This is a genomic window from Streptomyces sp. NPDC054961 (assembly GCF_053609145.1).
The window spans coordinates 342,967-391,324 of record NZ_JBSGWY010000001.1 but is presented as its reverse complement, the minus strand read 5'-3'; the positions used below and the strand labels follow the sequence as shown (position 1 = coordinate 391,324).

The window sequence follows — 48,358 nt, the reverse complement described above, 5'->3', positions numbered from 1 at the left end:
GGGCGCGGGGCGCGCCTGCGTGCTGCGGGCCCCCCCCCCCCCGGGCCCCCCCGGCCGGGCGCCCGCGGCGCGCCCCCGGGCGGGCGGCCCCCCCGCCGCCCGGGGCCCTCAGGAGGACGGTTCGATGCCCGGCACCGCGCGGCCGAGGCGCGGCCAGATCACGGCCGCCGATCCCCAGGTGAGTCCGGCACCGAAGGCGGTGAGCAACACCCGCTCCCCGGCGTGCAGTTCATCGCGTGACGCGGCATCGGCCAGGGCGAGCGGGATGGACGCCGCGCCGGTGTTGCCGACCCGGTCGATGTTCGTCACCCGGCGCGGCCCCGGGATCGGTACGCGCTCCCCGACCGCGGCCAGGATGCGGGCGTTGGCCTGGTGGGCGCAGAAGCGGTCCACGTCCTCGGGCGACCATCCCGCGTGCTTCAGCACGGTCTGCGCGGACCGGGTCATCCGGGTCACGGCGTGCTGGAACACCTCGCCACCCCGCATCCGGAAGTGCCGGTCGCCCGGGCCGTAGGAGTCCGGGTCCGACCTCTCCCGGGCTCCGCCGCCGCGCACCTCGATCAGCTCGTCGCCCGATCCGTCGCTGCCGAGGTCGAAGGCGAGGATGCTCCCGGGCTCCCCGGACAGTCCCCGGCGCAGCACCACGGCCCCGGCGCCGTCGCCGAAGACGATGCCCGCGGAGCGGTCCTCGGGGTCGAGGAGGGTGGAGTACACGTCGGCCGCCACGAGCAGTACCCGGTCGGCGCAGCCGGACAGCAGTGCGCCCGCGCCCGTGGCCAGTCCGTACAGGAATCCGCTGCAGGCCGCGCTCACGTCCCAGGCCGCCGCGCCGCCGAGGCCCAGGCGGGTCGCCAGCTGCGGGGCCATGGCGGGCATCGGCCGGTCGGGGGTGGACGTCGCCACGAGCACGGTGTCCACGGGGGCGCCGCCCGCCACGGCCAGGGCCCGGCGCCCGGCTTCCAGGGCGAGTTCCCCGGTGGACACCCCGGGGCCGGCTCGGCGCCGCTCGCGGATCCCGGCGCGCCGGCGCACCCAGGCGTCGTCGATGCCCCAGGCCGCAGGGAGTCCGGCGTTGGCGACCACACCCGCCGGCACGTAACCGGCGACGCCCTCCAGTACCGCCGCGGGCGGCGCGGGCCGGGTGGCCGAGGATGTCAACGGGTCTTCTGCGCGGGGCAAGGGGGAAGTCACGCACGTCTCTCAGGAGCGGTCTCGTGGGGGAGCGGCACGACTGTAGGCCCCGCCAAGATCACCGTGCGTGCCGACGACGGCAGCACAGATGTGCTGGCCCCGGAGCGTGACGCCGTCCGCGCAGCTCAGGGGCGCGGGGCCGCGGCCGCCGCGCCCTCGGGGTGTCGCCCTAAAGCCTGAATCCGATACGGCGGGACAGGGGTCTGGGGTCTGGGGCTACTGGCCCACCCTGCCGTCGACGCACTCGCGCAGCAGGTCGGCGTGCCCGCTGTGCCGGGCGTACTCCTCGATCCTGTGCACCAGCAGCTCCCGCACCGAGATCGCGTCCTTCCCCAGACGCTCGCTCAGATCCGGGTGCAGCGCCAGCGCGGCGTCGGTCGCCGCCTGTTCGCGTTCCAGGTCGCGGAACGCGGCGTCGACCACGGCCTGTTCGGCGACCGCTCCGTGGAAGTCCGCGTCCTTCGCTCCGTACAGCTTCGGCAGGGGCTCGCCGTCGTGGATCCAGTTGCTCCAGTCCCGTTCCACCTCCGCGAGGTGGCGGACCAGGCCGAGCAGCGACATCGTCGACGGCGGGACGGAACGCCGGGCCAGTTGCTCCGCGTCCAGCCCCTCGCACTTCATGCGCAAGGTCAAGCGGTAGCCCTCCAGGAAGTCCTGCAGGGTCGCGAGCTCGCCCTCCAGCACGGTGGACCCGTCCTTGTTGCGGGGATCCGTGTCCGGGTCGGCCCACATGTCGGGGTAGACGGTCGCCTGGGTCCATCGCGCGGGTCGGTCGTCACTCATGCGGTCCATACTCGTCCGCCGGGGACCGGCTCGCCAGTGAGTTCTCGACGGCGGTCCGCGAGGCCGCCCGGCCCGGATCCCCGCTCCCGACGGTGCGGGCGCGGAGATCCGGGGCGGACACCGCCGACCTCCTTCCCGCCGTGCGCCGAAGCGACCCGAAGCGCGGGCCCGGCGAAGCGGTGGAGGCGGAGGGGCTGCTGGCGGGGTGTCAGGAGACGGTGAGGAACCGGGCCGTGCTGGGCACGCCCTGGGCGTCGAGGGCGAAGAGCATGTACGTGCCGGGCAGGACCACTCCGGTGTCGGCGGGTACGGACACCGTGTAGGTGCCGCTTCCCGTGCTGGTGGATACCAGCGGGACCCGCCTCTGGTCGTTGTCGACCGAGTGGGTCGCGGCCGCGGCCCGCATCAGGACGAAGGACGCCACCGGGGTCTGGGTGGTCACCGTCAGCTCCGTGTCGGGGGCCGTCCTGGCGGGCACTCCCCCGGTGATGACCGGACGCGGCTTCGGCGATCCGTCCGCGTTGAGCAGGTACGGCGGTGTGAAGACGGACCCGTCGGCGTGGTTGGTGGCGCAGTCGCCGCACAGCCCTCCGCCGCCGGAGAAGATGCGCCCGTCCGGCAGCAGGTTGGCCACGCTGTGGTAGTTGCGCGGTACGGCCATGCTGGCGAGCGGGGTGAACGTGCCGGTCGAGGGGTCCCACAGCTCGGGGGTCAGGACGGAGGTCGCGTCGCTGAACGGCACCGGATAGGCCTGTCCGCCGAAGACGGCCACCTTGCCGTCGGGCAGGACGACGCTGTTGCTGAAGGCGCGGGCGTACTCCATGTCACCCGTGCGGGCCGCCTGGACCTGGCTGCCGTCGATGCTCACGGTGTAGGCGCGCCGGGTGGCGGGGGTCCTCTCGTAGGCGGGCGAACCGCCCAGGGTGAGCAGTTTGCCGATGTCGTAGGAGACCGCGTTGCCGGTCATGGCGTCCTGGCTGTCGGCGCGGGTACCGGCGGCGGTGATGCCGCCCTCGCCGGTGGTGGAGATCCAGTTCATCTGCTTGCTCGGCCCCAGTTGCAGTACCTTGCCGCCCGAGGTGGCGTGCAGCCACATGTGGTTGTCGGCGCGGTAGGGCCCTGCCGGGTCGGCCGTCAGCGCCGGGGCGGCGGCGACGCCCGGGAGCCGGCGCCACGTACGGGTGTCCGGTGACCAGGCCTCGCCCCCCTTGTCTCCCTCCTGTCCGCTCCAGGATCCGCCCAGGACGAAGGCCTCGCCGGTGGAGAGCAGCGTCATCGCCTGGTAGCCGCGGGCGATGTTCATGCTGGTGGTGGCGGACCAGTCGTCGGTGGCCGGGTCGTAGATGCTCGCCTTCTCCGCGTTGCTGCCCCCGGTGACCAGCACCCTGCCGTCGGCCAGCATGGCGATGCCGGGACAGAACATGTCGTGTCCGGTGTTGTCGATGCGGCGCTGCGTGACCTTGCCGGCCTTCAGGTCCAGGATCGCGGTCTGGGTGTATCCGTTGCTGCCGCCGAAGCGGTCGACCGCGTACGCGGACCAGGCCAGCAGTTTGTCGCCCGGCAGGACGGCGGTGGCCACGGGGACCAGCGGGAAGCCGGTGATCCGGTCCCAGGTCCCGTGGACGGCCGGGGCGGCCGGTCCGCTCAGGCGTATCTCGGCCGCGGAGGTCCACGGGCCGCGGCCGCCGGCCTCGGTGGTGACGGTCAGACGTATGAAGCGGGCGTTCTCGCCGCGGGTGAAGGTGGCGGTCTTGACGGTGTCGTCGTCCCGCCAGGTGCCCGTGGCGACCGGTGCGCCGAAGGTGGTGCCGTCGGTGCTGGTGGTGACGGTGTACGCGCCCGCCCGGCCGTTGGGCCCGTTGGTGCGCGGTACGTAGACGAGGGCGGAGACGACGCTCGTGCGGTGCATGTCGATCGTGAGGGTGTGCGGCAGCGGGGCCGGAGTGCCGGACCACCTGCTGTGCCACAGGGTGGCGGAGTCGCCGTCGAGCACGTTGGACGCGCGGCCGTTCTCGGCGGCGGTCTCCTCGTCGCTCGCCGTGGCCGTCCATCCGGTCCGCGGCAGGTCGACGGTGGCTGACGGGGTGCCGGGGTCACCCAGCAGGTTGATCTCGGCGGCCGAGGTCCAGGGGCCTCGGCCGCCGGCCTCGGTGAGCGCCGTCAGCCGGACGAACCGGGCGCCCTGCGGGGCGAACCCGAGCGTCTTGGTCCCGGCGTCGTCCGCGAGCGTGCCGGTGGCGACCGGGTTCGTCCAGTTCTGTCCGTCCGCGCTGACGCCGATGGTGTACTCGCCCGCCCGCCCGTTGGGCCCGTTGGTGCGCGGTACGTAGACGAGGGCGGAGACGACGCTCGTGCGGTGCATGTCGATCGTGAGGGTGTGCGGCAGCGGGGCCGGTGTCCCGGACCACCTGCTGTGCCACAGGGTGGCGGTGCTGCCGTCGAGGACGTTGGCCGCCTGGCCGTTCTCGGCGGCGGTCTCCTCGTCGCTCGCCGTGGCCGTCCATCCGGTCCGGTCGAGTACCGCGGCCATGGGTTCCATGGCGTTCGCGGGCACGATGCCGTGGTGTGGTGACTGCGCGGCCGTCTGCTGGTCGAACGCCGCGGGGGCGGGGCGCGGATCGGGGGCGCGGCCGGCGGCCGCCGAGCTCGCGACGCCCAGCCACGGGGTGGACGCGATCAGCAGCGATCCGAGGGCCAAGCCGATGAGCCGGTGCGGCCGGCGTAACGCGCGGGGTGGGGCGAGGGAGCGCCTGGACAACGTTCTGACCTCCTGGGGCGAACGGGCATGCCCCAGGGAAGATAGATCAGACCGCACCAACTCACCTGTAATTGAGGAGAGTTGGCTTTAAAACGCGAGGAGCGCCGAGCCGGGTCCGGCCGCGGCGGCGGTCAGGGCCGCCTCATGCCCCGCCGAGGACGGCGATGATCTCGTCGGTGCTGGCGACCTTGCCGATGCGGGGGAAGATCTTGCCGAAGGTGTGGGCGTGGGACTCCGGGTCGGTGTCGGCGGTGGCGTCCTCGGCGAAGACCAGTCGGTAGCTGTTCTCCCAGGCGGTGCGGGCGGTGGACTCGACGCCGACGCTGGTGGAGATGCCGGCCAGGACGATGCGGTGGATGCCGCGGCGGCGGAGCTGGAGGTCGAGCTCGGTGCCGGTGAAGGCCCCCCAGTGCCGCTTGGTGACGATGACGTCGGCGAGGGCCGCGAGCTCCGGCGGGATCTCGGAGAACGCGGCGGGCGGTGCGGAGGCCGGGCCGGGGCGGTCGACTTCGAGCGTGGGCAGGTCCCCGCCGTCGGGCGACCAGGCGACCTTGACCAGGACCACCGGCAGCTTGCGGGCGCGGAAGGCCTCGGCGAGCGCGATGCCCTTCTCGAGGACTTCACCGGAGGGCCGGGTGGTGGGCAGGGCCAGGATGCCGTTCTGGAGGTCGATCAGGACCAGAGCGGTGTCGTCATCGAGGGTCAGGCCGGTCATGGGCGTCTCTTCCTACTCGGTTCAGGGGGTCCCGGGCTCCGGGGGCCGGCCGCATACCGGCTCTCAGCTCGTGGACATCGGATCTCGGACATCAGGCCTCGGAGGCCGGCCCTCAGACTTCGGCACTCGGGCCTTGGCCCTCAGGCTTCGCCGAGGCGTCGCAGCAGGGGGATCGCCTCCGCCACCGTCCGCCGTTCCGCCGGTGTGAGGCGGTCGGCCATCAGGCCGGCGAGGCGTCCGTGGCCAGCCTCCTTGCGCTCGCGCACGAAGCGGCGGCCCCGTTCGGTCAGGGCGATCACCTTCCGGCGGCCGTCGGTGGGATGCGCGGTGCGCTCGACGTAGCCGGAGACCTGAAGGCCGCTCACCGTGGCGTTCAGCGACTGGGGGCGGATCTTCTCCGCCTGGGCCAGGGCCGTCACCGTGGCGGGACCCTCGCGGTCGAGACGCTTGAGGACCGAGATCTGCGAGAGGGTCACCCCGCTGCCCGCGGAAGCCATCCGCATGTCCCTGAGCAACAGGCCCAGTGCCAGCTGGAGTTCCTCGGCGACGCCCTGTATCTGCCGGTCCACTGCCATGGCACGACAGTAGCGAACACCCAGGAAGACTGCCAAGTTAGCCTTGGTATTTTCCAGGGATGCCGGCCCGGGCCGATGGTCAGCGGTCGACGGAACTTTCACAGACGGCCGGCTTCCCGGGTGCGGGCGAGGTGCCCTCGGCGAGGAGCGTGCGGCCGTCGAGGAAGATCTTGCAGGTGGCCACCGACCCCTTGGCGGGAGTGACGCTCACCTTGGCCTTCTTGCCGTCGACGATCATCACCTCCTGCCGCCACGTACCGGACAGACCGTCTTCGCTGTGCTGCCGCAGGCCGGTTTCCTGCCAGGGGTAGCGGCCCTCGGTGTCCTGGTACGCGGCGGTGTACGTGCCGGATCCGGTCGCCCCCGCCGTATAGGTGATCGACCAGGCCTTGCCCAGGCCTCCGCCGAAGCTGCCCGCCGCGATGACCAGGAGCACTCCTATTCCCCCCACCAGCAGGGGCACCACACAGCACGTCGTACTCCGCGCACTCATCACACCGCTCCGTCCGGCCACCCACGGCGGGCGGCCACGGATTCCATCCAAGCGGAGCGAAAGGTGTGAACCGTCCGCTTTCAGGTGGAACATCACATGCCCCGCAAGTCGTACACCGTCAGACGAAAGACCCATCGAGCGGCGTACAGCCGGAGACCACGGCCCACCCGGCGCAGGGCGCACCCGACACCGATAGTTCGAATTTGAACGGTATGGTGTGGCCACACACTCCGCCAGACCACCCTCGATGCAACGGGAGCCCCGCCACATGTCCGTCCGCCGCCTGAACCACGCCGTGCTCTGGATCCGGGAGATCGACCGGTCCGTCGCGTTCTACACCGACGTCTTCGGGTTCCAGGTCGACCACCTGATCCCCGGTCGCGCCGCCTTCCTCAGTGCCCCGGGCAGCCTCAACGACCACGACCTCGGGCTGTTCGCCATCGGCGCCGACGCGCCCGGCCCCGAGCAGGGCCGGGTCGGCCTGTACCACCTGGCCTGGGAGGTCGGCACGCTCGGCGAGCTGGAGGAACTGGGCCGGAAGATCACCGAGCGCGGCGCGATGGTCGGCGCGACGGACCACCTGGTCTCGAAGTCCTTCTACGCCAAGGACCCCGACGGCAACGAGTTCGAGCTGATGTGGCGGGTCCCCCGGGAGGACTGGCCCGCCGCGGACTCCGGCCTGCGCTCCGGCCCGCTCGACCTGCCCGCGGCGATCGCGCGCTGGGGCACGGAGCTGGCGACGGGTTCGGCGGCGGGTTCCGCCAGCTGAGACCGGCCCTCCGCACACACCCCTGCGCACCACCGCCTCGGCCTCCTCGCCGACGGCGGTCTTCCGGCGGCCCGTCTCCAGTGCCGTGGAAGGGGAGGTGACGGCACACCCCGGGTGAACTGGATCTCCAGGTCCGCTCTAGGAGTAGCTGACAGTTTGTCAGCCGTCCCCACCCCACTCCACCAGAGGAGAACGCCATGCCCACCCTGGCCCCCGAACGTGACGCCGAGCTCGGCGCGCCGCTGAGCGACGACCTCTTCGACCTCGACGTGCGCATCGAGGTCACCACCACGGGTCCCGAAGCCGGCTGGCACAGCATCGGTTGCAGCCTCACCTGCAGTTCCTGCATCCAGAGCACCTGCTACTGCTGAGCCTGGAGGCCGGCGGCCCAGCGCCGCCGGTCCCGCGCCTCTTCGTACCGTCCCGGCACGCCGCGGTTTCCGCCGGCCGGGGTTCCCGTCGGCCGCGCCGCCCGCTCCGCGCCGCCCGCTCGTCCGCGCCGCCCGCTCGTCCGCGGCCACCCGTCGCCGCCCGCCCGCCCGTCGCCGCCCGCCGTCGGCGCGACTCGCCACCAACGTCTGGGGACCGGTCCCGATGCCGCCGAAGCCCTCGCAGCGCACGTACTTCCGCGCCGTGCCCGTCGCCCTGTTGCGCGCGCCCGCTCGCGGCTACCTCCGGGAGCCGGTCCGGGCCTCCGCGGACGGGCCGCCCTGCCGTCGCGGCGCCTGCGAGCAGATCCTGCGCACCGCGGCGGGCGACGCACCGTTCATGGAGGCCCTGCACGTGGCCAGCTCGTCGCTGGCCCGGCTGGTCGAGTCGAGCACCGAGCCCGGAGGGCTCGCCCCGCGCACCGACGCCCAGCTGCGCAAGGCCGCGGTGTCCGTGGTCCGGTACGAGGCCAGGATGCGCTCCCGGTCCACCCCGTTCGGACTGTTCGCGGGGGTCGCCCCCGTGCGCATGGGCACTTCGGCGAAGGTGTCCTGGCCGGAACCCGCGTCCAGCCGCACCCGCGTGGACCTCGACTGGCTGTCCCGGCTGATCCGCGCGCTCGAACAGGACCCCGCCCTGGTGCCGCACCTCACCGTGCACGCGCACACCGGGGTGTTCGCGCGCGGCGGCCGGCTCGTCATGGCCACGCCCTCCAACCCCGGCACCGGCTCGGGTGACGCGGCCCGCAGCGAGGTGTCCGTCCGCATCACCCCGGTGGTCACTGCCGCCCTCGCACTGGCCTCGGACGGCATCCGTGCGGGCGAGGCGATCGCCACCCTCGAACGACGGTTCCCCGGCGCCCCGGCCGGCGCCGTCGCCGGACTCCTCGCCACGCTGATCCGCCAGGAGTTCCTCGTCACGGACCTGCGGCCGGTCCTCGACGGCAGCGACCCGCTGAACCGGCTGATCGGCGTGCTCACCGCCGCGCGGGAGCACGCGGACGCGGACGCGGGCACGACCACGGGCACGGGCACGGGGGCGAGCGCGCCCGCTCCGCTCCCGGTCCTGACGGAACTGCGGGAGGCCGCCGCGGCCCGGGACCGGTTCGACGCGGCCGCACCCGGAGCGCGGCGCGCCGCGCTGGCGGAGCTCGAGGCCTGCCTGCGCCGGCTCGGTCCGGTGCGGGAGGGCGACCGGCTCGTCCACGTCGACCTGGCCCTCGGCGCCGACGTACGGCTGCCGCAGTCCGTGGCCGACGAGGCCGCCCGGGCCATGGACGTGCTGTGGCGGCTCTCGCCGCCGGGACCGGGCATGCCTGCGCTGCGCGCCTACCACCGGGACTTCGTCGAGCGCTACGGCACCGACCGGATCGTTCCGATCCTCGAGGTGCTGGACGACACGACCGGCCTCGGAGCCCCCGCGGGCTACGAGTGGCCGGCCTCCTCCCGCTCCGAGGAGCCGCACGCTCCGGTGGAACGGGCTCGTGACCTGCTGCTCGGCCGGCTGGCCGCCGCGGCCGTCCGGGACGGGGCCCGCGAGGTGGTGCTCGACGAGGCGCTGGTGGAGCGGCTCGTGACCGGGGAGCCCGATCCCGCGCGCCTGCCGAGGTCCGCCGAGCTGTTCTGCACCCTGGTCGCGGACTCCGAAGGCGCGCTCGACCGGGGGGACTTCCTGCTCGTCACCGGGCCGGGCCCGGGACCCGTCGAAGCCGGGGCGACGTTCGGCCGGTTCGCGGGACTGGCGGGCGGTGTCACCGAGGAGGTGACGGCCGCGGTGCACCGGGAGACTCCGAACGCCGCACACCTCACGGTGGCCTTCCAGCCGCGTACGACCCGGGCGCTGAACCTCGCGAACAGCCCGCGCGGCGCCGTGCACCAGGTATCCATCGGGCTGCCGCCGGATCCGGCGGCGACGGCCGTCCGGCTGGAGGAGATCGGCGTCGCGGGGAACACCGACCACCTCTACGCGGTCCACCTGCCCACCGGCCTGCGGCTGCTCCCCCACACCTCGCACGCCCTCGACCTGCGCGGCCAGGCGCCGAACGCGGCCCGGCTCCTGCTGGAGCTCGGCCGGGACGCGACCCGCATGTGCACCCCCTGGGACTGGGGCCCGGTCAAGAGCGCGCCGTTCCAGCCGCGCGTCCGCCACGGCCGCGCCGTCCTCTTCCCCGCGACCTGGCGCCTCGACGAGCTGCGGGAGCACACCTCGCGCGGACCGGACGCGTGGTCGCGTGCGGTCGACGACTGGCGGGCGCGGTGGCGGGTCCCGCGGCGGATCGTGCTGAGCCGGCTCGATCACCGGCTGCACCTCGACCTGTGCGACGACTGGCACCTGGAGGTGCTCCGGGACGCGCTCGCCAAGGACGCGGACCTGCTCGCCCTGGAGGTTCCGGGGGGCGAGGACCGCCCCGACGGCTGGTTGCGGGACCAGGAGGGCGCGCCCCGGGCGGCCGAGCTGGCCCTGGCCTTCGTCACCGACGAAGGCCCCGCGACGCCGTTCGCGCGCGCACACGTGCCCGCGCCGGCGCGCGAGGGGGCGGCGCGGACCGCGGAGGTGGGCGGCGAGTGGCTGTACGCCAAGCTCTACCTCGCCGAACGGCACGTACCGGCCTTCCTCTGCGAGCGGCTCACCCCGTTCCTGGCCGGGCTGCCCGCCGAGTGCCGCGAGCTCGTGGACCGGTGGTTCTTCATCCGCTACCGCGACCGGGAGGACCACATCCGCCTGCGTTTCCACGGGCCCGCCGGGCCCCTGTGGGAACGGCTGTTGCCCGCCCTGCGCGCGGCGGTCCGGCAGTGGACCGCCGAGGGCCTGGTCGGGGGGTGCGTCCTCGACGCGTACGAGCCCGAGTGGGAGCGGTACGGCGGCCCCGACGCCCAGGCGGCCGCCGAGCGGTTCTTCGCCGCCGACAGCCGCGCGGCGCTCGCCCTGCTGCGGGCCGCACGCAGCCAGGAGGCCGGCGGGCCGCGCTGGGACCCGGAGACCCTCGCCGCGATGTCGATGGCCTCGATCGCCCGGGCGGTGGGGCCGCCGCCCGCCCACCTCGACGTCGTGGGCCGGTACGGGCACGAGCCGGCCGCCGCCTGGCTCGCCGGGGGCGAGCCCGTCCGTGAACTCCCGGACGGGTTCCGGGCCGACCGGGCCCGGTGGCTCCGGCTGATCGACCCGGCCGGCGGCTGGCCCGCGCTCGCGCACAGCGCGGCCGGCCGGGAGGTGCTCGCCGCGCTGACGGAACAGGCGGCCCTGCTGGGCGAGTACCGCGAGCTCCTCGACCGGCTCGCCGCCTCCGGCGAGAGCTGGTCGCCCCTGCCGCGCGTGGTCGGGGGCCTCCTGCACATGACCTGCAACCGCCTGCTCGGCCCCGACCGGGACGCCGAACGGCGGGCCTACGCCATCGCCCGCGCCTGCACGACGGGCAACGCAGACCGAAGGAGGCACCAATCGTGACCACGGCCACCGGTCCGCTCGGGCCGGCCGTCGAGTCGACCGTCCGGTCCGCCGTCGCGCGGGTGGCGGACGCGCTCGCCGACCCCGCGCTGCTGCTCCGGCACTCCGGCGAGCGCCAGGCCGCGGTATCGCTCGAGGGCAGCGCGGGCGCCGCGCTCTTCCTCGCGGAACTCGCCGGACGCGAACCGGACCGGCTGCCGGCCGCCCACGCCCAGCTCGCGGTGGCCGCCCGGGCCCTGGCCGGGACCGCCACGGCCGGGCTGTACCACGGGCCCGCCTCCGTGCTGGCCGCGGCGCAGGCCTGCGCACGGCGCGGCGGGCACTATCCACGACTGCGCCACCAGCTGACGGAACACGTCGCGGGCGAGCAGCTGGCCCGCATCGCCGCCGTACCGTCCGGCGCGGGGGTGTCCTGGTCGGCGTACGACGTCATCGGCGGCGCCACCGGCACCGGCCGGCTGCTGCTCGGCGCGGTGACCGAGGGGGACCCGACCGAGCGGGCCGCGGCCGAACCGGCGCTGCGGGCCACCCTCGCCCACCTCACCGCCCTGTCCCGGCCCGTGACGGTCGACGGGCACCGGGTGCCCGGCTGGTGGGTGCCGGGCGGGCTCCAGCCGACCGCCGCCGACCGGGAGGTGTTCCCCCGCGGGGACTTCAACGTCGGTCTCGCCCACGGCATCGCGGGCCCGCTGGCACTGCTCGTCCTGGCCGCGGAAGCCGGGGTGAGCGTGGACGGCCAGCTCGCGGCCGTCCACCGGATCGGCCGCTGGCTCGCCGACCGGGCCGACCACGACACGGCCGGGCCCTACTGGGAACCGCGGCTGCCCTTCGACGACGAGCTCGTACGCGGCGGGGGCGGCGGGACGGCGCCCTCCGGCTACGCGGCCGCCGCCTCGGGCGGTGCCTGGTGCTACGGGGCGGCGGGCATCGCGAACGCCCTGGTCCGGGCGGCGCGTCTGACCGGCGAGGCGGACTGGCTGCGGCTCGGCCTCGACAGTGCCCGCGCGCTGCTGCGCCGGCCCGGCACGGACCACCATCTGAAGGGCCCCACCGTCTGCCACGGCCGGGCCGGTTTCCTGCAGAGCCTGTGGCGGCTGGGCCGGCTGACCGGCGACCGGGAACTGCTCGACCGCGCCGCGCCCCTGGCCCACGGGCTGTCCGTCCTGGCGGACGGGGAAGCCCCCTTCGGCTTCCGTCATCTGGCCCCCGCCCGGCCCGACCAGGGGTGGGACCGGTCGCAGCCGCTGCGCGCCGAGGACAACGGCGGGCTCCTCGAGGGTGCCGCGGGCGTCGCGGCGGCGCTCCTCTCGGTGCTGCCGGACGCTCCTGGGGACGGCCCGTACTGGGACCGCGTCCTGCTCCTGTCCTGAACCCGCCACCCGGCACCGTACGAGGAGAACCACCCATGAGTTCCGTGCCCGCCCCGGAAGCCGTCTCCGAGCCCGCCCCCGGGCCCGGCTCGCGATCCACCGCCGAAACCGCTCCCGGGCCCGCCTCCGGACCGCGTACGGCACGCGCCCCCCTGGACCTGCCCCGGGGGCAGCTCCTGATGGTGGGCACGGGCGCCTTCGACGTGGTGAAGATGCCGAGCTGGGTGATGTGGCTGCGGGTGACCTGCGGCTGGTCGGTACGGGTCTGCCTGACGGCGTCCGCCGATCTCCTGGTGTCCCGGCGGGCCGTGGCCGCCGCGGCGCAGGCGCCGGTCAGCGGGCCCGAGTGGGACACCGAGCAGGGGCGGGTGCCGCACCAGGAACTGGCCGAGTGGGCCGACCTGGTCCTCGTCCTGCCCGCCACCGTGAACTTCATCGGGAAGTGCGCGGCGGGCATCGCCGACGATCTCGCCCTGACCACGGTCATGAACACCGCGGCGCCCGTCGTGATCGGCCCGTCGGTCCCGGCCACCGCGCTCCGCCGCCCGGCGGTCCGGCGGAACCTGCGCACCTTGCGGGAGGACGGCTTCTTCGTGGTGCCTCCCTTGGCGGGCACCTCCGTCCACGAGGGCCGGACCACCGAGGGCTGGGGCAGCGAGCTGGGGCCCGCGCTGGAGTACGCGGCGAAGGCGCTCGCCCAGGGCGGGCCGGCCTGAGGCGTCCGGGGCGCGGGCGGCAACGCGGCTGCCTTATCGTCATGGTGATGTGCCCGAGTCGCCGGCAAGGACGCCCTGGTCTCCTTCGCGAACGCCTATCGCGACTACGCCCTCGAGCATCCGGGCCGCTTCGCCGCGGCCGCGTACCGCCTCGATCCGGAGGCGGCGGCCGCCGGCGCCGGCGTGCGGCACGCCCGGATGATGCGGGCGGTCCTGCGCGGATACGACCTGCCCGAACCGCACGAGACGCACGCGGTACGCCTTCTGGGGAGCGTCTTCAGCGGCTACGTCGGCCTGGAGGGCGCGGGTGGATTCAGCCACAGCGCCCCCGACTCGCAGGAGAGCTGGACCGAGATCCTCACCGCACTGGACTCCCTGCTGCGCAGCTGGCCGACCGGCTCCTGACGGACCTCTCCCCGGCCGACGACCCGCCCGCACCGCCGCCCCTCCCCACCGGGAAGACCGAGAAGGCCGAGGAAACGAACATGCTGCCCGACTGGACCACCACCCCCGTCACCGCCGGCCTGCTGCGCGGCGCACTCGACCTGGAGCACACCGAACGCGGCGCACTGCCCCACCGGCTGCCGGCGCGCGCCCGGCAGCAGATCCCCGACGTCCAGCTGGCCATGGCCCAGGCGCAGCCCTCCGGCGTGCGGCTGGTCTTCCGTACCCGCGCCACCGCCGTCGAACTGGACGTCGTGGCCACCAAGCGGGTCTACGCCGGAGCACCGCCGCGCCCCGACGGGGTGTACGAGCTGCTCGTCGACGGGGAGCTCGCGGGCCGGGCCACGGTGAGCCATGGGGACACGCTCACCATCGACATGGCGTCCGGGACCTCGCAGACCCGCACCGGACCGGTGGAGACCCTGCGGTTCACCGGCCTGTCCGGCGAGGAGAAGGACGTCGAGATCTGGCTGCCGCACGACGAGACCACCCGGCTGGTCTCCCTGCGCACCGATGCCCCCGTCCACACCCCGCCGCCGAGCGGCCGCAAGGTCTGGCTGCACCACGGCAGTTCGATCAGCCACGGCTCCAACGCGGCGGGCCCGACCGGGACCTGGCCCGCGGTGGCCGCCGCCTCGGGTGGCGTGGAGCTGATCAACCTGGGCTTCGGCGGCAGCGCCCTGCTCGACCCGTTCACCGCCCGCGCCATGCGCGACACCCCCGCCGACCTGATCAGCCTCAAGATCGGCATCAACCTGGTCAACACCGACGCGATGCGGCTGCGCGCGTTCGGCCCGGCCCTCCACGGCTTCCTCGACACCCTCCGCGACGGACACCCGACCGCCCCGCTGCTGGTCGTCTCGCCGATCCACTGCCCCATCCACGAGAACACCCCGGGCCCCTGCGTCCCGGATCTCCGCGCGATGGGCGAGGGCCGGCTGCGGTTCGTGGCCACCGGCGATCCGGCACAGACCGCCGCGGGGAAACTGACCCTCACGGTGATCCGGGACGAGCTGGCCCGCATCGTCCGGCAGCGCGCCGCCACCGACCCGAACCTGCACTACCTCGACGGCCTCGAGCTCTACGGCGAGGCCGACCACGACGAACTGCCGCTCCCGGACGCCCTGCACCCGGACCCCGCCACCCACCGCCGCATCGGCGAACGCTTCGCCCGCCTCGCGTTCGCCGCCGGGGGCCCGTTCACCGCCCGGACCGCCGGCTGACCGTGCGCCACGGTCACAGGGCAGACGCCGACTTCCACGCGGGGAGGAGCCGGTCGGCGGTGGCGGGGGCCTGGCCGAGGCCCGCCCGGAAGGCAGGTTCCCAGCGCGCGCGGTCCTGCAGGTCGGCGCCGAAGGCCCGTATCGCGTCCGCATCGGGCCCGACCGTCACCACCGTCCGCGCCCCGACGGCCAGCAGCTGCTGTTCGAGCTGCTCGCGGGGGAACAGGTGGGCCATCGGCTCGATGACGACCAGCGTGCCGGCTCCGGCCGCGAGGTCCGCGTTCGCTCCCGCGCGCAGGGCGCCGTCCATGTACCGCCGCCCCTGGACGCCGACGGGCGGTTCCGCCCCCGGAAAGGCACTGCTCGCGGCGACCGCGTGGACCAGGGGGACGCCGCTCGTGCGGTCCCACACCACGGGCTCGCCCGTGGCCGCGTCCACCGCGGTGATCAGGAGCGGCTGGTCCGGCCACGCGGCCGCCCCGATCAGGGCGCCGCGCCCCGCGAGCAGTGCCTGTTCGGCGGCGGGGTCGGAGGCCGCGTGGTCGAGCGCGATCCGGCCGACGCGGCGCCGGGCCTCCGCCGGTTCCAGCCCGGCGTCACCGAGCACCGCGAACACCGCACCCATCACGGCGGGGTCCGCCCCGCGCCTCGGAGCCTCCGGGACCGCCGGATCCGCCGGAACCGCCGGAACCGGCTTGCGTGCCGGGGCGGCGAGCTCGTCGAGGTCCTGGCCCGTGGTCAGCAGCGCCCCGACGATCGCACCGGCCGAGGTCCCGACGGTCAGTTCGGCTTCGCCGAGATCCACCCCGGCGCGACGCAGTCCGGCGGCCAGCCCGGCCATCCATGCCGTGCCGAGGACACCTCCCGGGCCCAGTACGAGTGCCCGGTCCGACGCGGCCGCGGTATCGAGGCTCATGGGGTCGTCTCCTGTCGTCAGGTTGATGATCAACGTGGAGGCCACGGTAGGACCTCAACCGGACTTCAGGTCAAGATGGTGGGGCCCGACCACGTACGCAGGGAACAGGAAAGATGACCCGACCGCCCGAAAACGGTACGAAGGCCCTCGTGACCGAACCGATCAAGGCCGCGACCGTCCGCGTCTTCATGGCGCTCGCCCCGCCCGACGACGCGAAGGGGGAGCTCGAGCGGGAGCTGCGGCCCGCCTACGACGCGTACCCGTGCATGCGGTGGAACCGCAGAGAGGACTGGCACATCACCCTGGCGTTCCTCGGCGAGCTCCCGGTGGCGGCCGTCCCGCTCCTGCGGCAGCCGCTCGCGGACCTCGCGGCGGCCCGCAAACCCCTGCACCTGGCGCTGCGCGGCGGCGGGCACTTCGACGACCGGGTGCTGTGGACCGGTATCGACGGCGACCTCGAAGGGCTGCACCTGCTCGCCACCGAGGTGCGCACGGTGGCCAGACAGTGCGGCATCGCCTTCGAGGAACGGCCGCTGCGCCCCCATCTGACGCTGGCCCGCTCGCGCCGGAACGATTCCGCCTCCGTGCTGGAGGCCGCCGCCGGGCTCGCCGCGTTCGCCGGCCGCACCTGGCCCGCCGAGCGCCTCCATCTGGTCGGCAGCAACTTCGGCCGCGGCCCGGAACCGATCCGCTACCGCGACATCGACGCGTGGCGCTTCGCCGACGGGACGGGCGGCGAGGCCCGGCCGTGAGCGGGAGGGCATGCTGGGCGGATGGACATCATTGATCTCGAGCCCGGCGATCCCCGGCTCGGCACCGAGGTGCTGCCCGTACTGCGGGAACTGCGCCCCCATCTGACGGAGGAGCTGTTCCACGACGTCTACGCCGAGGGGCACGGGCAGGGGCTCCGCTTCACCGCCGCCTACGCCGACGGCCGCTGCGCGGGCGTGGCCGGCTGGCGGGTCGTCGTCAACACCAGCAACCTGCGCATGCTGTACGTGGACGATCTGGTGGTCGCGGACAGCACCCGCTCCGCGGGCGTGGGCCGCCGGCTGGTGGCCCACCTGGAGGAGCGGGCACGAGCGGCCGGCTGCCAGTGGCTGGACCTGGACTCGGGCACGCACCGCACGGACGCACACCGCTTCTACCTCCGTGAGCGCATGGACATCGTGGCCTTCCACTTCGCCAAACAGCTCACCTGAGCCCCGGCCTCCCACCCGGTAGCCGTCCGCCGAAGCGGCCCCTTCAGATGAGGCGGTCGTCGAGAGCGGCTGATCCCGGGAGGCGGACGCCGAGGAACCCGCAGAGGGAGGTGCGCAGTTCGGGCTCGTCCTCAGCTGCCACCGCCCGGTCGACGGCGGGCAGGTCGACGCCCAGGACGATCCCGAAGCCCAGGCCGGCGGCCTGCGCCGCGAGGTGCAGGTACTGGGCGGCGGCCCCCGCCTCGGCGTGCGCGACGCGGTAGGCGTGCGGGCCGCGCGCGGCGATGTCGGGTGCGGGGTGCCAGACGAAGGCGATGACCGCTCCGGCCTGGGACACGGCGTAGTTCTTCAGCGCGTAGTCGTGTTGGGACAGCCGGGGGGTAGATCCCACGGCGACCAGGGCGTGCTCGTCGGGCTCGTAGCGGTAGGCGCCCGGCGCGATGCCCTCGATCCGCTGCGCGATCACCCGTATCGCGGTCAGTGGAGGCTCCCCGGCCGCCGGGGCCGCCGTCGCGGCGCAGCGCAGGACGGCGGCCAGTTCACCCGCGGCCAGCCGGCCGAGGGGGTCGAGGCGGCCCGCCGTGGAACGGCGCCGGGTCAGCAGCTCGGACAGGGGGGCCGCGGGAAGCGCGGTGTCCGGCAGTCGCAGGATCCCCGTCGAGGGCCTCGGTGCCCGCGGGCGTCCGGCCGACGGAACCCGCGGCGGCCCGGTCCGGCCGCCGGCCGTGGCGCGGCGCATCGCGCTCAGCACGGGGAACTCCTTGACCCGCCGGGACCTCTCCCAGGGCTTCGGGAGGACCGGCCCGGCCGCGGGCGCGGCGGCCCGCGCGGGCCGGCGTTCGGCGGGGTCCCACTCCAAGGGCAGGACGGCGTAGGCGGATTCCCGGTCGGGATCGAGCCCGAGGACCGCGTTGACGGCGGACTCGTCGAAGCGCAGCACCGGGCGGCCGACGCGGCCGGCGGCCTGCTGGGTCAGCTGCCAGGACCCCAGGAAGGCGCCGATGTCGTGCGTGGCGAGGTGGTAGGCGAAGCCGCCGTACTTGAAGGCGGTCTTCCAGGGGCGCAGCGCGCAGATCAGGTAGCCACCGGTGGGCCGGGGCGCGTCGGCGTCGGCGTCGGCGTCGGCGTCGAAAGCAGGGGGCAGCGCCGCGTGGACGGCGGCGCACACGTCGCCGGTGGTGAGGCGCTCCAGGGTGTGCCGGCCGCTCGCGTAGTGCAACAGCCCCGGTGGGACCGGCAGTCCGGGGGCGGCCGCCCAGTACAGCTCCCAGGGGTAGTTCGCCCCGCCCGAGGGTGTGCCCCGGCGCCACGGGGCGCCGGGCAGCCGGCCGCGCTGGAGCGCGTCGCCGTTCCAGTCGATCTGCCAGGAACGGGACAGGAGTCCGGTGGTCGCCTGGAGCGCGGAGGCGAGGCTCCTGAGGGTGAGGCCCGGGGCGCTGCCGTGCCCGCCCAGCCCTCCGTGCCCACCCTGCCCGGCGTGCCCGCCCTGCCCGGCGCCGGCCGTCGGGTGCGCCAAGGCGTCCGCGAGGCTGCCGCCGAGGTCCGCCGCCGACGCGGGCGCGAGGTGGATCTCGGGGGCGCCGGGGTGGACGGTGTGGGTGGAGGGCCGGTCGGACCAGTCGGGCGCGAGGTCCTCGTCGTCCATGCTCCGCCGGAAGCGCTCACGGACCGCTTCTATGTAGTCCAGGACCGTGGCGGACTCCGCGCCGTCCTCACCGGTTGTCATGGTGCCTCGCACTCTCTCGCGGTCTCTCCCGGGTCGGTTCGGACCTGGTCCCGTTCCCGGGACGCGTCCACGAGCAGGACGCGGCCCACGAGGACGACCGGTTCACCGGCCGGTGTGCGGGGCAGGCCGGCGGGCGCGAGCCTCACGAGCAGCACGTCCCGGCCGGGAGGGACGAGGCCGAGGAGGTCGCGGAGGTCGGCCGGGCCGGGCCGCGTCCGCGGATCCGCGAGCGCGGCCGGGGCGGTGGGGCCGGGCGGGGCCATGAGCTCGGGCGGGGCAGTGACGTCGGGCTGGGCCGTGGCGTCGGCCGCGGCAGTGACGTCGGCCGCGGCCGCCAGGTCGGCCTTGGCCCGCGGTACCTCCGGGTCCGGGAGCTCGGCGAGCACCATCGGGCGGCCCGGGGGCGCCGGCCAGTCCGGTGGGCAGACCACGTGGTGGGATCCGCCCGGTCCCTGGTCCGCCGCTTCGGGATGCGCGGCGAGGCCGGACAGTTCGCGCAGTGCGGTGGCGGTCGCCGCGCGTCGGGTCGGCCCCGCGGCGGCGACCTGGAGGGGCCGCGCGCCGTCCGGGGCCTCGTGGCGTGCCAGGACCACCTGGAAGCCGTGGGCGGTCAACGGCGGGAGCGCCCCCAGGGTGAGGACTCCCGTGCCCAGCAGGGCCCGCGCCAGGGGCGTGTGCGGGGTGTCGATGTCCGAGGCCCCGACCGGTCCCGGGACGCACCGGCCGTCGAGCCACTCCCGCAGCCGCTCGTCGAGGAGCGCGGAGGCGAGTGCGGCCCCGACGACCTCCCGTACGGTGGCGCCGGCACCGATCCCCACACCGGCGCCCGCTCCGGCGTCCGTCCCGCCGTCCTCCGGGAGCGCCCGGTCCAGCGGGACCCACACCAGCGCGTCGTCCCTCAGCCGCAGGGCCTCGGTCCATGCCGTGGCGAGAGCCGGTGGTCCCGGCGCCTCCCCGACCGGCTCCGCCCCGGCGGCCCGCAACTGCGCCCGCGTGGCGTGCCGTACGCGCAGGGGTGCGGGAGCGCGGTACGCGGCCCGGCGCAGGGCGTGTTCCACCGCGCGGGCCCGGGCCTCCTGCGAGCTGGCGACGTCGAAGCCGTGGCTCCGGGGTCCCACGACCGCACCGGTGCGGATCCGGCCGGACCGTACGGGTGCCTGCGGCAGGGTGTCGTCGTCGAACGCGCGCAGGATGCCGGTGGCCGGAGCGAGCACGGACCCGTAGCGCGCCAGGCGTTCAGCAGGGGATCCGGGGAGGTCGAGTCCGCCCTCCCGGAACTCCTTGAGGCGGTTCTCCTCCGGGTGTCCGCAGACCGGGCAGTCCGCTCGCCGCGGCAGGATCTCGCGCCACGTCTCCAGCGTGTCGGTGCGCTGTACGACGACCGCCCCCACGAGGTCCGGTTCGACGACGCCGGCCAGGTGTTTGAACAGGTCCATGGCGAGTTCGGAGGCGACGGCGTCCGCGAGCAGGGGACTCAGCGCGGTCCGGCCACCGGCGCTCCGGTACCGCATGCGGTCCGTCGTCATCTCCCCGTCGCGCAGGACGAGGGCCGCGAGCGACTCCTCGGCGTGGTCGGCCAGTTGGAGCCGCAGGCACTGCGGGCAGGCGGCGGTGGCCCCCGGGCCGGGTGCGGCGGCCAGGGGACCCTTGACGACGAGGTCTCCGTGGGCGCGCGCGGTGAGGAAGGCCGCGCCCGTGCGCCGGGCGAGTCCGGCCAGGGGGCCCAGCAGGGCGCCGGGTACCCCGTCGGGGGTGGCGACGACCGCGGTGGGCCGCCAGGCCGTGAGGGCGTCCTGCCAGCCGTCCGTCCAGGTGGCCGCCAGCCGTTCCACGCGCGTGAACTCCCGCGTGGGGGCGGGTGCTCGGCCGTCCTCCTCCTCGTCCGCGCCGGGCGCGGGGGCGCCGTCCAGGAACGCGAGGTGTCCGACGCCGTTGCGCGCGAGGGTCCGTAGGGCGCTCCACGCGCTGCCGTGCCCGCCGAGGACCGCGACCCGGGAGTCGCGCACCCGGCGCAGGGCCGCCCGGGGCGTACGGGTGTGGTGGGCGAAGTAGGCGAGCTGTTCGGCGAAGCGCTCCTGCTCGGCGGCGCCGAGCAGGCCGTCCGGTTCGTCGTCGAGGGTGCGGACGAAGTCCCTGTCGGCGAGGCTCCGTACCAGCGTCGCCACGACGCGGGCGCGCTCTTCGGGGAGGTCCCGGCACAGTTCCCGCAGCGTCGCCCCACCGGCGAGGGCCCGGGCCAGGCGGCTCAACAGGGCGTAGGCCCACGGGCCCTTGATGAAGAAGTCCCCCGCCCCGCTCCGCAGGAACACCCCGTCCTCGGATTCCACGAAGACGGAGTCCTGCCTCAACAGGACACGCGTGTCCGGACCCGGTCCCTCCCGGCTGCTCTTCGGCTCCACGTGGCCCTCCCCCGCACCCGGACAACCCCCACGCGCAGGAGGGTAACGCGATCGGGGCGGCGGGCGGCGGCGGGTTCGCCGTACTCGTCTCCCGCCGCGCCGCCGGTGACCTCGGCACGGGAGGGGCGGTCGGTAAGGTGATCCGGACAGCGCGTCCGCGGACGGGCGCGCGGCCCGGGGCGGTTCAGGGGGTGTGCCCCACCGAGCGAAGGAGGGGGTCCGACGGTGGGACGGCTCTGGGACAGGTACATGGGCACGGTGCGGCGGGACGGCGGTGCCACGGCGCTCCCCGCCCCGGAACTCCGCGCCGCGCTGCTCGCGTTGAACAACACAAATGTGCCCTTCGGTGTGCGCGACGCGGCGGGCGAGACCGGCGGTGTGCGAGCCGATCTGCTGGCGCACTGGCGGGTCCTGGAGCCCGCCACGGGCTCGGGGACGGGCCGCCGCCAGGTGGAGCGGACCTTCAGGATCTGGATGCGCCTGCACCCTGAGGAGCGCGAGGTACGGGCCGTGGACGAGCAGTGGGCGGTGACCCGGGCCGGGGGGCCGCCCGGGCGCACGGTGCGGCGCGAACACGGTCGCGGCCCGATCCGCCACGTGCAGAAGGAGTGGACGTACGAGCGGGGGCCCGACGGGCGCCGCCGCAGAGTGGAGACTTTCCGCCTGGACACCCGTGACCTGAAGGACCCGTTGCGTCATACCGTCGTGGACGCCGGGTGGACGTGGCGGGGAACGCGGACATGACGTCCGTGGTGCTGGCGCTCTACGAAGGAGCCATGCTGTTCGAGGCCGTCGGAGCCTTCGAGGTGTTCGGCGTCGATCGCGAACTGACGGACCCCTGGTACGACTTCAAGGTCTGCGGCCCGCAGCACGGCCTGCTCGGCGGGTGGCTGCGCATCGACACCCCCCACGGGCTCGACGCCCTGGAGGAGGCGGACACCGTCATCGTCCCCTCCTGTGACGACGTCGAGGCCGATCCCCCGGCCGACCTGGTGGACGCGGTCCGCGCGGCCCACGAACGCGGTGCGCGGATCATGTCGCTGTGCACCGGGGCGTTCGTGCTGGCCGCCGCGGGCGTGCTGGACGGCCGCCGCGCCACCACGCACTGGGCGCACGCCGCCGCGCTCGCGGCCCGCTACCCGGAGGTCCGGGTCGATCCGGACGTCCTCTACGTCGACGAGGGCTCCGTGCTGACCTCGGCCGGCAAGGCGGCCGGCATGGACCTGTGCCTGCACGTCGTCACCGTCGACCACGGCGCGGCGGTCGCCAACGCGCTGGCCCGCACCCTCGTGGTCCCTCCGCACCGTGCGGGCGGCCAGGCCCAGTTCGCCGCGGTTCCGGCGGCCGCCGCCGACGCCGGACACGCGTTCGCCGACCTGCTGCACTGGGTGAACGAACGGCTGCACGAGCCGCTGACCGTGTCCGACCTGGCGCGCCGGGCGAACATGAGCACCCGCCATCTGACCCGGCGCTTCACCTCCACCACCGGCGTCACCCCGCTGCGATGGCTGCACACCCAGCGCATCAACCGGGCGCGCGAACTCCTCGAGACCACCGACCACGGCATCGAGCACATCGCCACCCGCACGGGCATGGGCACCGCCGCGACCCTGCGCCGGCACTTCCACCGCGCCCTCGGTGTGCCCCCGGACGCCTACCGGCGCACGTTCCGCAGCGCCCGGGGCACGCCTGCGGCCACCTGACGCCCGCGCGCGGCCCGCGCCCGTTCCGGGGCCCCGCGCGTCACCCCGCGTTCACCCGGTCCTGCCGGCCGTCCCGCGGCGGGCGCGCGCCCTCGGCGGCGGCCTCCGGCCGGCGGCCCGCGAACACGAGGATCAGTCCGGTGGTCACCACCAGCGAGGCCAGCCCGCCGCCCCACAACACGACCCGCACGCCCCAGTGTTCGGCCAGCCAGCCGCAGAGCAGGATGCCGACGGGGGTCGATCCCTGGAAGATGAGGGAGTACAGCGCCATCACCCGGCCGCGGTAGAGCGGGTCGCTCCCCAGCTGGATCCGGTGGTTGGCGGCCTGGGCGAAGTAGCCGGCGGCGAATCCGGTGGCGGCCAGCAGGAGGAGGGTCATGAGGTAGCCGGTCACCAGACCGGCGGCGGTCTCCACCGCGGCGAAGCCGATGGCCGATCCGAGGACCAGGCGCTGGGAGGGCCGGCCGCTGCGCACGGAGGTGGCGAAGGCGGAGGCCAGCGAACCGACCGCGAGCGCGGTGGTCAGCATCCCGAACGAGGCCGACCCGGAGTGGAACACCGTCTTGGCCAGCAGGGGCAGGACGAGCTGGAAGTTGAAGGCCAGCATGCCGATGCACGCGACCAGGATCAGCGGGAGGACGAGGTCCGGGCGGCCGGCGAGGTAGCGCAGACCGTCGGACACCTTGGCGTCCTGCGGCCGGGTCTCGGCGCGCACCAGTTCCTCGGGGCGCATGCGCAGCAGCGCGAAGACCGTGGCCAGATAGCTGACGGCGTTGAGCAGCACCACGGACACCACGCCGAACTGGCTGATCGCCACGCCCGCGATCGCCGGTCCGATGATGCGGGCCAGGTTGAAGTACGCGGCGCTCATGGCGGAGGCGTTCGGCAGCAGGTCGGGACCGACCATCTCGCTCACGAACGACATGCGGGTCGGGGTCTCGACGGCGGTGACGGCGCCGAGGGCGAAGGCGAAGACGTAGACGTGCCACAGCCGCTCGGCGCCGGAGAGCAGCAGGATGCCCAGCAGCAGGGCCAGTACGCCGGCCGCGACGTTGGTCAGGACGAGGAGGCGCCGCTTGTCGAGGCGGTCGGCGAGCCGCCCCGCGTAGAGGGTGAGCAGCAGGACCGGGGTGAACTGCAGCGCGGTGACGACGCCGAGCGTCTGCGCCGAGTCCCCGGACATCGACAGGACCAGCCAGTCCTGGGCGATGAACATCATCCAGCCGCAGGTGACGGAGAGCACCTGCCCGACAGTGAAATAGCGGAAATTACGGACGGACAGGGACCGCAAGGAATGTCTCACCATGAGACCTTCTCGCCTACCGCAGTCGAGCCCGGCTCAATCGGGCGACGGCACGCGGCGCGGACCGGTGAGGAGGAGCGGCCGGGTGGGCCGCGGCCCGCGGCATCCGCCGCGGGCGTCGTGGCGGCGTCCGCGCCGCCAGGACCGCACACGGGCGGGTCCGGTCGTGGCGGTCCGTGCCGTGAGGTCCTCCCACGTGCCGGGCCGGGGTTCAGCAGGCGCAGGAGATGCCCGAGCGCGGAGCGGTCAGGTCGTCGACCGGGCGCTGGTCCGTACCCTGAGCGGTCTCGAAGGCGAAGCCCTCGCGCACCCAGTACTCGAAGCCGCCGATCATCTCCTTGACCGGGTATCCCAGGCGGGCGAAGGCGAGCGCCGCGCGCGTCGCGCCGTTGCAGCCGGGGCCCCAGCAGTACGTCACCACCGTCACCGAGGGGTCGATCAGCTGCGGCGCGAGCTCGGCGATCCGCGCCGTCGGGATGTGCACCGCACCGGGGAGGTGCCCCTGGGCCCAGGCCGCGTCGCTCCGGGAGTCCACGACGACCACGCCCGGGACACCCGCCAGCAGGTCCGCCCGGACGTCCGAGACGTCCGCCTCGAAGGCGAGGCGCGCCGCGTAGTGGGCGCCCGCGTCCGCGGGAGCGGCGGCGGGCACCGACAGGACGGCGGACGTGGCGGGGGTGAGAACAGTGCGGGACATCGAGGTGACTCCTTGGGTGGACGGGGCGGGGCCGACCGCCGGCCGGGGCGGTCCCCCGTGGCGATGACTCGATCCTCCGCTCCGCGGCCCCTCGCGCACGAGTGGCGTGAACGCCTTCACTCGTCAAGATCCCGCCAGCCCTCCGGGGGCGCCGTGGTCGATCAGGGCCAGGTCCGCGGCCAGGGAGTCCAGCCAGGCCGTGGCCGTGAAGAAGACCGGCGACGCGGCGGTGAGCACGGGCACGGGTGGTGCGGGGCCGGGGTCCGCGGCACGGGCGGGGCCGTCGGGGGGAGGGGCGGGGGCGTGGCCGTCGAGCGGGTCGACGCGGCCTGCCGCCCGGCGCATGCCGGCCGCCACCCAGGCCCCGTACTGACTGACCACGGCTTGTTCGCGCGGCCCGGGCGGGGTGCCGCGGGGGCGCCGGGCGCCCCAGAGCACGTGGTGGCCGGTCATCATGGCGGCCTGCCAGTCCTGTCCCGGCCCGGGGTCGCGCTGGCGCTCGGCCTGGTACTGGGCGTACGCGCTCTCGGCCATGATCAGCGCGTGCTGCACCCGCTGGTCGGGCTCCGCCGAGCGGTCCCGCCCGAAGGAGGCCGTGGCCAGCTGGACGTCGTCGGCGCAGGCGCGCAGCAGCCCGGCCGCGGCGCGCCCGAGTTCGTCGTGGGCGCCGCGCGGCCAGGCCAGCAGACCGCACACCATTCCGATCACGCTGCCGACCAGCACGTCCAGGAAGCGGACCTCGGCCAGCTGCCACGTGACGGGCGCCAGCTGGGCGAAGGCCATGGCGATGACCAGGGTGAACATCGCCTGTGCCCAGCCCACTCCGCGCACCGGCCCGACGCAGAAGGCGAACAGCATCAGGGGTGGCAGCGCGAGCTCGTAGAGAACGCTCGCCTCCCCCGCCAGCACGAGGATCCCGCCCGCGGCGAGCGCGCCCGCGCAGGTGCCGATCAAGGCCAGCCGGACGGTGGCCCGGGTCAGTACGGCGGTGGTACGGGTGAGGCTGAGCACCGCGAGCATCGCCCAGAAGCCGTGCGGCAGGGACACCACCCCGGCGACCGTCCTCGCCACGGCGAGGGCCAGGGCGAGGCGGACGGCGTTCTGGAAGTACACGGACCGGGGTCCCGCGTGTCCGGCGAACCGGTGGAACCAGAGCCGGACCGGGCTCATCCGGGCGTACCAGAACCGGTCGGCCCACGCGCGCCCCGGTTCCGCCCCCGGTTCCGTCCCCGGTTCCAGCCCCTCCAGCCCCCGTGCCGGTTCCGCGTCCGCGGCCGCCGCGCGGCCCCGGACGGCGATCTCCGCGGCGCTCCGGAGCACCAGCGCGGCGTCCGCCACCTCCACGAGGGCGGCGTTGCGCACCCCCGACGCGTGGTCCGTCACGGGGGTCCGGGCGAGGGAGGTCCGCAGGCCCCGCAGGGTGGCCGAGCCGGTCTGGGGCCGGCGTCCCCGGCCGAGCAGGGCGGCGGTCCCGGTCGCCGACTCCCGTACGGCCCGTACGAGGTCCAGTCCGGCCGGCCCGGCCGGCCGCCCGGGAGCCGGCGGCGGCAGGGCCTGGAGGCGGCTCAGCAGGGTGCGGGCGGCCAGTCCGGTGTGGGCCAGCGCGCGTTCGCGCACGCCGGGGCCGGCGGGCCGCTCCGCCTCCGGGACGCGCGAGGGCCGCAGCCCCATGGCGATCTCCGCGGCGCGGGCGCGCTCCGCGTCGGGCAGGGTGTACGGCGGCTCCTCCCGGCGGGCGGCACACCGGGCGGCCTCCTCGGCGGCCCCGGCGGCCAGGTCCCGGTAGTGGGGGACGGACGGGTCGGGCAGGACGAACCTCTCGGCGAGGATGAGCAGCAGGATCCCGGCGAGGGTGCCGGCCAGCCGGTCGCCGAGGGTGTGCGGCGCGTACGGCGGGAAGCTGGGCAGGATGTAGAGCAGCTGGAGTCCCGGCGCGGCGCCCGCCTGGCGGGGTCCGGCCACCGCGCCGAAGGCCAGGCAGAAGCCGATGACGAGCATGCCGGCCACGGCGCTCCAGGTCCGTACGGCGAGAAGGGTTCCCAGGACCACCAGGACGCAGGCGGCGGGGAGCAGGCGGACGAGGAACGCGGACCGCTGGCGCCCGCTGCCCGGTATCTGCGACAGCACGGCCAGCGCGACGGCCGCGAAGAGCGCGTAGGTGGCGCTGACCGGCCGGTCCAGCCCGTACAGGAACCCGTAGAAGCCGGCGCAGGCGGCCAGGGTGACCCGAACGGCCCGCCGCGCGGCCGACGGCAGCGGGCCGGTGCCCGTCCGGAGTTCCACGAGGGCACGCACCCCTTCAGCGTCCCACCACCCGCCCCGGCGGCCACTCGGAGGGCGCGCGGACACCGCGCACCGGCGGTCGGCGGCCGTACGCGGACCTCGGCGGCGTTCGGGTCAGTTCGCCCGCGGGAGGGGCTTGAGCAGGGCGAAGACCGCGCCGCTCGGGTCCGCGAGCCATCCGATCCGGCCGACGTCGGGCACGTCCGCGCCGGGCATCAGGACCGTTCCGCCGCTGTTGCGCGCGGTGTCCACCACGGCGTCGACGTCCGCGACCGCGAAGTACGGCACCCAGCGCGTGTCGGTCTCCCCCTCCGTCAGGGGCGCCACCCCGCCGAAGGACCCGTCCTCCTGCTTCCCCTCGCCGATGCTGAGCACCTGGTACGTCATTCCGGGCATGTCCATGTCCCGCGAGCGCAGCCCGAAGAGCCCGCCGTAGAAGGCGACGGCGGCCGCCGGGTCCGGCACGTGGAGCTCCACCCAGCACAGGGTGTTGTCGGCGGACGTCAGTCCGAGGCCCGGGGTCCTGCCCGGCTTCCAGACGGCGAAGTCGGCGCCCTGCGGGTCGGTGTACTGCGCGAGCCAGCCCTCCCCCATGACGTCCATCGGCTCGACCCGGACGGCGCCGCCGCCGTCGCGCACGCCCTTCGTGGTCGCGTCCACGTCCTCGGACTGGAAGTACACGGTCCACGCGGAGGTGGCGCCCGGGTCCAGCTCTCCGACGGCCGCGACGGTCTTCCCGTCCACCTGGAAGAACCCGTACCCGCCCGTCTCGGGCCCGAGGAGGTGGAACTCCCAGCCGAACACGGCCCGGTAGAAGGCCGCGGCGCGCGGGATGTCGGGGCTGCCGAGGTCGATCCAGTTGGGCGAGCCGGTGCGGTAGTCGGTGCCGAGCATGCGTTCCTCCAGTGGTGGACTGCGGATGAGGGGTACCCACGCGGGGCTCCCTCCACCTGTACGAAGAGCCGGTACAGGGACGAGGATCCCCGCCGCGCCGCATCCACCCGTCCGACCGCGGCGGGGTTCACCCGTCCGGTCCTGACGCGGCCTTCGTCCGGCAGAACCGGGGCGGCACCGCGCCGCGGCGGCGGCCGGCGTCCGCGCCGCGACGTGTCCCCGTGACGGGACGTCACCGAGCCGGTCCGGCAGTGCCGGACGGCGGTCCGGAGGGTGCGCCGAATGACTAGTAGGAAACTTTCCTGTTTGCTAGCATCCCGGTTCGGCGGCCCGGCGCGGTGCCCTATCCCTCGGGGCATGACGCGCTCAGCGAGAGCTCTGACCCGGCCGCCGTGACCGGGCTTCCCCCTGCCCTCGCCGGCCGGGGCCGCCGGGTCACGTTCCCGTGCCAGCTCTCGTCACCCTCAAGCCAGGGAGTACAGGAATGCGCCTGAACACCCAAGCCCCACCCCCTCTGCACGCGTCGAAGCGAACGGTGGGCGTGGTCCTCGCCTCCGTGCTGCTGCTCGTCGGAGGTCTGCTCCTCGCCTATCCCGAGCGGGCCGGCGCCGCCGCCGACCCGGTCATCTCACGCGGCAAGGCCGCCACCGCCTCCTCGAGCGAGACCTCAGCGCTCGGCCCGCAGAACGCCTTCGACGGCAACGCGGCGACCCGCTGGGCGAGCGCCGAGGGCAAGGACCCGCAGTGGATCCGCGTCGATCTCGGCGCCGACGCCACCGTGTCCCGCGTGAAGCTCAGTTGGGAGGCCGCGTACGCCAAGGTGTACCGGGTCGAGATCTCCGCCGACGGCTCCACGTGGACGCGCCTCGCCAACGAGACCGCCGGGAACGGCGGCACCGACGACTGGACCGGCCTGTCCGGCAAGGGCCGTTACCTCCGCGTGTACGGCACCGCCCGTGGCACCGCCTACGGTTACTCGCTGCACGAGGTCGAGGTCTACGGCACCCCCGGCGGCGGGACTCCCCCGCAGACCGGCGCCTTCACCGTGGTGGCCGCCGGCGACATCGCCGCCCAGTGCACCGCCTCCGACAGCGGCTGCGCCCATCCCAAGACGGCCGCGCTGGCCCAGAGGATCAACCCGAAGTTCTACCTGACCATGGGTGACAACCAGTACGACGACGCCCGGATCTCCGACTACCGCGCCTACTACGACAAGAGCTGGGGTGCCTTCAAGGACAAGACGCACCCGATTCCCGGCAACCACGAGACGTACGACCCGGCCGGGTCCCTGGCGGGCTACAAGTCGTACTTCGGGGCGATCGCCTACCCCCAGGGCAAGAGCTACTACAGCTTCGACGAAGGCAACTGGCACTTCATCGCCCTCGACTCCAACTCCTTCGACCAGAAGGCCCAGATCGACTGGCTCAAGGCCGACCTCGCCGCCAACGGCAAGCAGTGCATCGCCGCCTACTGGCACCACCCGCTGTACTCCTCGGGCGGCCACGGCAACGACCCGGTCAGCAAGCCGGTCTGGAACATCCTCTACGGCGCCAAGGCCGATCTGGTGCTGAACGGGCACGACCACCACTACGAGCGGTTCGCCCCGCAGGACCCCAACGGCAAGGCCACGGCCGACGGGATCACCGAGATCGTCGGCGGCATGGGCGGCGCCGAGCCCTACGACATCGAGAACGTCCAGCCCAACAGCCAGAAGCGGATCAGCGGCCCCTACGGCGTGCTGAAGATGGACTTCACCGACTCGGGCTACAGCTGGACCTACGTCGACACCGACGGCAAGACCCAGGACACCAGCCCGAAGTACACCTGCCACTGATGTACTTGGCGACCACAGGCCGCCGGGACGCGTCGGTTCCGCCCCTCTCCACAGGGGCGGGCCGGCGCGTCCCCGGCACCGTCCTGGCACTCGGCACGGTCAGCCTCGTCACCGACGTCTCCTCCGAGATGGTCACCGCGGTGCTGCCGCTCTACCTCGTCCTCGGACTCGGTCTCTCCCCCCTCCAATTCGGCTTCCTGGACGGCCTGCTCAACGGCGCCGCCTCGATCGTGCGCCTGCTCGGCGGCCACTTCGCCGACCGCGGCGACCGGCACAAACGGATCGCGGGCATCGGCTACGCCCTCTCCGCCGGCTCCCGGCTCGGCCTGCTCCTCGCCGGGGGTGCCACCGGAGGCATCGCGGCCGCCCTGGCCGCCGACCGGATCGGCAAGGGCATCCGTACGGCTCCGCGCGACGCGCTGATCACCCTGAGCAGCCACCCCGACGAACTCGGCCGCTCCTTCGGCGTCCACCGGGCCATGGACACCACCGGCGCCCTGCTCGGCCCGCTGGCCGCCTTCGCCCTGCTCTGGGCGACCGCGGGGGCGTACGACGCGGTGTTCTTCGTCAGTTTCTGCATCGGCCTCCTCGGCGTCCTGCTCCTCGTGCTCTACGTTCCCGGGCGGCACCACGCGGCGCTGCCGGCACTGCCCCAACCGCCGGCCGTACGGGCGGTACCGGCACCGGTACCGGCACCGGCACCGGCCGCCTCGAACGCCCCGGGCCCGTCCCGCCGCGCGGGCAAGACCTTCGAGGCCCTGCGCGATCCCGTCTTCCGGCGGATCCTCGGGGCCGCCGCCCTGCTCGGCGCCGCCACCATCGGCGACGCCTTCGTCTACCTCCTGCTCCAGCGGCGCCTGGAGCTCGACGCCGGCTGGTTCCCGCTGCTGCCCCTCGGCGCGGCGGCGACCTACCTCCTGCTCGCCGTCCCCGCGGGGCGGATCGCGGACCGCGTCGGCCGCAGGCTGCCGTTCCTGTGCGGACACCTCGCGCTCCTCGGGGCCTACGTCGTCCTGCTCCTCCCGTCCGGCGGCCCGGCCGCCCCGCTCCTCCTCGTACCCGTCCTCGTGCTGCTGGGCATCTTCTACGCGACCACGGACGGGGTGCTGATGGCCCTGGCCGGACCCGTACTCCCCACCGAGGGACGGGCTCGCGGACTCGCCGTGCTCCAGACCGGCCAGGCGGTGGCCAGGCTGCTCGCCGCCGCGGGCTTCGGCGCCGCGTGGACGGCCTGGGGACCGGGCACCGCGCTCGGGACGGCGACGGCCGTCCTGCTCGCCGCGCTGGCGGGCGCCTGGGCGCTGCTCCCCCGCCCCTCCCGCTCCTTCCCCGCCCCCGCCGGGACACCCGGCGCCCCCACGTCCGAGAGGCGGACCCGATGACTGCCGAAACCCTCAGTCCACGTCCCGGCGCGAGCCCCGATCACAGCCCCGGGCCCGGGGGCCGGCCACCGCTCGGCCTGCGGTCCCGTCTCGCCGTCGTGGCCGCCGCCGTCGTGGTCCTCGCCGGCGGATCCATCGGGTACGCGGTGCACGCGGGCCACCGGTCGGAGCGCGGCAAGGGATCCGCCGACAGCTCCTTCGCCCTCGCCGGTCCCGCCCTCTACTTCCGGGACCAGGCCACGGGACGCGTCGCGCACCAACCGCCGCCCGCGGCCCCCGGCGACACCCCGGCCGCCGGCGCCCCCACCACCGGCGGCCCCGTCTGCGACCGCTTCCACGCGGGCGGGGACACCGCCCTGTGCCTGCGCGCCGAGCCGGGGGTGCTGCCGAAGACGTACGCGATCGTCCTCGACCGGCGGCTGGCCGAGGTGCGGCGGATCACCGTGCCCGGCGTACCGACCCGCGCCCGGGTATCGGCCTCCGGCCGGATGCTGGCCTGGACGGTCTTCGCCACCGGCGACTCGTACTCCACCACCGCCTTCTCCACCCGGACCGCCATCCTCGATCTGGACACCGGTTACCTCGTCAAATCCCTGGAGGAGATCCCGCTCACGATCGACGGCGCCCGCTACCACGCCCCCGACGTGAACTACTGGGGGGTGAGCTTCGCGCGCGACGACAACCGCTTCTACGCGACCGTCTCCAGCAAGGGGCACACGTACCTCGTCGAGGGGAACGTGAAGGACTGGTCGGCGAAGGCGCTGCGGGAGAACGTCGAATGCCCCTCGCTGTCCCCCGACAACACCCGGCTCGCCTTCAAGAAGAAGGTCTCCGACGACCCCGCCGCACCCTGGCGGCTGTACGTCCTCGACCTGGCGACCATGCGGGAGACGCCGCTCGCCGAGACGCGCAGCGTCGACGACCAGGCCTCGTGGACGGACGACAGCACGGTCGCCTACGCGCTGCCGGGCGCCGACGGCCGCGCGAGCGACGTCTGGACCGTCCCCGCGGACGGCACCGGCGCCCCCGGCCTGGCCGTCCCGGGCGGCTCGTCCCCGGTGGTGGTGCGCTGAGCCGGGTCCGGCGCGGGCGGCGGCGCCGGCCCGGCGCGGACCGGCCCGGCGCGCTCCGGCGCAGGCTCACGAGGGGTTCGAGGCGGGCCGGTAGCGCTCCAGGTTGGCGCGGACCCGGTCCAGGTAGGGCTGGATGTCCCGGAGTACGGCGTCCTGCCGTTGCACGATCCAGGTGGCGGTGCGGTAGGCGGCGGCGAGGTTGACGGCCGGATCTCCGGGAACCCCTTCGAGTTCGGGGGCGATGGCGCAGAGCATCCGGCCCATCGCCGCGATGGAGTCCTCGGGGGTGAACGGAGGTACCGGGACCGTGCTCTGCCGCTCGGGGGGCAGGTAGTAGCGCAGGACGCGGGGGGTCCAGCGGGCGATGCCGTACTCGTCCTTCTGCGGATCGCTGAGGGCCGGGTCGAAGCCGCTCTCCGCTTCGAGCATGGCCGCGATCAGGGCGGGGGTGACCTGGGGGACGTGGCACAGGGTTCCGGCCCGCACGATCAGGACGCGGTAGTCCCGCGGGATGTCGCCGTCGGCGCGTAACCACCCCGCGTCGTCCGGGAGCCGCGCGCTCGTCACGGACATCGCCGCGTCGCGCGACCGGTCCGTACGGGCGCCGGAGTCCGGCGCGGCGGAGTCTCCCGGCACCAGCGTCGCGAACGCGGCGACGGTGACGGTGCTGACGGCGGCCATGACGGCGCTGAGGCCGGTGGCCCACCACCGGCGGGCCGGTCCGCGCGACGTCGGGGACGGGCGGGGCGGCGGGGGCTCCGACGCCGAGGGGAGGACTTCCGCGGGCGGACGTGCGGGTGAGGGTGGCTGCGGCCCCGTCATGAGGATGTGGGTGCGGACGCGGCGCTGCTCCCAGGCGTCCGGGTCTCCGCCGCAGGCGCCGACGAAGGCGGCCAGCACCGCGGCTCCGGGGAGGCGGTGCCCCGCGGTCGCCGCGGCGAGCGTCGAGGCCGAATAGTGCGTACGGGTGGCGAGTTCGCGGTAGGGCGGACTGCCGGCCCGGCGCCGCAGGTCCCTCAGGTCACAGGCGAACCGGGCCAGGGGCCCGTGTCCGGGGTCGAGCGGCTGTTCCTGTCGTCCCATGCTCCCGTTCCTCTCTGTCCGTGCGTTGTCCGGGCGACCCGGGCCGTCGCTCCGTTTGTCCCGGGGAAGGCGCGTTGTCCGGTGATTGTCCGAGGACTGTTCGACGAGGTGGCGGACGCGAAAGCCCCGGCAGCAACATCAACACGAGGATCCAGCCCGGGTATCGGGCGGGACAACGGCGCTTTCGGCCCCGTACCCGCTTGTGGGGCAGTTCACATGGCCCGCGTCCGTGCCCGCGTGCGCGGGCGCGGCCACCGGATCCCGGCTCACCCCCTCACCACCTCACCGCCTCTGGAGGACCGATCGATGTCCACCCCTTCTCGTCCCGACCGCCCCGCCGTCACCCGCAGGACCGTGCTGATGGCGGGCGCGGGCGCCGCCGCCCTGGCCGTGGGCGCGGCCGGGCCCGCCGCCGCCGCGCCCCGTGCCCGTGCGGGGGCCGCCGCCCAGCAGGGAACGCCGCTGTGCGAGGTCCCCGGTGACTCGGCCAACGCACAGGGGCTGGGGTCGGGGGATCTCGCCATCCCCTACTACCGGGAGCACGACAACTCCTGGGGCTACGTCTTCGGCGACTCCTGGGCGGGACCGGGACTGAGCGGGAACTACCTCGGCTCCCCGGTCATGCTGAACCAGGCCGGCTTCGACGCCTCCGGCGCGACGCCGATCTCGTTCACCTGGGCGCAGCCCACCGGCGGCGCCGCCGGTCAACTGTTCGACTACCGGCACGAGCAGGACAACGGGCACGGCTGGGAGGTCAGCCGGATTCCGAACGACTGCATCGAGTTCGGCGGCCGCACCTACATCCAGTACACGTCCGTCGCCGTCTGGGGACCGCCCGCCGGATACGACGGCTCCCTGATGTCCGGCGTGGCCTACTCCGACGACCACGGCGTGACCTGGCACGACTACCCCTACCACTGGCCCGGTGACACCCAGGGCGTGAACCAGTCCATGTACGGGATGTGGTCGTTCGCCGGCATCGACCCCGACGGCTGGCTGTACGTCTTCTCGAAGCGCTGGAACGGCACCCACCGCAACACGGCCGACGGCGGTGCCATCCAGCTGTTCCGCATCCAGCCCCACGAGTTCCGCGCCGGCAACTTCGGCGCCCAGCAGAACTGGGCCTTCCTGGACAACCGCTGGCAGTGGACCACCTCGGCCGCGCCCTCGCCCATCCTGACGGGCAACAACATCGGCGAGTTCTCGGTGAAGCGCATCGGCGGCACGTACTGCATGAGCTACTTCGACGTGACCGACTACTCGATCTGCACGCGTACCGCGCCCCGGCCCGACGCCGCGTGGACCGCGCCCAAGCCGCAGATCGCCGGCAACAACACCTGGCCGCCGAGCCACTGGGGCAAGCCGCAACTCCCCTTCCTCTACGGCGGATACATCCACCCGGGCAGCGCGAGCGCGCACTCCCTGACCCTGATCGTGTCCCAGTGGAACGGACAGGTCGGCCAGTCGCCCTACCGGGTCCTCCAGTACGACGGCATCAACCCGTAGCCGCCGTCGCGGAGGCCGGGCGCCGTGCCGCCGCCCGTCCGGCCCCCCGCTCGCCCCGCTCGCCCCGCCGCACACCCCCACGAGTGACCCCTACGCAGAGGAGAAGGCGCATGAACAGCGCTGCCGCGCCCCGGACCCCACGGACGCGATTACGGATCACGGTCCTCCTGGCCGCCGTGGCCGTGGCCACCACCCTGACCGGCCCCGCGGCCCGGGCCGTCCAGAACCCACAGGACGTACCCGGTCCCCTGAACCACGCCGCGCCGGCCGACGCGTACTGCGCGATCCCCGCGGACCGGGACATCGCGGTGACCCGCAAGGTCTACGAGGTGGGCCAGCGGATGAACGTGTCCGACAAGGTCATGCTCGCCGGGTTCGAGACGGGCTGGGTCGAGTCCCGGATGAACAACCTGGACTGCGGGGACCGCGACTCGCTCGGGGTCTTCCAGCAGCGGCCCTCGCAGGGGTGGGGCTCGCCCGAGCAGATCCTCGACGTCGACTACGCGGCCGGAAAGTTCTTCGAGGTGGCCCTCCAGATGGAACCCGGCATGGAGGGGAGCAGCGCCGGGGCGCTCGCCCAGGCCGTCCAGCGCTCCGCCTACCCCGAGCGGTACGACCAGGCGGAGGGCACCGCCCGGGCGATGCGCGACGAGGCGTTCTGGCCGTACGGCACGATCGGCGCGAAGTACGACGCCCTGGGCGGGCCGGGCGGACCGCTCGGCGGACCGGTCCGCGCCGAGGAGCCGTCCTCCCTGGGCGGACGGTTCCAGTTGTTCCGCAACGGGATCGTCCTGTGGCATCCGGACGTGGCGTACGCGGTCTACGGGGACATCCTGCAGAAGTTCTGGGCCACGGACGCGGAACGCGCCTGGGGCTTCCCGGCCATGGACGAGGCCGACGCGGCGCAGGCTCCCGACGGGACCCGCGGGCGCTACCAGTTCTTCGAACGCGGACTGTTCCTCTGGTCCCCGCAGACCGGAACCCACATCGTCCACGGCGCGATCTACGACGCCTTCCACGCGGCCGGACACGAGAGCGCCCTCGGCTACCCCACCACCGACGAGTTCGACGAAGCCGGCGGCAGGGCCCAGAAGTTCCAGAAGTCCACCATCCACTGGAACCCCTCCAGGGGCACCTGGATCACCACCAACTGACGGGGAGAGACTCATGGGAACGCTGATCCTCCGGCGTGCGGCCGGGGCGGTGGCGCTGGTCGTGGCCGCCCTCACGCTCACCTTCGCCACGGCTCCGGCCGCGAGCGCCTCGGAGCCGGGCGGACCGATCGGACGGGGCGAGGCGACGGACCGCGCGTGGTCGTGGGTCGCCGAGCAGGTGCCGTACAGCTGGGACGGCTGCTACGAGAACCGGTTCGGCTGCTACCGCCCGGACTGCTCGGGCTTCGTCTCGATGGCCTGGCACCTCAACTCCTCCCTGACGACCTGGGACTTGTGGAACGTCACCTTCGACATCCCGGCGGGCGACCTGCAACCGGGTGACGCCCTGCTGCGCGACTCGGGCGGCACGGACCACGTGGCGCTGTTCGTGCGCTGGGCGGACGAGTCGCACACCCGGCCGGTGGTGCGCGAGGAGTACGACTTCGGGCACGTGGCCGAGGAGCGGGTCTGGGGCGACGGACTGCGGGGATTCGCCCCGCGCCGCTACAACGCCCTGGACGACCTGATGCCCTACGGCGCGATCGCGGAGAAGTACGACGCCCTGGGCGGGCCGGGCGGGCCGCTCGGCGAGCCGATCACGGGTGAGCGCGACTCCTCGCTCGGCGGACGCTTCCAGCAGTTCCGCAACGGGATCGTCCTGTGGCACCCGAACGCGGCGTACGCGGTCTACGGGGACATCCTGCAGAAGTTCTGGGCCACGGACGCGGAACGCGCCTGGGGCTTCCCGGTCATGGACGAGGGCGCCGGCTCGCCGGCACCCGACGGGACCCGCGGGCGCTACCAGTTCTTCGAACGCGGACTGTTCCTCTGGTCCCCGCAGACCGGAACCCACATCGTCCACGGCGCGATCTACGACGCCTTCCACGCGGCCGGACACGAGAGCGCCCTCGGCTACCCCACCACCGACGAGTTCGACGAAGCCGGCGGCAGGGCCCAGAAGTTCCAGAAGTCCACCATCCACTGGAACCCCTCCAGGGGCACCTGGATCACCGCCAATTGAGGTTCACGGCCGCGCCGCGACCCTGACGAACGCCTTCCGGTAGGCCGTCGGGGTCGTGCGCATCTGCCGCGTGAAGTGGTGGCGGTACGTCGCGGTCGCGTCGAAGCCGACCGCGGCGGCCACCTCGTCCACCGTGCCCTCGCCCGACTCCAGCAGCGGCAGGCTCGCGCAGACCCGCTGGGAGATGACCCACCGGATCGGGCTCACTCCGTTGCGCCGGGTGAAATGACGCAGGTAGGAACGCTCCGACATCCGGGCCTCGCGGGCCAGGGCCGCGACGGAGAGCGGGGCGTGCAGGCGGCGCATGGCCCAGGCCATGCTCTGGGTGATGCCGTCGTCCACGGCGTCGGGGCCGATGTCGCCGACCGCCGCCTCGATGAACTGGGCCTGTCCGCCCTCGCGGTGCGGCGGTACGACGAAGCGGCGGGCCACCGTGTTGGCGACGGCGGCGCCGTGGTCCGCGCGGATCAGGTAGAGGCAGAGGTCGATGCCCGCGGCGCTGCCCGCGCTGGTGAGCACGTCGCCGTTGTCGACGTACAGAACGTCCGGGTCGACCTCGATCGCCGGACGGCGTTCGGCGAGGGTGCGGGCGTAGCGCCAGTGGGTGGTGGCCCGGCGGCCGTCGAGGAGGCCGGTCGCGGCGAGCGCGAAGGCGCCCGAGCAGATCGAGACCAGGCGCGCGCCCCGGGCATGGGCCGCGAGCAGGGCGTCGACGAGCGGCTTCGCGATCGGGCCGCCCGCGGCGGAGACGCCGGGGATGATCACGGTGTCCGCGGCCGCGAGCACGTCGAGGCCGTGTTCGGCGCGGAGGGTGAATCCGCCCACCACGCGCAGGTCCCGGCCGGGCTCCGCGGAGCAGACGCGGAGCTCGTACCAAGGGATGTCGCCCAGCTCGGGACGGGCGAGTCCGAAGACCTCGACCACCACGCCCAGCTCGAAGGGGGCCATGCCGTCGAAGGCGAGGACCGCCACGACGTGGGCCGGGGCGGGCTTCTTGATCTCGACGGCCACGCCGGCCGTCGCGGGCGAGGCGGGCGGGGCGGGCACGGAGGTCATGCCGACACTGTAGCCAGCCGCCGCTCGCACCCGTCCGCCCGTCCGCCTGCCTGCCTGCCCGGCTGCCCGGCTGCCCGGCTGCGGCTTAGCCCAGGGCGCCGAAGGCCTGGGTGAAGGCGAGCGGCTGCTGGAGGATCGAGCTGCAGCTCGCGTCGGCGTAGCCGACGGCTCCGGCCGGGCACTGCTTGTCGCGGGTGGCGGACCACATGGCCAGCCGGCCGATCCCCTTCGCCCTCGCGAACTCCACGAGCTCGGTCGCGTCGGCGACGGTGAAGACCTCGGTCGCGACGTCGTTGACGCCGATCATCGGAGTGACGGCGACGGCCTTCCACGCGGCCGCGTCCGAGATCCCGAGGACCCCCTTGACCTGCGCCTGGGTGGCCGTCGCGGCCTGGATCGCGTACCGGCCCATGTCGCCGCCGTAGGCGGGCCCGTAGTCCATGGCCATGACGTTGACCCCGTCGACGCGCACCCCGGCCCGCTTCGCGTCGGCCAGCAGGGCCACGCCGGGCTGGGTGAGGCCCTCCGGCATCACGGGCAGGGTGAAGGCCACGTCCAGGCCGGTGTGGGACTTCTGCAGGAGGGCGATGGCCTGCGCGCGGCGGGTGTTCGCGGCGGTGTCGGGCAGGGCCGCGCCCTCGATGTCGAAGTCGACCTTCGTCAGCCGGTACTGGTCGATGACCTTGCCGTACGCGGCCGCCAGCTCGTTCGCGGATCCGCAGTTCAGCGCGAGCTCGTGCCCGGCGGCGCCGCCGAAGGAGACGCGTACGTCCCCGCCCTTGGCCCGCAGGGCCCCGATCTGCGCGGCGACCTTGTCGCTCGCCAGGTCCGTGACGCCTCCCCACAGCGGGGCGCAGGTTCCGCCGGAGGTGATGAAGGCGAGGTGGAACTCCTTCACGCCGGTCCGGGCCGCGGTGTCGACCAGGTCGTAGGCGGGGTAGAGGGAGGTGTCCACGTACGGGGCGAAGCGCGCTCCCGCGCCCGGGGCCCCGCCGGCCGGCGGGGGCGTGGGGGTGGTGGGCGGTGCCGGGGTCCGGGTGGGGGCCGGCCCGGAGGGCGTGGCGGTCGCGGAGGCGCTCGCGCTGGGGGCGGCCGTCGGGGTGGCCGACGCCGTCGGGGTGCCGGTGGGGCGGCCTCCGGGCGGGGGCGTCGTGCCCTGGTCCGCGGAGCACTTCGCCCCGTTGATCCGGCAGGCGGTCGGGTTGCCGGGGGTGCCGCTCCCGCTCGTCACGAAGCCGATCGTGGCGGAAGCCCCGGCCGCCAGCTCCTTGTTCCAGTCCGCTGGCTTCACGGTGACGTGCCGCCCGGAGACGGTGTGGGTGCCGTTCCACAGGGAATCGATCTTCGTGCCCTCGGGCAGGTCGAACTCCAGGGTCCAGCCCTGCTGGGCCTGTCCCTTGTTGTTCGTGATGACGTACTGGCCGGTGTAACCGCCGCTCCAGGAGCTGGACTTGGTGTACACCGCGCCCACGGCGGCGGCCTGTGCCGTACCGGTGAAGGCGATGACGGCGCCGCCGATCACCGCCGCCACCGCGAGGGCTCCCGCGGCCTTCGCCTTCTTGTTCGCCGTGCGCCGGTGACCGCTCGTACTGCCCATCGCGTGCCTGCCTCTGTATGACGGGGGGTGTGGGGGTGTGGCAGCACGCTAGCCGCCCCTGGACGGACATTTGATCGATTATGGGCGCCCCGCCTGAGCCTTAGGTTCCACTTAAGGGAGCGATCGGGACGCGTTAAGCCGGATCGGCCGACCGCGCCGCCAAGTCGACTGCGTGAACAGTCGGTTGATGTCACCGTCGCGGCGGCTCGACGGCACATATGCTCCCTTCCGTACGCACGTGCTGACGTATGCCGCTACCGCCGTACGCAGGGCGCCGTACGTCCGAACGCCACGCGAGCCGTAAGGGGACCGCCCCGTGAGTGTCCGAATTCAACCCTCCTCCCAGGTCGACGAGACGGCCGAACTCGGGGACGGGACCACGATCTGGGATCTCGCGCAGGTGCGCGAGAAGGCCCGGCTCGGCCGCGACTGCATCGTCGGGCGGGGCGCGTACGTCGGCCCCGGCGTGCGGATCGGGAACAACGTGAAGCTGCAGAACCACGCCCTCGTGTACGAGCCCGCCGAACTGGGCGACGGGGTGTTCATCGGCCCGGCCGTCGTGCTCACCAACGACTTCTACCCGCGCGCGGTCGACCCGGACGGCCGGCAGAAGCGCGGCGGCGACTGGGAGGCCGCCGGGGTGGTGGTCGCCGAGGGTGCCTCGCTGGGGGCCCGTTCCGTATGCGTGGCGGGGGTGCGCGTCGGGCGCTGGGCGCTGGTCGCGGCGGGCGCCGTCGTCTCCCGCGACGTGCCCGATTTCGCCCTGGTCGCGGGGGTGCCGGCCCGGCGCATCGGCTGGGTCGGACGGGCCGGGGTGCGACTCGTGGAACGCGAGGGCGAACCGGGCGTATGGGAGTGCCCGCGCACCGGCGCGCTGCACGAGGAGACGAACGGAACCCTGTCCGAGCGGGTCTGACACGACGTCGGCAATTTGGGTCAGCGGCATTTCCTCAAAACCACAATCAACGAACATCCTTGGGCATACCTTGTCCCTGTACACGGGATCTGAACAGGTAACAGGCTGTGTTCAGTGGGGGGTTGTACACGACGAGGGCATCGCGGGCGAGGTGAGGCCGGGCGCGACATCGCGCCGGGCCGACGCCGTCGTCCACTGGTGTCCGGACCAGGACGTCACTGGAGGGGGATCCAGGGGCGGCCTCGGAAAGCTCGTGCCATCGGGGGGATCAGACCGACAGCACGCGCGCCGTCATGCGCAGTCCCCTCCGCCGAACGACGACCCGCCGGGTCCGTCCTAGGAACAATGCAGAGGGGGTAGGTGTGTTGGAGCGTTGCGGCTCGAACATGCGGGGTGTGCGCGGCACACGGGGATCCGGGGTGGGGAACCGGTGACCACCACACGATTAGCGGCACTGGCCGAAGAGGATTCCTCGCTGCACGTGCTCGCCGAGCGGCTGCTCGCGCTGGCCGAGGCGGGGCTGCCCGAGATGTATCTGCCGGGCACGGAGGACTTCGTGTTCACCCGGGTGGGGACGGTCACCTCCGACGGGACCCGCCGCGTGGAGGGGCGCGGAACCAGCACCCGTTACGGTGCCATCACCGTGCTGGGGGCGCGGTACCTGCCCGAGGAGCGCCAGCGGCCCCTGTTCGGCGGCCGCACGGCCGCGGAGTTCGCGGCCCTGCTGGTGGAGCGGCTGCCCGCCGTGACGAACCTCGGCGACGCCGCGCTCATCGCCTGGGCCGCCGCCGAGACCGGCCATCCGAAACTGCCGGACGCCCTCGCCAGGGTGGCCGAACTGGATGTCCCCGGACGCCCGCAGTACACCGTGGAAGCGGCCTGGGTGCTCTCCGCGCTCACCGCCGCCCGCTCCTCGGTGGACGTCGAGTACCGCCTGTCGGGCGCGCGCGAACGCCTGCTGGCGGCCAGGACCGGCGGAGTCCCGCTCTTCCCGCACGCCACCGGTCCGGGGCTGCTCCCCGGATACCGCTCCCACGTGGCCTGTTTCGCCGACCAGACCTATCCGCTCCAGGCGCTGGCCCGGCTGCACGCGAGCGGCTCCGACCCGGAGGCACTCGCGGCCGCCGACGCCTGCGCCGCCCGCATCTGCGCCCTGCAGGGGGACGGCGGACAGTGGTGGTGGCACTACGACGCCCGCACGGGCGGCGTCGTCGAGGGCTACCCCGTCTACAGCGTCCACCAGCACGCCATGGCTCCGACCGCCCTCTTCGACCTGGCCGAAGCGGGCGGCACCCACTTCGGCGCCGAGATCCGCCGCGGACTGCGCTGGATGACGGACGTGCCCGAGATCAGCGGCCCCGACGGCACCCCGCGCGAGCCCATGATCCTCGAGAAGTACGGCGTCACCTGGCGCAAGGTCTACCGCGGCGATCCCGCCAAGGCCGTCCGGGCCGCCCGCGGGCTCACCACCCGGGTGCTGCCGAAGGCCCGGCTGACCCCGCTCGACCGGGTCTTCCGGCCGCTCTCGGTGGACCGCGAGTGCAGGCCCTACGAGTTCGGCTGGCTGCTCCACGCCTGGCTCGGGGGGCTCGGGAGATGAACCACAGACAGACCCTCTTCGGGGTGGCGCTCGACGCCCTGACCATGGACGAGACCGTGCAGCGCTGCCTGGACGCGGTCCGGCGCGGCGAGCAGATCGAGATCGGCATGGTCAACGCCGCCAAACTGGTCAACATGCGGCGCGACCCCCGCCTCGCCGCGGCCGTCGCGGGCTGCGACCTGGTCCTGGCCGACGGCCAGGCCGTGGTGTGGGCCGGCCGCGTCCTCGGCGTCCGGCTGCCCGAACGCGTCGCGGGCATCGACCTGTTCATGCGGCTGCTGGCCGCCGCCGAAACCGCGGACATCCCCGTCTACCTGCTCGGCGCCCGGCAGGACGTACTGGAGCTGATGCTCCGGCGGATCTCCGGGAAGTTCCCGGCCCTGCGCGTGGCCGGCAGCCGCGACGGCTACTTCGAGGACGCCGATCAGGGCCCCATCGCCGACGACATCGCGCGCAGCGGCGCCCGGCTGCTGTTCCTCGGCATGACCTCGCCCAAGAAGGAGATCTTCACCGCCGGCTACGGCAAACGGACCGGTGCCCACGTGGTGCACGGTGTCGGCGGCTCCTTCGACATCCTGGCCGGCATCACCAAGCGGGCCCCCCTGGTCTGGCAGCGGATGGGGCTCGAATGGTTCTACCGCACCCTCCAGGAGCCGCGCCGCCTCGGCAAGCGCTACCTCACCACCAATGCCGCCTTCCTTCTCATGACCGTCCGGGAACTCATCCACCGGACACCGTCTGCGGGTTCCGCGAACAGGAGTCACTGATGCGCGTCGTCGTCGTGGGACAGGGTTACGTCGGCCTTCCGCTGGCCATCAGGGCCGCCGAGGTCGGACACCAAGTGGTCGGGTACGACGTGGACGCGCGGCGGGTCAAGAGCCTCGCCGCCGGCGAGTCGTACGTGGAGGACGTCTCCTCCGAACGCCTGAGCCGGGCCCTGGAACAGGGCAGCTACCAGGCCAGCGAACTCGCGCGTGACTGCGGCGGGTTCGACGTCGCGGTCGTCACCGTCCCGACCCCCTTGCAGGACGGCGCCCCCGACCTGCGCTACATCGAGGAGTCGGCGCACACCCTGGCCCGCTTCCTGCGGCCGGGCGCCACCGTCGTCCTGGAGTCCACCACCTATCCGGGCACCACCGAGGAACTGTTCGGCCCGATCCTGGAGGACGGCTCGGGCCTCACCGCCGGAGTCGACTTCCACCTCGGCTACAGTCCGGAGCGCATCGACCCCGGCAACACCGTCTGGGGCTTCCAGCAGACTCCCAAGGTCGTCTCCGGGGTGAACCCCGCCTCGCTCAAGGCCGTGGAGACCTTCTACGCGGGCCTCGTCGACACGACGGTCCCGGTGCGCTCGCCCAAGGAGGCCGAGCTGGCGAAGCTGCTGGAGAACACCTTCCGGCACGTCAACATCGCCCTGGTCAACGAGATAGCCATGTTCGCCCGCCACCTCGACATCGACGTGTGGCAGACCATCGAGGCCGCGGCCAGCAAGCCGTTCGGCTTCATGAAGTTCACCCCGGGCCCCGGAGTCGGCGGGCACTGCCTGCCGATCGACCCCTCGTACCTGTCCTGGCGGGTGCAGCGCGAGCTGGGCCAGAACTTCCGCTTCGTCGAGCTGGCCAACGACATCAACAGCCACATGCCCGAGTACGTGGCGCGCCGCGTCATGGACGCGCTCAACTCCAAGCGCCGCTCGGTCAACGGCTCCCGGATCCTGCTCCTGGGGCTGGCGTACAAGAAGAACACGGGCGACGCCCGGGAGTCCCCCGCGGTACGCGTCTCCCAGCTGCTCCTCGACATGGGCGCGAAGGTGCGGGCAGCGGACCCCCACGTGGTGGAGAGCATCAAGGTGGACCCCCGTCTCTCGCGGGTCGAGCCGACCCGCAAGGAGCTGGCCGCCGCGGACGTGGTCGTCCTGCTCACGGACCACGACTCCTTCGACTACGCGATGATCGCCGAGCACGCCTCGCTGGTCCTCGACTGCCGCAACCGGATGTCCGGTCCTCTGGTGGAGGTGCTCTGAGACGTGGTGAGAGTCATCTGTGTGGCCGGAGCGCGGCCCAACTACATGAAGATCAAACCGGTGATGGACGCGCTGGAGCGCCGCGGCGTCGAGGTGGTGCTCGTCCACACCGGCCAGCACTACGACGATTCCATGAACGACGTGTTCTTCCGCGACCTCGGCATCCGTCCCCCCGACCGGTACCTGGGGGCCGGATCCGGCAGCCACGCCCAGCAGACCGGCCGGGTGATGGAGGCCTTCGAGCCGCTGGTCGACGAACTGGCCCCCGACGCCGTCGTGGTGGTCGGCGACATCAACTCCACGCTGGCCTGCGCCCTGGTCACCGCGAAGGCCGGCCCGCTGCTGGCCCACGTGGAGGCCGGCCTGCGCAGTCGTGACTGGAGCATGCCGGAGGAGGTCAACCGGGTGGCCACCGACCGCGTCAGCGACTACCTGCTGGCCCCCTCCCCCGACGCCGCCGCGAACCTGCGGGCGGAGGGGTACCGGGAGGACCAGATCCACGTCGTCGGCAACGTCATGATCGACACCCTGTTCGCCAACCTGGAGCGCGCCCGGGAATCGGACGTCCTGGAGCGGTACGGGCTCACCCGGGGCGGGTACGGGCTGGTCACCCTGCACCGTCCGGCCAACGTGGACGATCCCGACGCCCTGCGCGGCCTCCTGAAGGCCCTGGGCGAGATCTCCGGGCGCTGCCCGCTGCTGCTGCCCGTGCACCCGCGGGCCGCGCAGCGGCTGGCCGACGTCGGTGTCCCCGGCGGGATCCGGCTGGTGCCGGCTGCCGGATACCTCGACTTCATCGCCCTGCAGGACTCCGCCCGGGTGGTGCTCACCGACTCCGGGGGCGTCCAGGAGGAGACGACCGCCCTCGGCGTTCCCTGCGTGACGCTGCGGGAGAACACCGAGCGGCCCGTCACCGTCTCGGAGGGCACCAACGTCCTCGCGGGCACCGACCCGGACCGCATCGCGTCCACCGTGCACCGGGTGCTCGACGATCCGCCCGCACCACGCTGCCCCGAACTCTGGGACGGCCGTGCGAGCGAGCGCATCGCCCGGGTCCTGCTGGACGGCCCGGCCGCGACGGCCCGGCCGCGGCCCACCGACCTCGCGCCGTAGCGAGAGGTCACCCGGCACGGCAACCGCGCAACACAGGAATAACTCACAACGCAACAACGCAACAACCGTAATCACCGCAATGACAGGGCGGCGGCGCGTGGAGGACACGACGCCGCCGCGAGGGGGAAAGACCATGGATCTCGCGGAGATCTGGCGGGTCATGTGCAGGCGCTGGTACGTGCTGCTGCCGGGACTGCTGCTCACGGCCGCGCTCATCGCCGGCGTGTACCTGCTGGTCCCGGTGGAGTACCGGTCACAGAGCACGGTGACGCTCCTGAACTCGAAGAAGGCCACGGTGGCCTTCGACGGCAACCCCTTCCTTAGCACGCAGGCCTCGTTGACCGGAATGGCCGACGGTCTGGCCCGCAACCTCAACTCCGACGACTCCAGGGCCGATCTCAAGTCCCAGGGCCTGACGGGTGAGTACGAGGCGAAGATCGCCGACAACGCCCAGGGGCCGTTCATGTGGCTGAGCGTCATGGGAACGGACCCGGCCGCCGTCCTGAAGTCGGACCAGATCTTCACCGCCTACGCCGAGAAGCGGCTGCAGGAGTTCCAGGCCCAGCAGTCCGTGCAGCCGGAGGCGATGATCCGGATGGCGACGATCGTGCCGCCCCAGACTCCGGAGGCCCAGACCAAGACCCGGCTGCAGTACCTCGTGATGGCGGGGGCACTCGGCTTCGTACTGAGTCTGGTGGCCACCTTCTTCGTGGAGGCCCGCCGCCGCCGGTCCGGCCAGCAGGGCAGGCGCCGGCCCGGTCCCACGGGTTCCTCCGGAACCGCCGGAGCCCCCGGTGCTCCTGGAAACGCCGAACCCGCCGAGCGCTCCGAGCCCTCCGAACCCGCCGAACCCGCCGAATCCTCCGCGTCGGCCGATCCGTCGGCCGATCCGACAGCCGATCCGACGGCCACCATGGCGCTCACCGTCCTTCCGCCGTCGGCCGCCTACCGCTCCAGCGCGTCTCCGTGACCGGCCCCGCGACGGACACCGGAGCCCCGGCCCCGGCCGGTGCGCCCTCCCTGGGCCGCAAGGTCGGCTCCGCCGCCCGGTGGAGCCTGGTCAACACCGTGGTCATGCGCCTCGGCAACTTCCTCACCGGGATCGTCCTGGCGCGCTTCTTCCTCGGGCCCGAGGCCTGGGGCGTGTACGGGATCGCCCAGACGGTCCTGCTGGTCCTGCTCTCCGCGAACGAGCTGGGCGTCTCCCTGGCGATCGTGCGCTGGGAGGGCGATCCCCGCCGCTTCGCCCCGACGGTCCTCACCCTGAGCGCCGCCTCCAGCTGCCTGCTGTACGCCGTCCTGTTCGCGGCGGCCCCCGCGGTGGCCCGGGTGCTCGGTTCCCCCGAGGCCTCCGGTGTCCTGCGGGTGATGTGCGTGTGCGTGGTCCTCGACGGACTGTCGCAGGTGCCCGCCGGCTTCCTCACCCGGGAGTTCGCCCAGGGCCGGCGCATGGCCATCGACGCGCTCAACTTCGTCCTCAGCACCGCGGTGACCCTGCTGCTGGCCGTCCAGGGGTGGGGCGCGATGAGCTTCGCCTGGGGCTCGGTGGCGGGCAACGTGGCCGCCCTCGTCGGATGCTGCATCGCCGCGCCGGGCACCTTGAAGTTCGGCTGGGACCGGGACCAGGCCCGCGCCCTGCTGCGCTTCGGACTCCCGCTCGCCGGGGCCAGCATGCTCGCCCTCGGGGTGGTCAACGTGGACACCATGGTCGTGGGTTCCACCCTGGACCAGCTGGCCCTCGGCTTCTACGTGCTCGCCTTCAACATCTCCGGCTGGCCCGTGCGCGTCATCTCCGAGGCGGCCCGCCGCGTCTCCTTCGCCGGGTTCTCCCGGCTGGCCGACTCGCCGGGTGCGCTCGCCGGAGGGTTCGGCCGCGCCCTGGGCGTGGTGATGACCGGCACCGTCCCGCTCTGCGTCCTGCTGGCCGCCCTCTCCGGACCCGTCGTCGAGCTCGTCTACGGTGCGCGCTGGCTGCCCGCGGCCGCCGCGCTGCCCTGGCTGATGGGTCTCGGACTGGTCCGGATCGGCTGCGAGCTCGCCTACGACTGCCTGGTGGCCATCGGCCGCCGCCGCTCCCTCATCGGGGTCCAGGCGCTGTGGCTGGTCCTCCTGGTCCCGGCCCTGGTGATCGGCTCCGGTGCGGGCGGGATCGTCGGGGTGGCCCAGGGGCACCTCCTGGTCGCCGGGGCCGTCGTGGTGCCGGTGTTCCTCGTCGCACTCCACCACGGCGGGATCGGCCTGGGCACCGTGGCGCGGGCCTGCGCCTGGCCGTTCCTCGGCGGCGCCGTGATGGCCGCCGTGGTCCTCGGCCTGGAGCGGCTCCTCGGCGACGGCGTCCTCGCACTGCTCGCCACCGGGGCCGCCGGAACCCTGTGCTACGTCCTGTGCGTGCTGCCCAGCCGGGGCCTCCTGCGCGGTTCCGCACCGGCCGCCGGGCCCGCCGCCGCGGCCACCGCGCACTCGCCGGCCGGGAGTTGAACGCCGTGACACGTCTGCGCAAGCGCCTGTGGGCCTGGTGGGCGGCCGGACTGGTCCTGGTGGCCGCCCTGGTCCTGTACCAGGCCGAGCGGACCGGGGTGACCGGGCCTCCGGCCGCGTCCTGCCCGGAGGAAGCCCTCGAGTGCCCCTCCTCCGGCCCGTCCCCGGACCCCACGCCCGCGCCCACCGCGGAGCCGTCGCCCTCGGACACCCCGAGCCCCTCCCCCGGATCGCCCTCCCCCTCCGCCACTCCCCCGCCGGCGAGCAGCGGACCGCCCTCCCCGGGTCCCGGCTGTTCCTCGCCCGGCGCCTGCGGGTTCCCCGACGGGCGGAGCACCGGCCCCCGGATCGCGCTGCAGCGCCACGACACCGGGAACATGTCCGTCAAGACCGACGGCATGGTCATCAAGGGCTGGGACATCCACGGTTCGCTCGACGTCTACGCCAACGACGTCACCGTCATCGACAGCAAGATCACCTCGGCCAACT

The 48,358-nt window shown here is 73.9% G+C and carries 40 protein-coding genes and 1 pseudogene (1 of these 41 cut by a window edge); 25 read left to right on the top strand and 16 right to left on the bottom strand.

Going from position 1 to position 48,358, the window contains the following annotated elements; genetic code table 11:
* Positions 1–108 precede the first annotated feature (108 nt).
* The 6 genes from ACWF9Z_RS01660 to ACWF9Z_RS01635 all read right to left on the bottom strand — a co-directional run bounded on the left by ACWF9Z_RS01660 (position 109) and on the right by ACWF9Z_RS01635 (position 6,515).
* Complete coding sequence (locus ACWF9Z_RS01660; RefSeq protein ID WP_453596324.1) at positions 109–1,158, bottom strand: beta-ketoacyl-ACP synthase 3; 1,050 nt, start codon at positions 1,156–1,158, stop codon at positions 109–111.
* 249 nt (positions 1,159–1,407) lie between these two features.
* Positions 1,408–1,974, bottom strand: coding sequence for a DinB family protein (locus ACWF9Z_RS01655; RefSeq protein ID WP_453596322.1), 567 nt, complete (start codon positions 1,972–1,974; stop codon positions 1,408–1,410).
* A 208-nt stretch (positions 1,975–2,182) separates the two neighbouring features.
* Positions 2,183–4,732, bottom strand: a complete 2,550-nt coding sequence (locus ACWF9Z_RS01650) for a discoidin domain-containing protein (RefSeq protein WP_453596320.1) — start codon at positions 4,730–4,732, stop codon at positions 2,183–2,185.
* A 142-nt stretch (positions 4,733–4,874) separates the two neighbouring features.
* Positions 4,875–5,447 (bottom strand): hydrolase, encoded by a 573-nt coding sequence (locus ACWF9Z_RS01645; RefSeq protein ID WP_453596318.1) that lies wholly within the window; start codon positions 5,445–5,447, stop codon positions 4,875–4,877.
* Between the two features lie 140 nt (positions 5,448–5,587).
* A complete protein-coding gene (locus ACWF9Z_RS01640) occupies positions 5,588–6,022 on the bottom strand; it encodes a MarR family transcriptional regulator (protein ID WP_453596316.1) in 435 nt (144 codons plus the stop codon).
* Between the two features lie 79 nt (positions 6,023–6,101).
* The gene (locus ACWF9Z_RS01635) at positions 6,102–6,515 is read right to left on the bottom strand and encodes a hypothetical protein (protein WP_453596314.1); all 414 of its coding nucleotides are present in this window, start codon (positions 6,513–6,515) and stop codon (positions 6,102–6,104) included.
* A gap of 268 nt (positions 6,516–6,783) precedes the next feature.
* Here ACWF9Z_RS01635 and ACWF9Z_RS01630 point away from each other — a divergent pair, with 268 nt between their 5' ends.
* The 7 genes and pseudogenes from ACWF9Z_RS01630 to ACWF9Z_RS01600 all read left to right on the top strand — a co-directional run bounded on the left by ACWF9Z_RS01630 (position 6,784) and on the right by ACWF9Z_RS01600 (position 14,910).
* Positions 6,784–7,284, top strand: coding sequence for a VOC family protein (locus ACWF9Z_RS01630; protein WP_453596312.1), 501 nt, complete (start codon positions 6,784–6,786; stop codon positions 7,282–7,284).
* Between the two features lie 197 nt (positions 7,285–7,481).
* Positions 7,482–7,655, top strand: coding sequence for a hypothetical protein (locus tag ACWF9Z_RS01625; protein WP_356660238.1), 174 nt, complete (start codon positions 7,482–7,484; stop codon positions 7,653–7,655).
* Positions 7,656–7,878: 223 nt separating this feature from the next.
* The gene (locus tag ACWF9Z_RS01620; protein ID WP_453596310.1) at positions 7,879–11,157 is read left to right on the top strand and encodes a lantibiotic dehydratase; all 3,279 of its coding nucleotides are present in this window, start codon (positions 7,879–7,881) and stop codon (positions 11,155–11,157) included.
* A complete protein-coding gene (locus ACWF9Z_RS01615; RefSeq protein ID WP_453596308.1) occupies positions 11,154–12,527 on the top strand; it encodes a lanthionine synthetase C family protein in 1,374 nt (457 codons plus the stop codon). Before ACWF9Z_RS01620 ends, ACWF9Z_RS01615 begins: the two co-directional genes overlap by 4 nt.
* Positions 12,528–12,562: 35 nt before the next feature.
* Positions 12,563–13,243, top strand: coding sequence for a flavoprotein (locus ACWF9Z_RS01610; protein WP_453596306.1), 681 nt, complete (start codon positions 12,563–12,565; stop codon positions 13,241–13,243).
* Between the two features lie 60 nt (positions 13,244–13,303).
* Positions 13,304–13,648 (top strand): annotated as a pseudogene (locus ACWF9Z_RS01605) (TetR-like C-terminal domain-containing protein); the annotation flags it as partial.
* A gap of 80 nt (positions 13,649–13,728) precedes the next feature.
* Positions 13,729–14,910 carry a GDSL-type esterase/lipase family protein gene (locus ACWF9Z_RS01600; protein ID WP_453596304.1) on the top strand — a complete coding sequence of 394 codons (1,182 nt, stop codon included), beginning with the start codon at positions 13,729–13,731 and terminating at the stop codon, positions 14,908–14,910.
* A 13-nt stretch (positions 14,911–14,923) separates the two neighbouring features.
* Here the strand turns inward: ACWF9Z_RS01600 and ACWF9Z_RS01595 are convergent, their stop codons facing one another.
* Positions 14,924–15,826, bottom strand: a complete 903-nt coding sequence (locus ACWF9Z_RS01595; RefSeq protein WP_453596302.1) for a patatin-like phospholipase family protein — start codon at positions 15,824–15,826, stop codon at positions 14,924–14,926.
* Positions 15,827–15,939: 113 nt separating this feature from the next.
* Between ACWF9Z_RS01595 and thpR the strand changes: the two genes are divergently transcribed.
* Positions 15,940–16,578 (top strand): RNA 2',3'-cyclic phosphodiesterase, encoded by a 639-nt coding sequence (gene thpR, locus ACWF9Z_RS01590; RefSeq protein ID WP_453596300.1) that lies wholly within the window; start codon positions 15,940–15,942, stop codon positions 16,576–16,578.
* A 21-nt stretch (positions 16,579–16,599) separates the two neighbouring features.
* Entirely contained in the window at positions 16,600–17,028 is a 429-nt protein-coding gene (locus ACWF9Z_RS01585; RefSeq protein ID WP_453596298.1) for a GNAT family N-acetyltransferase, read from the top strand.
* A gap of 43 nt (positions 17,029–17,071) precedes the next feature.
* Here the strand turns inward: ACWF9Z_RS01585 and ACWF9Z_RS01580 are convergent, their stop codons facing one another.
* Both ACWF9Z_RS01580 and ACWF9Z_RS01575 read right to left on the bottom strand, forming a co-directional pair.
* Entirely contained in the window at positions 17,072–18,754 is a 1,683-nt protein-coding gene (locus ACWF9Z_RS01580) for a nitroreductase family protein (protein WP_453596296.1), read from the bottom strand.
* A complete protein-coding gene (locus ACWF9Z_RS01575; protein ID WP_453596294.1) occupies positions 18,751–21,153 on the bottom strand; it encodes a TOMM precursor leader peptide-binding protein in 2,403 nt (800 codons plus the stop codon). Before ACWF9Z_RS01575 ends, ACWF9Z_RS01580 begins: the two co-directional genes overlap by 4 nt.
* Positions 21,154–21,378: 225 nt before the next feature.
* Here ACWF9Z_RS01575 and ACWF9Z_RS01570 point away from each other — a divergent pair, with 225 nt between their 5' ends.
* Both ACWF9Z_RS01570 and ACWF9Z_RS01565 read left to right on the top strand, forming a co-directional pair.
* Entirely contained in the window at positions 21,379–21,897 is a 519-nt protein-coding gene (locus tag ACWF9Z_RS01570) for a hypothetical protein (protein WP_453596292.1), read from the top strand.
* Positions 21,894–22,856 (top strand): helix-turn-helix domain-containing protein, encoded by a 963-nt coding sequence (locus ACWF9Z_RS01565; protein ID WP_453596290.1) that lies wholly within the window; start codon positions 21,894–21,896, stop codon positions 22,854–22,856. Before ACWF9Z_RS01570 ends, ACWF9Z_RS01565 begins: the two co-directional genes overlap by 4 nt.
* A gap of 40 nt (positions 22,857–22,896) precedes the next feature.
* Here ACWF9Z_RS01565 and ACWF9Z_RS01560 read toward each other — a convergent pair whose 3' ends face one another.
* The 4 genes from ACWF9Z_RS01560 to ACWF9Z_RS01545 all read right to left on the bottom strand — a co-directional run bounded on the left by ACWF9Z_RS01560 (position 22,897) and on the right by ACWF9Z_RS01545 (position 28,033).
* Complete coding sequence (locus ACWF9Z_RS01560) at positions 22,897–24,162, bottom strand: MFS transporter (protein ID WP_453596288.1); 1,266 nt, start codon at positions 24,160–24,162, stop codon at positions 22,897–22,899.
* 208 nt (positions 24,163–24,370) lie between these two features.
* A complete protein-coding gene (locus ACWF9Z_RS01555) occupies positions 24,371–24,856 on the bottom strand; it encodes a rhodanese-like domain-containing protein (protein WP_453596286.1) in 486 nt (161 codons plus the stop codon).
* 123 nt (positions 24,857–24,979) lie between these two features.
* Complete coding sequence (locus ACWF9Z_RS01550; protein ID WP_453596284.1) at positions 24,980–27,151, bottom strand: FUSC family protein; 2,172 nt, start codon at positions 27,149–27,151, stop codon at positions 24,980–24,982.
* A 102-nt stretch (positions 27,152–27,253) separates the two neighbouring features.
* A complete protein-coding gene (locus tag ACWF9Z_RS01545) occupies positions 27,254–28,033 on the bottom strand; it encodes a VOC family protein (protein ID WP_453596283.1) in 780 nt (259 codons plus the stop codon).
* Between the two features lie 484 nt (positions 28,034–28,517).
* Here ACWF9Z_RS01545 and ACWF9Z_RS01540 point away from each other — a divergent pair, with 484 nt between their 5' ends.
* From ACWF9Z_RS01540 to ACWF9Z_RS01530, 3 genes are read left to right on the top strand one after another with little or no spacing between them, the layout of a single operon-like run.
* Positions 28,518–29,867 carry a discoidin domain-containing protein gene (locus ACWF9Z_RS01540; RefSeq protein WP_453596281.1) on the top strand — a complete coding sequence of 450 codons (1,350 nt, stop codon included), beginning with the start codon at positions 28,518–28,520 and terminating at the stop codon, positions 29,865–29,867.
* Complete coding sequence (locus ACWF9Z_RS01535; protein ID WP_453596279.1) at positions 29,867–31,249, top strand: MFS transporter; 1,383 nt, start codon at positions 29,867–29,869, stop codon at positions 31,247–31,249. Before ACWF9Z_RS01540 ends, ACWF9Z_RS01535 begins: the two co-directional genes overlap by 1 nt.
* Positions 31,246–32,322 (top strand): hypothetical protein, encoded by a 1,077-nt coding sequence (locus tag ACWF9Z_RS01530; protein ID WP_453596277.1) that lies wholly within the window; start codon positions 31,246–31,248, stop codon positions 32,320–32,322. Before ACWF9Z_RS01535 ends, ACWF9Z_RS01530 begins: the two co-directional genes overlap by 4 nt.
* Positions 32,323–32,388: 66 nt before the next feature.
* On the opposite strand, the gene ACWF9Z_RS01525 is transcribed toward ACWF9Z_RS01530, so the two are convergent.
* Positions 32,389–33,405, bottom strand: coding sequence for a helix-turn-helix domain-containing protein (locus ACWF9Z_RS01525; RefSeq protein ID WP_453596275.1), 1,017 nt, complete (start codon positions 33,403–33,405; stop codon positions 32,389–32,391).
* A 306-nt stretch (positions 33,406–33,711) separates the two neighbouring features.
* Here ACWF9Z_RS01525 and ACWF9Z_RS01520 point away from each other — a divergent pair, with 306 nt between their 5' ends.
* From ACWF9Z_RS01520 to ACWF9Z_RS01510, 3 genes are all read left to right on the top strand, one after another.
* The gene (locus ACWF9Z_RS01520) at positions 33,712–34,911 is read left to right on the top strand and encodes a DUF4185 domain-containing protein (protein ID WP_453596273.1); all 1,200 of its coding nucleotides are present in this window, start codon (positions 33,712–33,714) and stop codon (positions 34,909–34,911) included.
* A gap of 110 nt (positions 34,912–35,021) precedes the next feature.
* Complete coding sequence (locus ACWF9Z_RS01515) at positions 35,022–36,065, top strand: LGFP repeat-containing protein (RefSeq protein ID WP_453596271.1); 1,044 nt, start codon at positions 35,022–35,024, stop codon at positions 36,063–36,065.
* 13 nt (positions 36,066–36,078) lie between these two features.
* Entirely contained in the window at positions 36,079–37,086 is a 1,008-nt protein-coding gene (locus tag ACWF9Z_RS01510; protein ID WP_453596269.1) for a hypothetical protein, read from the top strand.
* A 3-nt stretch (positions 37,087–37,089) separates the two neighbouring features.
* On the opposite strand, the gene ACWF9Z_RS01505 is transcribed toward ACWF9Z_RS01510, so the two are convergent.
* On the bottom strand, positions 37,090–38,142 hold the full coding sequence (locus tag ACWF9Z_RS01505) for a helix-turn-helix domain-containing protein (protein ID WP_453596267.1): 1,053 nt from the start codon (positions 38,140–38,142) through the stop codon (positions 37,090–37,092).
* 85 nt (positions 38,143–38,227) lie between these two features.
* Complete coding sequence (locus ACWF9Z_RS01500) at positions 38,228–39,739, bottom strand: cellulose binding domain-containing protein (protein ID WP_453596265.1); 1,512 nt, start codon at positions 39,737–39,739, stop codon at positions 38,228–38,230.
* Between the two features lie 316 nt (positions 39,740–40,055).
* On the opposite strand from ACWF9Z_RS01500, the gene ACWF9Z_RS01495 reads away from it, so the two are divergent.
* The 8 genes from ACWF9Z_RS01495 to ACWF9Z_RS01460 form a co-directional block, all read left to right on the top strand.
* Positions 40,056–40,655: an acyltransferase gene (locus tag ACWF9Z_RS01495; protein WP_453596263.1), complete on the top strand. Its 600-nt coding sequence runs from the start codon at positions 40,056–40,058 to the stop codon at positions 40,653–40,655.
* 430 nt (positions 40,656–41,085) lie between these two features.
* Entirely contained in the window at positions 41,086–42,255 is a 1,170-nt protein-coding gene (locus ACWF9Z_RS01490; RefSeq protein ID WP_453596261.1) for a hypothetical protein, read from the top strand.
* Positions 42,252–43,022: a WecB/TagA/CpsF family glycosyltransferase gene (locus ACWF9Z_RS01485; protein ID WP_453596259.1), complete on the top strand. Its 771-nt coding sequence runs from the start codon at positions 42,252–42,254 to the stop codon at positions 43,020–43,022. Before ACWF9Z_RS01490 ends, ACWF9Z_RS01485 begins: the two co-directional genes overlap by 4 nt.
* Entirely contained in the window at positions 43,022–44,278 is a 1,257-nt protein-coding gene (locus ACWF9Z_RS01480) for a nucleotide sugar dehydrogenase (protein WP_453596257.1), read from the top strand. Before ACWF9Z_RS01485 ends, ACWF9Z_RS01480 begins: the two co-directional genes overlap by 1 nt.
* 3 nt (positions 44,279–44,281) lie before the next feature.
* On the top strand, positions 44,282–45,391 hold the full coding sequence (wecB, locus tag ACWF9Z_RS01475; protein WP_453596255.1) for a non-hydrolyzing UDP-N-acetylglucosamine 2-epimerase: 1,110 nt from the start codon (positions 44,282–44,284) through the stop codon (positions 45,389–45,391).
* Between the two features lie 133 nt (positions 45,392–45,524).
* A complete protein-coding gene (locus ACWF9Z_RS01470) occupies positions 45,525–46,361 on the top strand; it encodes a chain length determinant protein (RefSeq protein ID WP_453596253.1) in 837 nt (278 codons plus the stop codon).
* Positions 46,358–47,869, top strand: a complete 1,512-nt coding sequence (locus tag ACWF9Z_RS01465) for an oligosaccharide flippase family protein (RefSeq protein WP_453596251.1) — start codon at positions 46,358–46,360, stop codon at positions 47,867–47,869. Before ACWF9Z_RS01470 ends, ACWF9Z_RS01465 begins: the two co-directional genes overlap by 4 nt.
* Before the next feature lie 5 nt (positions 47,870–47,874).
* On the top strand, positions 47,875–48,358 hold the 5' portion of the coding sequence (locus ACWF9Z_RS01460; protein WP_453596249.1) for a hypothetical protein. 623 nt of this gene lie beyond the right edge of the window; 484 of the gene's 1,107 nt are visible here — the first part of the coding sequence; it begins with the start codon at positions 47,875–47,877; its stop codon lies beyond the right edge, outside the window.

Coding starts and splice junctions, on each gene's coding strand:
- ACWF9Z_RS01470 (WP_453596253.1), top strand. CDS start 45,525: ATGGATCTCGCGGAGATCTGGCGGGTCATGTGCAGGCGCTGGTACGTG.
- ACWF9Z_RS01525 (WP_453596275.1), bottom strand. CDS start 33,405: ATGGGACGACAGGAACAGCCGCTCGACCCCGGACACGGGCCCCTGGCC.
- ACWF9Z_RS01510 (WP_453596269.1), top strand. CDS start 36,079: ATGGGAACGCTGATCCTCCGGCGTGCGGCCGGGGCGGTGGCGCTGGTC.
- ACWF9Z_RS01515 (WP_453596271.1), top strand. CDS start 35,022: ATGAACAGCGCTGCCGCGCCCCGGACCCCACGGACGCGATTACGGATC.
- ACWF9Z_RS01480 (WP_453596257.1), top strand. CDS start 43,022: ATGCGCGTCGTCGTCGTGGGACAGGGTTACGTCGGCCTTCCGCTGGCC.
- ACWF9Z_RS01655 (WP_453596322.1), bottom strand. CDS start 1,974: ATGAGTGACGACCGACCCGCGCGATGGACCCAGGCGACCGTCTACCCC.
- ACWF9Z_RS01580 (WP_453596296.1), bottom strand. CDS start 18,754: ATGACAACCGGTGAGGACGGCGCGGAGTCCGCCACGGTCCTGGACTAC.
- ACWF9Z_RS01535 (WP_453596279.1), top strand. CDS start 29,867: ATGTACTTGGCGACCACAGGCCGCCGGGACGCGTCGGTTCCGCCCCTC.
- ACWF9Z_RS01635 (WP_453596314.1), bottom strand. CDS start 6,515: ATGAGTGCGCGGAGTACGACGTGCTGTGTGGTGCCCCTGCTGGTGGGG.
- ACWF9Z_RS01630 (WP_453596312.1), top strand. CDS start 6,784: ATGTCCGTCCGCCGCCTGAACCACGCCGTGCTCTGGATCCGGGAGATC.
- ACWF9Z_RS01620 (WP_453596310.1), top strand. CDS start 7,879: ATGCCGCCGAAGCCCTCGCAGCGCACGTACTTCCGCGCCGTGCCCGTC.
- ACWF9Z_RS01485 (WP_453596259.1), top strand. CDS start 42,252: ATGAACCACAGACAGACCCTCTTCGGGGTGGCGCTCGACGCCCTGACC.
- ACWF9Z_RS01555 (WP_453596286.1), bottom strand. CDS start 24,856: ATGTCCCGCACTGTTCTCACCCCCGCCACGTCCGCCGTCCTGTCGGTG.
- ACWF9Z_RS01600 (WP_453596304.1), top strand. CDS start 13,729: ATGCTGCCCGACTGGACCACCACCCCCGTCACCGCCGGCCTGCTGCGC.
- ACWF9Z_RS01565 (WP_453596290.1), top strand. CDS start 21,894: ATGACGTCCGTGGTGCTGGCGCTCTACGAAGGAGCCATGCTGTTCGAG.
- ACWF9Z_RS01595 (WP_453596302.1), bottom strand. CDS start 15,826: ATGAGCCTCGATACCGCGGCCGCGTCGGACCGGGCACTCGTACTGGGC.
- ACWF9Z_RS01585 (WP_453596298.1), top strand. CDS start 16,600: ATGGACATCATTGATCTCGAGCCCGGCGATCCCCGGCTCGGCACCGAG.
- ACWF9Z_RS01610 (WP_453596306.1), top strand. CDS start 12,563: ATGAGTTCCGTGCCCGCCCCGGAAGCCGTCTCCGAGCCCGCCCCCGGG.
- ACWF9Z_RS01520 (WP_453596273.1), top strand. CDS start 33,712: ATGTCCACCCCTTCTCGTCCCGACCGCCCCGCCGTCACCCGCAGGACC.
- ACWF9Z_RS01530 (WP_453596277.1), top strand. CDS start 31,246: ATGACTGCCGAAACCCTCAGTCCACGTCCCGGCGCGAGCCCCGATCAC.
- ACWF9Z_RS01500 (WP_453596265.1), bottom strand. CDS start 39,739: ATGGGCAGTACGAGCGGTCACCGGCGCACGGCGAACAAGAAGGCGAAG.
- ACWF9Z_RS01640 (WP_453596316.1), bottom strand. CDS start 6,022: ATGGCAGTGGACCGGCAGATACAGGGCGTCGCCGAGGAACTCCAGCTG.
- ACWF9Z_RS01505 (WP_453596267.1), bottom strand. CDS start 38,142: ATGACCTCCGTGCCCGCCCCGCCCGCCTCGCCCGCGACGGCCGGCGTG.
- thpR (WP_453596300.1), top strand. CDS start 15,940: ATGACCCGACCGCCCGAAAACGGTACGAAGGCCCTCGTGACCGAACCG.
- ACWF9Z_RS01625 (WP_356660238.1), top strand. CDS start 7,482: ATGCCCACCCTGGCCCCCGAACGTGACGCCGAGCTCGGCGCGCCGCTG.
- ACWF9Z_RS01545 (WP_453596283.1), bottom strand. CDS start 28,033: ATGCTCGGCACCGACTACCGCACCGGCTCGCCCAACTGGATCGACCTC.
- ACWF9Z_RS01560 (WP_453596288.1), bottom strand. CDS start 24,162: ATGGTGAGACATTCCTTGCGGTCCCTGTCCGTCCGTAATTTCCGCTAT.
- ACWF9Z_RS01540 (WP_453596281.1), top strand. CDS start 28,518: ATGCGCCTGAACACCCAAGCCCCACCCCCTCTGCACGCGTCGAAGCGA.
- ACWF9Z_RS01645 (WP_453596318.1), bottom strand. CDS start 5,447: ATGACCGGCCTGACCCTCGATGACGACACCGCTCTGGTCCTGATCGAC.